Raw genomic sequence first — 57671 nt, forward strand, 5'->3', positions numbered from 1 at the left:
AAGATCCGGGAGACAGACCGCTTGTTGATATTAGAATGAAAATGGAAATTGTTGAAGCCAAATAATGTTGAGTTTTGGGCTTTGTTGCTTAAAACATCTACTTTTGCAGTCGGCAAAAAAATATTAAAAATATACAATAGATAATAATGAACATACCTTCAAATCTTAAATATACTAAAGACCACGAATGGATCTCTCTTGACGGAAATATTGCTACTATCGGCATTACAGATTTTGCTCAAAGTGAGTTGGGTGATATTGTTTTTGTAGACATTGCTACAGTTGGTAAAAAATTAACCGCAGAAGAAATTTTCGGGACGGTTGAAGCAGTAAAGACAGTAAGTGACCTTTTTTTACCTGTTGCCGGCACTATTACCGAGTTCAATGCTGCATTAGAAGCTAATCCTGAATTAGTGAACACCGATCCTTACGGTGAGGGATGGATGATAAAAATGACCGTCGATAATGCAGCAGACGTTGATGCTTTATTAAGCAGTGAGGCATACGCTTCTTTAGTAGGTTAATATTGTGTTGAATATATTTATCATAAGATGAACAATATTTCCTTTAAAAAATTTATACCAGGCATTGCCTGGTTTTTTCTTGTGTTGATATTAATATGTACTCCCGGACAAGACCTCCCCGAAGTAGATACCTGGCTTCAGCAACTGTTCATAGATAAAATAATACATCTTATGTTATTTGGCATACTGGCCTACCTATTTATGTATCCTTTTAAAAAATCTACACTCAATAAAAAAGAAAAATTACAATATTTTTTACGCATAGCCATTGCAGTTTCTATCTGGGGAATAACCACAGAGTTTATCCAGAAATTTTACATCCCCAACCGCAGTTTCGACCTTTATGACTGGATAGCCGATAGTGTTGGTGCATTAATACCCTCTATTATTTTTAGAAAAAAAGTTCAATAAATATTTTTATTCATTAACTTCATGCCAAGAGTGGTAAAATAAATTTTCTACTATTTTATCTTTCTTTTTATCAACCTTCTCTTTTAGAATTACCGCTATTTTTTGTACATCAACATTTTCTCCTAAAAGCGGAGAGCACACCTTATTCAAATGTGATACCGTTTAAATTAATTTTTTAATTAAAAACACATTTGACATGACTAAAAAACTTTTACAATACAGACATGTTTTGTTTGTAACGATCTTTCTTTGCATTACAACTATTGCAAGAACACAAACTGTATCAATTACAGGACCACAGCCTGTAAACATTGGTTGCGAAAATTATTATACCGCAACAGTTAGTGATGTTCCGTCTGATTGGACCATTGTTGATTACAAATGGCAGGCTACATATGTAGGCACTAATGGAGGATACATAAAATACGCCTCTGCTATTAACAATGGAGTACCAGTGTATACAACTGTTACCGCCGGCAATGGCCTTGAATTTACAGCAAAAACAAAAGAATTTTGGGTGAATTGGGATAATACTTTTGCACCGAGTTGTGCGGTACAGGTAATGTTCAAAATTAGATATACAACACCAACCACTCAGCCAGCGATTAATGAAACTAACCCTTTTTATCTCTCAGGTGGTCCAAGCAGCCCAATTTTTATTTGTTTAAAAGGAATTTCGAGCAATCTCGCTTTTACCGGCCCGACATCAGTGCAAAAGTGCTGCACTTCGAATGTTACTTATTCAGTTACTAATTATGGCGATGCTACAAGTTTTGATAATTGGACCTACCCGACGGGATGGACATTGATATCCCAATCCGGTAATTCAATCACCTTGAGACCCGACGCTTCAACCGGCGGTAATGTTACCTGCAGAGTTGGCATCAATACATCATGTCCGCCTATATATAAAGTAGCCACCATTACTGTAACAAGGAATGACGCGATTGTTACTACCGTTGCGGCACAATTCCCTTTAAACAGAATTTGTCCTAATTCAAACTACTCGTTTTCCATTAACCCGGTTTGCGGCGCCACGGATTATACCTGGCAATTCCCTGCTGGATTTTCTATTACCGGTTATACCAATAATAAAACTACTGCTAATGTTACAACGGGCCCAACCATTAGTTCAGGCAATATAAATATTGCCGCAGTTTTCAATGGGTGTAGTAATGCTACGCTAAGTGTTCCGATTGTTGCCATTACCGGTAGCCCTGCGCAGGTACCAACATTTAATACAGATGCACCTAATTATCATTGTGGAGCCTGGTATGTTTGCAGAAATGGGACTAATGTTCCGTTTGTGGGAAGTAGTATTGCCATTGATGTACAGACCCTTACTTATACAATATCTTCAGGCTGGTATTTTAAAAATGCCAATAACCAAAAAGTAAATATGCTTACATTAAATTATAACCAGCTACCACCTAATATTTATAGTGATGAATGTAAAACAACAGGTAATTATAGTGTAAAAGCCAATAATTGTCTGGGTAGTTCAGCTGCTACTGTGGTGTGGTTTAGCAGGGAATCTGATTGCTGGTGTTATGGCTGGCAAAATTATCCTTACACTTGGGGCAGCAATAAACCTTGCCGCACGCCTGCGACCGGATGCAGCACATTATGCTCAACACCTCCTCCGGTTTACCGTCCGATAGCAATAGAAAATATCAATACGCTTGAAAATAAAATATTTCCCAACCCTGTATCATCGGTTATTAATATAGAAACTAAAGAACAGGGTATAAAAACCATCAGAGTGGTGGCTTTAAACGGTAAAGTTTTATATACTAGCAGCACAAAGCAACAGCGTATAAAAATTGCTACTGCTAAATGGCAGAATGGAATTTATTTTGTCGAAGTTTTCAGCAACAAAAAATCCATTATCAAAGAAAAAATTGTATTAAAAAAATAATCTTTTGTATGATCATTTTAAAAAAAGCAGTCATTATAATTATTTGCTTAACCAATACCATGTTCGCTCTTTCGCAGCGAACGTGGTATGTTGGTTTGCATATTAACCCCGGAACATATCAATTATATAATAAAAATGACTGGAATGCAGATTCTACTTTAATTTATCCGGTAACAGGAAAACTGAATACAATAACTATAGGAGCTACTACCACTTACATTTGGAATAAGCACTTTGGCATTAATAGTGGATTACTATATAACTATTGTAAACAAGAATTCTTTGTTAAACGACATTGGGCTGACCCGGACCCATTGGTATACTACAATATTACAGACGAATTTAATTATTTGAAATTACCCATCAATTTTCAATACTCAACAAACAATAATGCTAAACATCAATTTATAGGGTCGGTTGGCCTACTAACCTCTTTTCTGATTGATTATCGTGAACATTTTTTACAAAAATCAACAGGATTCTACTCTGAATATGAATGGCATAATAAAACAGGTACAGCTATTTCTGTTAACAATAGCAAGGCCTATTATGATAAATTTATTTATAATCGTCTATTATTAGGAATAAATTCCACAGTGTCATATTGTTTAAAGTTTACTGATGGATGGAAATTAAAAATTGGAATTATTGGAGAATACGATTTTACAAATGCTGAAAACAGAAAAGCAAAGCGTATTGATAATAACGCATTGTTTTGGTCAACTACCGGCATTAAGAGATATGGATATACAATTGTAGGGGGGGAAAGACCCAAAACACACAATAGATCATTAGGAATCTTTATTAATGCTAGCATTCCTATTAGCATTAGAGAATAAACCCATTTTAAAGGAAAAACAACCGCAATATTGCCACTTACAGCCCTTTTTGTATATTTGCTTATATGATAGACACAGAGAATATGGAGTACAATACAACCAGAAATCATTTAACAATGAGAGAATATGGCAGACATATTCAAAAAATGGTAGAGTATTTATTGTCATTAGAAGACAAAGAGAAACGCCAAAAAAACGCATATGCCCTTATTGAATTAATGGGCTTTTTAAATCCACACTTAAAAAACGTAGAAGATTTTCGTCATAAATTATGGGATCATCTTTTTTTAATAAGCGATTTTAAATTGGATGTTGAAAGTCCTTACCCGATTCCAACCAGAGAAACGCTTAAGGCTAAACCTGAAAGGTTGGCTTACCCTAAAAAATATCCTAAGTTCAACCATTTAGGAAAAAATATTGAAGTAGTTATTGATAAAGCATTGAAAGAAGAGAATCCTGAAAAACGTCAGGGGTTTGCAAATTCTATTGCTTATTACATGAAGCTGACTTACAGCAACTGGCATAAAGAGTTGGTGCATGACGATAATATTCAATCAGAGCTACAAAGCATCACTGATGGCGAATTGGAATTCAATAACCGTCCGTTTGTAAAACACCGTACAGATAACAGACCTACTGATGATTACGGAAGTGGTGGCGGAAGAAGAGATAACAACCGTCGCAACTTTGGCCAACGCAATAACAATGGCGGTGGCGGTGGAAGAAGAGACGGTGGTGGCGGAAGAAGCAACAATAATAGCGGCGGACGTGGTAATGATAACAGAAATAACAATAACCGTAATTTTAAAAAACGATATTAATCAATAACACGAATTAAATTCACGAATTGCACGAATTAAAGCCTGATGAACATTATTCATCAGGCTTTAATTTTATTTATTTGCACATCTTCTTAAAATTCGTGTAATTCGTGTTTTAAATTCGTGTAATAAAAACATAACGATGAGCTCATTTGAAGTAAGAGGCGGTAAAAAACTTTCCGGAGAAATAACTCCACAAGGCGCAAAAAACGAAGCATTGCAAATTATTTCAGCAGTATTATTAACTCCTGAAAAAGTTACTATAAAAAATATTCCCGATATCATAGATGTAAATCTTTTGATAGAATTATTGGGAGAGATGAGGGTAAAGATCGATCGTGTAAGCAGAGACGTTTGTGTGTTTCAGGCAGATGATGTAGATGTAGATTTTTTACACAGTAAAGAATACCATAAAAAAAGTGGTCGACTACGTGGCTCTGTAATGCTTGCCGGACCTATGTTAGCTCGTTTTAAAGAAGCATACATACCTAAACCCGGCGGCGATAAAATTGGCAGAAGAAGATTAGACACACACATCATTGGTTTTGAAAAACTCGGTGTAACCTTTCATTACGAAAGCGAAGAAGGTTTTTTTCAACTAAATGCTAAAGAAATGAAAGGCTGCACTATGCAGTTGGATGAACCCAGTGTTACAGGTACTGCCAATATTTTGATGGCAGCTGTAATGGCAAAAGGCAAAACAATTATTTACAACGCAGCATGCGAACCATACCTGCAGCAATTGTGCAAGATGTTGAATCGCATGGGTGCAAAAATTTCCGGCGTCGGAAGTAATATGCTCACCATTGAAGGAGTAGATCGCTTGGGTGGCACAGAGCATAGCATGTTACCGGATATGATTGAAGTAGGTAGCTTCATCGGACTTGCAGCTATGACACAAAGTGAGATCACCATTAAAAATGCAGGTATCGAACATTTGGGAATCATTCCTGAAAGGTTTCAGCAACTCGGTATTAAAATGGAATTCAGAGGCGATGATATTTATATCCCATCGCAGGAATTATATGAGATAGATAAATACATGGATGGCGGTGTATTAACCATGTACGATCATCCATGGCCGGGCTTCACTCCCGATTTGTTAAGCATTGTTTTAGTAACGGCCATACAAGCTAAAGGCAGCGTATTAATTCATCAAAAAATGTTTGAGAGTCGTTTGTTCTTTGTAGATAAATTGATCGATATGGGGGCACAAGTTATCCTTTGCGATCCACACCGTGCTGTGGTTATCGGCCTTGAAAGAGAAAAACAATTAAGAGGCATTACGATGAGCAGTCCGGATATACGTGCCGGCGTAGCGTTGCTCATTGCAGCATTAAGTGCACAAGGCAAAAGTGTTATTCAAAATATTGAACAGATAGACAGAGGTTATCAAAATATTGATGCTCGTTTACAAGCCTTGGGTGCAGATATAAAACGTATTTAATACTTAGCTGAAATAAATTCGATGAAAATTACAGCATTGATGATTAGCGTAATGCTTACTCTTGGTTCATGTACATTATCTCCTGATTCTAAAATTGTAGGAGTATGGGAATCATCTCAGGATATAGCAGGTGATGCAGCTCGTTTCTATTTCAATAAGGACAAAAGAACAGGCCATTTTTGGATATTGAATAATAAAAAATTAGTAGAAGTAATAAATTTTAATTACAAATTTTCTAAAGATTATAAGAATATGGAGATGAATTTTGTAAGTTCAAATCCTCGTCCATTTTCAGCCATGACAGCGTCAGATTTTTTTCATAGATATGATGTATCAATTTACAAATTAACTAACGATAGTTTAAAAATTTCATTAAAAATCTCTGGCATATCCAACAACTATGACCTTAAGAAAATTAAATAATTTTTACCGCTCATCGGCTAACAGATATAATTCGTTTTCAAAACAAAAGCAATTGGAATCAAAAAAATATGATCGAAAATATCTTCACTCAACATATCATTCTTGAAAACGAAAGAGTACTCCTTCGTCCTTTAGAATTAAGCGATGCAGAACATTTCATTCCGTTTGTAATTGCAGAACCTACTCTCTGGAGATATTCCCGTGAAGCTCCATACGATGTTGCTTCTATGGAACAATATGTAGTAAATGCAATACAAAACAGGATCGATCAAAAAGAATACCCATTCATTGTTTTTGACAAGCAAACAAACCGTTATGCAGGCAGCACAAGATTTTATGATATACAACAACATCCGAACATCAGAACCACTCAATTAGGGTATACCTGGTATGGAAAAGATTTCCAACAAACCGGCTTGAACAGACATTGCAAATTCCTCATCTTTCAATTTGCATTTGAACAATGGGAACTTGAAAGAGTTGAATTAAGAGCAGACGTAAGAAATGAAAAATCCATCGCCGCCATGAAAGCCATTGGTTGTGTAACCGAAGGTATTATTCGTAAACATTTACAAAATAATGAAGGAGGCAGAAGAGATAGCGTTATATGCAGTGTCTTAAAAGAAGAATGGTTTGGCAGTGTAAAAGAAATGTTACGGCAAAAAGCATATTGATTTTTTTTCTTTTCTTTGCACATGGCATTAGCAAACAAGATCATCATAATAACAGCACCATCCGGTGCCGGCAAGACTTCCATCACCAGACATTTAATGAAAACCTTTCCGCAGCTGGCATTTTCTGTTTCAGCGGCTACAAGAGCAGCTAGAGGAGCTGAAAAAGATGGAGTGGATTACCATTTCATGAGTGAAGAAAAATTCAATGAAAAAATACAGAACAACGAATTTGTAGAATGGGAAATGGTATATCAGGGTAAATATTACGGTACACTTAGGAGTGAATTAGAAAAGATATGGGCAGAAAATAAAATACCGGTTTTAGACATTGATGTAAAAGGAGCCATTCATATTAAAAGACAATACCCAGATTCGGCATTAACTATTTTTATTGACCCACCTTCGGTAGAAGAATTAAGAAATCGATTGGAAAGCAGGGGCACAGAAAATGCCGTAGCAATAGATGCAAGGGTAAACAAGGCCACATATGAGATCTCTTTCAAAAATCATTTCGACAAAACAATCGTAAATGATCAACTGCAAAGAGCCTGTGCAGAAGCCGAAACAATAGTAAAAGAGTTCATTTCTCTATAATTTACTACATTCGTACTAACAGTTTTATGGCAGGGATCACCATTTTAGCAATTTTACTTTCATTGATATTTATCGGATTTTTTTCCGGTATAGAGATCGCTTTTGTATCGGCCAATAAACTTTCTATAGAATTAAGAAAAAAACAAGGCACTTTCAGCGGTAAAACATGGGGCGAATATGCAGAACATCCTGCCCGTTTCATCGGCACCACATTGGTTGGCTTTAATATCTTACTGGTAGTTTATGGATTGCTGTGGAGTAGCTTTATGGCTCCTTTTTGGGATCTCAAATTCTGGAAAGGCTTTAACACCAACAATCCTTATGTTCGACTTGTAGTTGAAACAATCATCTCTACATTCTGTTTACTATTTTTCGAATTTATTTTTAAAGCATTCTTTAGAGCTAAGAACGACAGTATTTTAAGCAATGGTTTTCTTACATACATCGTTAGTTTCTTCTTCGCCGCATTTTCGGGCATTGCTACTTTCTTTGTTGATATTGCAGAATGGATATTAAAATATTTGTTCAATGTGAAGATCAACGAAAAGAAAGACGCTTTTTCTAAAATAGATCTGGAACATTTTATTCATCAAAGTAAAAGCCATGATGAAGAAGACTCCGGAGAGATCAATAAAGAATTATTTGAAAATGCTTTATCATTAAGTGAGATCAAAATTCGTGAATGCCTGGTGCCACGTAAAGAAATCGAAGGCGTAGATATCAATACGGATATTGAAACTGTGAAGAACAAATTCATCAGTACAAGATTGAGCAAGTTGGTTGTATATGAAAAAAATATTGATTCCATTGCAGGCTATGTTCATCAACTAGATATATTCAAAAATCCAAACAGCATCAGAGACATTCTTTTAAAAATACCGACCATTCCGGAAAGTATGAATGTAACCGACCTCATGAATAAATTCAGCCGTGAAAGAAAAAGCATTGCCTGGGTGATAGATGAATTTGGCGGTACAGCAGGCATTGTAACGATGGAAGACTTGCTGGAAGAGATCTTCGGCGATATCAACGATGAATACGATACGGAAGAATTTGTAGAAAAACAATTGTCTGTAAATGAATTTATTTTCAGCGGAAGAATAGAACTCGACTTCATTACCGAAAAATACGACCTTGAATTTCCGGACAGTGAAGGAACAGAAACACTCAGCGGCTTCATCATTCAAAACAGAGATGAGATTCCTACTGCAAAAGAAACTTTCACTGTAGGCAATTATCAATTCGATATTTTAAGTGTCAGCGACACCAGAATTGAAACGGTTAAACTGAAAGTTTTAAAATAAACTTTTCTCTCAGATGAACATTGCCGTTAATACCAGAAGCTTTTCTAAAAAAAACAATTCGGGCAATGATATTGAACAAATCTTGATAGCGCTTGCAAAAGCTAACCCTCAGCATCAATTTGTTTTTTTTATAAATAAAGAACTTGAAATAACAAAAAATATAACACTGATATCTACCAAAGCATCAGTAAATGTTATATCGGAAAAACTGTGGCATAGTATACAACTACCTGCTTTATTAAAAAAACACAAAGCAGATATGGTAATACACATTAATACCATCAACACAACATCTACTTCAATACCACAGTTGCACTTTATAAATATGCAGCCGAAAGGAACTAAAAGAAATATTTCGGAAACACTTCATCAATCAAAAAAAATAATCACTTCTTCACAAAGCTTCAAAACTTTGCTTACGACGCAATATAAAATTGCCGATGAAAAAGTAGCCCTAGTATATGCTTCAGCTGACAGCAGATTTTCTCCGGTTGATTGGAAAGAAAAACAAAGCATTTTAAAAAAATATTCAGCCGAAAAAGAATATTTTTTATTTATTGAAGAAGATCAGACCGAAGAAGAATTGGTGCAACTTTTAAAAGCATTTTCTATTTTTAAAAAATGGCAAAAGAGTAATCTACAAATGATTATTGCTTACCAAAAAGCTCATTTGCCTGAACCTTTCCTAAAAAGTTTAAAGAATTATAAATACAAAGATGAGGTGCTGCTCATCAACTTTGATGAGGCAATGCTACCTGAAATAACAAAAGCCGCCTATTGTTGTATTCACTTTAACGACAATAGTAGTTATCTTTCTTTGTTACAAAATTTGCGATCCGGCGTACCGGTTATCACTACCGAAAACGACCTGACGAAAGAGATCTGCGGAAAGGCGGCTTTATATAGTCCTGTTGGTAATTTAAATGATATCGCTAAAAATATGATCCTCATTTATAAAGACGAAACCCTTAGAAATGAACTGATTGAGAACGGAACTGCACAACTGCAATTGCTTAATACCAATAAGCCCCTAACTACCCTGATGTTACAGCTTGAAGCAACATTGCAAGCATAAACCGATTATCTTTGCAACCCAATTATTAAATTATTTATGGATAAATCAACAATAACGATAGATGTTCATTTAGACGCCAATAAAGTACCCGAACAATTAACCTGGGATGCCACAGGCAGCACAGCAGAATCTGTCCAAAAAGCAAAAGCAATGTGTTTGGCTTTTTGGGATGGAGCCGATAAAACTGCACTTCGTATCGACCTTTGGACAAAAGATATGATGATGGATGAAATGGCGGATTTTTATTATCAGATGATGATGACAATGGCAGACACTTTTAAAAGAGCTACTAAGCAGGAAGAACTTTCTGCAGACATGAAAAAATTTGCGAAAGAATTTTTTGATAAATTCAGAGCGATACAAATGAAGGAACAACAATAGAAGCTTCATGCCACAAACTTCAAGTGACAAGTATAAACTTTGAAGCATCTTGCTTTTCCCTTGCAGCTTGTATCTTGAGGCTCAATTATTCAGTAACAATATATAAATCTACACACAATGAGTTTAGAACTTAAAATAATGGCTGAGATGAAGGAAGCCATGAAAAGTAAGAACGAAGGCGTATTACGTGGTTTACGTGCCATCAAAGCAGAGATCATTAAAGCAAAAACAGAACCGGGAGCCGGAGGAGAGATTGATGAAGCTACCGAACAAAAGTTTTTACAAAAGATGATGAAGCAACGTAAAGATTCTTTAGATATCTTCGAAAAACAAGGAAGAGCAGATCTTGCAGAAAAAGAAAAAGAAGAAATGGCTGTAATAGAAAAATTTCTTCCTAAACAATTAAGCGAAGCTGAAATTAAAGATGCAGTGGCTAAGATCATTACAGAAACCGGGGCCGCCTCTCCTGCCGATATGGGCAAAGTAATGGGTGTGGCAAGTAAACAACTGGCCGGACTGGCAGATGGAAAGACCATCAGTAATATTGTAAAAGAACTATTAAGCAAATAAACGCTGAGGTTTGATCGATATACTGTTTGCAATATTAATGGTGATGGCAATTATTAAAGGCTATCAAAAAGGGCTAATTGTTGCCCTTTTTTCTGTTGCTGCATTTATAATCGGTATTGCTGCAGCTGTAAAACTTTCCGCAGTTGTTGCCGGTTATTTACAAGATCATACTTCTGTATCGGGTAAATGGTTACCTGTTATTTCTTTTGCAGTTGTATTTCTCGGTATTATTCTTTTGGTGAGATTGGGAGCCAAGTTGGTTGAAAGAACTGTTCAAATGGCATTACTTGGTTGGGTGAACAGGATCGGTGGTATTCTTTTATACGCAGTACTGTATACGATCATTTTTAGTATTCTGCTGTTTTACGCAGAAAAAATTCATCTGATCGAAACAAATACCATACAATCTTCACAAACCTACCCATATGTAAAGCCATGGGCTCCAAAAATACTCGATGGATTCGGTAGAGTAATCCCGATATTTAAAGGTATGTTTGCCGAGTTGGAAAGTTTTTTTTCGGGTGTATCCAACAAAATTTCTTAATAAGTGCGAAGCGTTATCTTATTTAATGTAATTTTAGCCCGATTCATTATTTTAGCATATAGTTAAATACTGTATCTTATACATAGTTACTGCTAATGAGCTACGAAATAAAACAAGACGGGAAATATAAATTTATTGAAGAGGGTAATGGGGAGCCGCTCATGTTGCTGCATGGGCTTTTTGGCGCATTAAGTAATTTTAAGGACCTTATTGATCATTTCAGTAAAACACATAAGGTAGTGGTACCTATGTTACCACTCTTAGAACTTGATCTTTTACATACTTCGGTCGGCGGCTTACAAAAATTCGTCAGGAATTTTATTGAGCATCGTAACTACAACAATATAAACTTACTTGGTAATTCTTTAGGAGGGCATGTTGCTTTAGTGCATGTACTTAAAAATCCCGATTGTATTAAATCAGTCATACTAACCGGCAGTTCGGGTTTGTTTGAAAATGGTATGGGAGATTCGTATCCTAAACGTGGAGATAAAGAGTATATGCGTAAAAAAGCAGAGCTAACTTTTTACGATCCTAAAATGGTTACGGAAGAATTATTGGACGAAATTTTTGAAATTACCAACAACCGTTTGAAAGCAATTAAGATCATTGCACTGGCAAAAAGCGCTATCCGTAATAATCTTGGAGAAGAATTGAACCAGATAAAACAACCAACCTGTTTAATTTGGGGAGCCAATGATAATATCACTCCACCATTTGTTGGAAAAGAGTTTAATAAGTTGATTCCTAATAGCGAATTGCACTTTATAGATAAGTGCGGCCACGCCCCCATGATGGAAGTACCTCATGAGTTTAACAGAATATTAGGGGATTTTTTAGCAAAAATATAATAGTGCCAAACAACATTTTGGTTGATTTTTACGTCTAAGTAATAAATCGGTTGAAACAAACCTTAAAAGCAAGTACAGTAAATGCTTACAGCTGACCTCATAAATAATAATATTCCTCAACTTACACTACAGGATAGTGTTAGTAAAGCTATGCAGCTGATCAATGATTTCAGAGTTACACACTTACCTGTTGTTGCTGATGATAAATATCTCGGTTTAATTAGTGAAGACGATCTGCTGGATGCTGAAGACACAAAATTGACAATTGAAACCTTGCAGGAAAATTTCATCACCGCATCTATTACCGATAAAGAACATTTTTTAAACGCAGTTAATTACAGTATTAAAATAGATTCTACAGTTGTGCCAATTGTAAACAAAGAGGCAGAACTCATTGGTGTTATTACAACTGCCGATCTATTAAAAACATTGGGCAACTTTTCAGGAGCTAATGAAATTGGCGGTATCATTGTACTGGAAATGGAACGTACTCAATTTGCCATTTCCGAAATCAGCAGAATTGTTGAAAGCAATGATGCTACTATTTTGCACCTTAATACCACTGTTGATCCTGAAACAGGCAAACTGACGGTAACCTTGCATCTCAACAAAAAAGAGATCGCAGCCATCATCGCTTCTTTTGAAAGATATGAATATGATGTCGCTTTTACTTTCGGTAACGAAAGCTTCGGACAGGAAATAGAAAGCAACTATCAACATTTAATGACATATCTGGACATTTAACTTCAACTCGGCAATAAAACAGCTACTTTTACAATCGTTCAAAAAAGGAAGGATTGGCTTAATGAGTTTTATCAAAAAAATATTTCGGTTTTCTATTACCATCGTTTTTGTTTGTATTGCTTCAAAAGCAAGCAGTCAACTCATCTCCAATGCTATTACTCCCGATGCTACAGAACTTGATACACTAATAAAAAAGATCCAGGTCAGAAAAATATTTGTTACAGGGAATAAAAAAACAAAGAGCTACATCATCAGCAGAGAAATGCAGATAAAGGAAGGCGACTCCATTCCTGTTGTTTTACTTAAAAAAAGAATAGATGATGCCCGTAGATTTGTTTACAACACTACCTTATTTAATGAAGTAACGGTAAAGGTTGATACTTTATCGAACGACCAGATAGATATTACGACAGAAGTAAAGGAACGATGGTATATTTTTCCTCTTCCGCAATTTCAACTGGTAGATAGAAGTATTAGTGATTGGATCAATAACCATGATGCCGATCTGGAAAGAGTAAATTACGGGATAAAGTTTGTTCATTATAATTTAACCGGAAGAAGAGATCAGCTCAGACTTACAGCACTGAATGGCTTTTCCCGTTCACTAAGTTTTTCTTATACACAGCCTTATAGCAACAAAGCACTTACTGAAGGATTCTCGATCAGTTCAGGTTTTGTACAAACAAGAGAATTGGCTTTTAGAACTTCCTACAACAATAAACTGCTTGTATTCCGTCCCGGGGGATTCATCAACAAACTGTGGTTATTGAGTGCAGTTTATATAAAAAGACAAGGAGTAAAGAATAGATACTCACTTGGCATTACCTATTCTAATCTTGCTGTTCCCGATTCTATCCCAACAAAATATAATCCAAACTTTTTCAATAGTACGGCTGCAAGACAACACCTTTTCGATTTCTCTTTTGCTTATCAATATGTTGATGTTGACAATATTGCTTATCCGCTTATTGGTGATAATTATTTTGCTACCGTTGTTAAAAGAGGCTTCGGGTTTAATGGAGGAGTTAACCTACTGCAATTTGAGGCAGGTGCCAGCAAATACATACACCTACGTAGAGGCTGGTACCTCAGTCTTTTATCTGCTGCCAAAATAAAATTACCTTTTGAACAGGCATTTATCAATCAAAGAGCATTGGGTTATGGTGAAGTTTTTTTAAGAGGTATGGAAAACTATGTGGTGGACGGCGTTGTGTATGCATTGGCAAAAAATACATTGAAGAAGAAAATTGTATCATTCAAAATAAACCTGCCGATAAAATCGAAAACATTTAACAAAATACCGGTTACTATTTTTGCAAAAACGTATAGCGATATCGGTTATGTTTACAACAAATTACAGTACGACACCTACTTTAATAAGAGGTTCTTATACACCGGTGGGTTTGGAATCGATGTACTGACAGTATATGATTCGAGCCTGAAGCTTGAATATAGTTTTAACCAATTAGGCGAAAACGGGTTATTTTTACGTTTTCAAACGGGATTCTAAATTCAATTAACCACATAGACATCTAAGGCAGATAGTGCCCTGTGGTCATATTAAATCGTTTATAATGAGAATAGCCATTTATAGCAGAGGTATTGAAAATAATCAGCATCATGATATAGAAGCGTTTTTAGAAGAGCTGGATGCCAATAAAGTGGAAGCTGTTTTTTCGCAGGATTTTTTCAATAAATTTTATTCATCGGTAAAGATGAAAGGGAAGTATTCCACTTTTAGTTCATCAGATGATCTGGATGATTCAATAGATTGTATCATTAGTTTGGGTGGAGATGGAACTTTATTGGATACGGTAACATTGGTAAAAGATAAAGCCATTCCTGTACTTGGTATCAACTACGGTCGTTTAGGATTTTTGGCGAATATTGGTAAAGAAGAATTGCATTCCGCCATTGAAGCGTTGGTTGAAAGAACATATGTATTGGATAAAAGAACATTGATACATTTAGACGCCAACATCCCTGTGTTTGATGGAATGCCTTATGCATTGAATGAATTTACGTTGCAGAAAAAAGATTCTTCGTCAATGATAAAAATTCATACTTATCTGAATGGCGAATTTTTAAATACCTATTGGGCAGATGGTTTAATTGTTGCCACTCCTACCGGCTCTACGGGTTATTCATTAAGTTGTAACGGACCAATTGTTTTCCCGGACAGTGGTAGTTTTGTGATCACTCCTGTTGCACCGCATAATTTAAATATTCGTCCTATTGTTGTTCCCGATAATAATATCATTTCTTTTGAAGTAGAAGGCCGTACAGATTCTTTCATCTGTACACTCGACAGTAGAAGAATGGTGGTACCTAAAGAAGTACAACTTGCTGTTAAAAAAGAAACTTTCGAAATAAGCCTTATTCGTTTGAATGAAAATAATTTTTTACAAACGCTGAGGAATAAGCTGTCATGGGGGTTAGATGTGAGGAATTAAAAATGTCAATTAAATAGAAATACAAAATGAAAGATTAATTGCGTTTAGTTTTTAAATTTATATCCTACACTTAACCATATTTGAGCATCTAAATGACCTATATTATTTTTTTCTGAAGCAATCTTGTCAAATGTTGAATAATAAACTCCATACCCTAGCCCAAGTTTAGCATCAATAACAATCTTATTACCAAAGAAATAGGCTGCACCCAAACTTCCACCCACTCTTAATGAATGTCCTTCAAAATCTCTGGATGGATATCCCAAATATCCACCACTGCCAAATGTTGTACCTGTCGTTTGAATAATTCTTTTAAATGAACCCATATACCCTCCGCCATAAAAGTTCGTTTTGTTTGTTCGTGGAATATCGAAATAATGCCTTAAAGCTATAAGTGCTCCTTGATACTCGTAATAATCAGTAAAAATAAAATCCTTAGCTCTCCCTTTTACAATAGATAACTCAATGCTGTTATTCTCATTGAACATTTTCTCTACTGAGATTGCCGGATATCTCATTATCAGATTTAGAAGATTTGTTTTAACAACAAAACCTTCTTTAGTTATTTTTTCTCCCTGTTTCCCATGCAATCCAGATAACAGAAGATCAGAACTAAACAGTTTCACCTGCCCTTGTGCAGTTAAGCAAAAAATAGAGAATAAAATGATAGTAACAACTACTTTAGTAAAATGCATTTGTGAAGTTTAAAATGAGAGAAAATCGTTCCTTTTACAATAAGAAGAACCTATTCAGCAGGAGGCAGCGTGGTAATCGTAAATATAGTATTGCGTATGCTGTGGCTGACGCCGATATCAACCCGATTGCATTTTATGATGTAATGTTTACGCATACTAGTTTGCAAGTCGTACAAAATGAAGGCAAAGTTGCATCACGTGAAAATTATTTTTAACAATAAGTATATAGGGTGCTTTTTCTTCTATCCCATCATAAGTAATAAGCTGTCTAAAAATGGTTTTAAGAGACCGTATTAGTTCATATTTATATTTTTTTTAGCATAACAAAACCCCATTTGCACCGTTTTAAAGAAACAATGCTTTATTTTGCAAACATGAAAAAAGCGGTTTTTTCTATTCTTTTTACCGGCGCCCTCTTTCCATCCGTTTTTGCTCAGAATGAAAGTATTCAGCAAAAGGGAGATATTGGCTTCACTATTGGTGCCTCCCAATACTTCGGCGACCTTAATCCAAGGTCTTCGATAAAAAATATTAAACCTGCCTTCGGGATATTTTATCGTAAACAGTTTACCAATTACTTAGGGCTTCGTATCAGTGGACATTATACGGAACTTGGCTTTAGCGATGCCGACAGCAAAGCTCCATTTCAACAGGCAAGGAACCTTAGTTTTCAAACCAAAGTTTGGGAAGCAGCCATACATGGTGATTTTAACTTCTATAAATATGTACCCGGCGATCCGTCATACCCCTTCACTCCATACATTACATTTGGCCTAGGTGTATTTGGTTTTAATCCGTATACTGAATTGAATGGCGACAAAATATATTTACATGACCTTGGTACCGAAGGACAAAACATCGGCTATGCAGATGCATCCGGCAAAAAACGCAAACCTTATAAAAAAACAGCCGTTTGTATGCCTTTTGGTATTGGTGTGAAGTACAACGTAAGCAAAAATCTAAATTTATCTTTTCAGATAGGACAACGGTTAACACTAACTGATTATCTGGATGATGTAAGTACTACTTATGTTGGTGCCGACAAATTTGGCGGAGAACCTACCGCTACTCAATTACAAGATAGAAGCCTTGAGGTACAGCCCACAGCCATTGGTGTTGAGGGCAGACAAAGAGGCTGGAGTAAACAAAAAGATCAGTATATGATTGCTGAAATAGGCATTTCTTTTAATATCAAAAGCTATCGCTGTCCTAACAGCTATTAATTTTTTCAGAAGATTTTAACATAGACTTATCGAAAAAAAATTAGCTGTATTTTTGGTGGCACGAAGTTTGAAATATACTATTAAAATTTGTTCGATATAAAATGAAAAACACCTGGTTTGCAAAACCCATCTTATTCTTGATCTGTATCTCTTTACTTGCTTTTGTTCCTCCAAAGAAAAAAAAGAAACGTACCGTTAAGAAAGCTGTCACAACTAAGCTTGTGTCTAAACCCCAACCAAAACCTGCACCTGCGGTAGAAGATAGTGTTGAAAATCCTTACTACATTATTGTCGATAAAAGTGATTACGAATTGAAAGTATATGACGACGAAGGTTGGTATGCTACTTATCCGGTGGTTTTTGGTGGCAAAGACCTTGGTGATAAAATGAAAGAAGGTGATAAAAAAACACCTGAAGGAAACTACAAAGTGATATTAAAAAAGATCCACAATAAATGGGGACCGGAGTTATTACTCGATTATCCAAACCCTACCAATATTCAAAAATTCAATGAAAGAAAAGCAAAAGGAGTAATTCCAAAAAATGCCAGAATTGGTAGCGGTATTGCTATACATGCTACAAGACCGGAAGAAGAATGGACCGTTGATAATTATTACAATTGGACCGATGGTTGCGTTTCTGTAAAATACACAGAAATGAAAGATCTATATAGTTATATCCCTGTTGGCACTCCCGTTACTATTCAGCCGTAAAATTTACCATTCACATTGTTACATTGCAACCGACAGGTTATCATATAGCGGAATACAAACTTTAAAAGCTGTGCCTTTACTTAGTTCAGAAGCAACGCTGATATTACCACCAAATGATTCTACAATGTTTTTCACTTTAGCAAGACCAATACCGGTTCCTTTGTTGCCGTAGCGGTCGGTCTTATCAAGTGTTTGCTGATCGTTGAATATTTTATTCAGATCGTTTGAAGCTATTCCTGATCCGTTATCAGATATATGAAAGTAATGATAGCGATGATCGGAGTCAGCAATAATTTCAATAATTCCCTTGGGCTTATCATTGTACTTAATTGCATTGGTTATCAAATTTTGAAACACCTGTTGCAATGCTATCTCATCTATTGGCATAGTAGGAAAACTTCCTTTAATATTGATCTTTATATCTTCTGTGGGTGCAACCAGTGTTATCACTTTCTTTAAAATACTTAATGTGTCAACTTTTTTGTTTTCATCGATATCGTGTGATTTCTTTTTTGTTTTTGCAAACATGTCGTTGATAAAATCAATCAATCCGGATGCACTGTTCTCTATCAATTCAATGTATGCTTCAGAGTGTTCATTCAATACTTCTTTAAAATTTCTTCTGAAACCTTTTGAAAGCATCGTGATATTTGCCAACGGTGTTTTCATATCATGCGATACGATCTTTACATACTCATTCAATTTATGATTGACTTTTTTAAGTTTCTCTTTTGCTGTTTTAAGATCTTTATTCTTTTTTCTCAATTCCATTGTTGTAATGGTTTGCTGAGCCAATGCTTTTAATGCTTCTTTTTGTTCCTCTGTCAATTCTTTTCTTTCTGCTCCTAATACACAAATAGAACCTAGCACAAACCCTTGTGGTGTTACCAAAGGTGCTCCTGCATAAAAAACTGCATTCGGTTCTCCGGTAACCAATGGGTTTGTGTTGTAACGATCATCTAACCGTAAGTCGGGAACAACATTTACATTGTGCGGATCAAGAATGGTATAATTACAAAAAGATATCTCTCTTGGTGTTTCTCTTAATTCGAACCCAAAAAACGATTTCACAAACTGCCTGTTCTCATCGATCAAAGTGATCAGCGATGCAGGTGTGTTGCATATCTGCGATGCCATCTTGGTAATGAAGTCATATTCTTTTTCAGAAAATGTATCTAACAGTTCGTATTGATATAAGGCTTTTAAGCGACCGGCCTCATTTGCAGGAATAGGGTAAGACGCAATCTTCATCTGTAATAGTTTAGGATTAGTATAAACGAAAAAACAAATCCATTGGATTTACGTATTATAACGAATTAAATAGAAGAAAAATTGTTATATATAACTATATTAACAAAAAAGAGTTGAGGCTCAAATAAAAAGAAGACTGCCATCGCCATAACTTAAGAACCTGAAATCGTTGTCTAATGCATACTGGTATATCCTTTCCCAATCCTTACCCACTGCGGCAGCTACGAGTAAAAGTAAGGTAGAATTAGGCTGGTGAAAATTGGTTACTATAGCCTTGGCAATTTTGAATTGATAGCCGGGGGCTATCAGTATTTGAGTAGATGTAAAAAGATTGGATATATGCTTTTTGTTCATCCAAAGTAACAAGGCTTTTAAAGAATCTTCAACAGATACATTTTTATTCAATTCATCATATACTTCCCATTGTGTTAGTTGCAAAACAGATGCACCGGGCTCGAGTATTGCTTTCACCCCTAACCAATACAAGCTTTCTATCGTACGCAAAGATGTAGTACCCACTGCAATAATCGTGTTGTCGATATTGGCCAAAATGTTTTCGATGGTTTGAACAGACACATCTATCCACTCCGTATGCATTTCATGCTCCTGCATTATTGCCGCTTTTACCGGTTTAAAAGTACCGGCCCCAACATGAAGCGTAACATATACTTTTGAAATATTTTTTTCGTTAAATGATGAAAATATATTTTCAGTAAAATGCAATCCGGCTGTAGGTGCTGCTACCGATCCATCATATTTGGCATATACCGTTTGATATCTTTCCGCATCTTCTATATCCGTATCTCTTTTGATATATGGCGGTAAAGGAATTTTTCCTGCCTTTTCAATAAGCTCCGCAAATGTTGCTCCCCCATCCCAATTAAATTCTACCACGTAAGCATCATTCAATTTTTCCTTCAGTTCAATCTGCAATTTGCAATCTGCAATTTGTAATTCAAGATATTGTTCTTTCCATTTACTCACCCCACCAATAAAACATTTCCACCGAGTGGTTGCTGTTGCTGTTAATGCCGTTGTATAATCTGTTTGCCATGGTTCTAATAAAAATATTTCTACAATACCTCCGGTGGGCTTAGTAAACAATACTCTTGCATTGATCACTTTGGTATTATTAAAAACAAGCAAACTTTTTTCCGGAAGATGTTGTGCAATATTTTTATAAACATCTTCTTCTATCAATCCATTTTTATAGATCAATAGTTTGGATGCATCTCTTTCCGGTAACGGATGCGCCGCAATTCTATCCTGTGGCAACAGATAAGTATATGCTTCTATAGAAATTTGTTGAGGATGCATGTGTTAAATTACTGTTGCAAAAATTGACGTATTTCGGTTATCCACTTATTGTTTTCTTTCGCACAAAGACTTTCGTGACCACACTCTTCGTAAACAACTAATTTTTTATCGGTTGCAATATTAGCATAAATTTCGTCGATCTCTTTTTTGGTAACCCTGGGATCATTTTTGCCCCATTGCAATAAAACCGGTGCTGTAATTTTCTTTGCATACGCAGAGGGCTTCATATTGAAGGCCCAAAATCCATGTTCAATACCACCCCAAAATGTAAGCATTGTCGCCAATGGCTCCTGAGGCAAATGCATCATACTTAATTTTCCTTCAACAGCATCGAGCAGACTGCCAAAAGGCATTTCCAAAATAATTTTTGAAGGTCTTAATGCATGATCATTTACTGCTTTTGTTATAGCAGCAGCTCCCATTGAAACACCCCATAACACTGTGTTCTTTTCTCCTAAAGATTGAATATAATCGTATGCCAGTTTTACATCTTCAGCTTCGTAATACCCTATACTAGTTGTATTCCCTTCACTGCCGCCATGTGCTCTGAAATCGATCAATAATGTGTTATAACCAAGTTTGAGCAAATTACCCGATTCGGGTAAAACGCCGGTTTTATTGCTATGATGGCCATGAAAGAGTATCACAGTTCCTTTTGGGGTACTGTCTGTTTTAAAATACCAGCCTTCTAATTTGAGACTATCCTTTGTTGTGAGTAACACTTTTGTTACCGTAGAATCGGGGGTATATTTATTTACAAGCTTTGTGGCATTGAGCCCGAACAAAATATCTTTTGTTTTATCCCAACTTGTTTTTTCAGTTTCATGTTTCAGTTTCATTGTTGAAGCATCATATACATGAGTGAGTTTATAGGCATGCAAGGCCACCATGAAATTAGCCAGTACAAAAAGAATGACTACAGTTCTTAAAAAAAATTTGAGAGGTCTGTTCATTATTTTAAACCCTTCCGTTTTTGATCTCATCCACTACCCCGGGATCAAGCAATGTAGACGTATCGCCTAAGTTCTGCATTTCGCCTTCGGCTATTTTTCTTAAAACCCTACGCATGATCTTACCGCTACGGGTTTTGGGTAAGCCGCTTACAAATTGAATTTTATCAGGCTTTGCAATAGCACCAATTACTCTTGTTACTGTTTGCAAAATATCCTTTCTGGTTTGTTCTTCGCTTTCATGCTGACTGCAGATCACATAGGCATAAATTCCTTGTCCTTTGATATCATGCGGATAACCAACTACGGCACTTTCCACTACACCGGTATGCATGTTGATTGCATTTTCAACCTCTGCCGTACCAATACGATGACCACTTACATTCAACACATCATCTACCCTTCCGGTAATTCTGTAATTGCCATTGGCATCTTTCAATGCACCATCGCCTGTGAAATATAAATTTTCGTAGGTAGCAAAATAATTGGTTCTGCATCTTTCATGATCGCCATAAGTGGTACGTAATATACCCGGCCACGGAGCTTTGATACAAAGATTCCCTTTTATAATACCATGTTCATCTTTTTCTGTTACTTCTTTTCCTTGTTCATCAACCAATATTGGTTGCACGCCCGGCATGGGTAATGTAGCCCAACTTGGTATAGCCGGAGTAACGCCTGCTAAATTTGAAATAAGTGTACCACCCGTTTCTGTCTGCCACCAGGTATCTACAATCGGAGATCTTTTTCTTCCGATATTTTCATCATACCAATGCCATGCTTCTTCATTGATGGGTTCACCAACTGTGCCCAACACTTTTAATGAAGAAAGATTCTTCCCTTTCAATGGGTCGGCACCAAAACCCATTAAGCTACGTATAGCTGTTGGTGCAGTATACAAAATATCTACCTTATGCTTATCCGTTATGTCCCAGAATCTTCCTGCATCGGGATAAGTAGGAATACCTTCAAACATCAATGATGTAGCTCCTGCACTTAACGGACCATAAACGATATAACTATGCCCTGTGATCCAACCTATATCTGCCGTACAGAAATGTACTTGTCCGGGTTGGTATTGAAAAATATTTACAAATGTGTAATTGGTCCACACCATATAACCTCCAATAGTATGCACCACTCCTTTTGGTTTTCCTGTACTGCCCGATGTATATAAAATGAACAATGGATCTTCTGCATCCATTTCTACTGCAGGAAAAGAAACCACACCATCTTTTTCAATTTGCGTTTCAGCATGTTCCATTTCATCTTCCCACCACACGTCTCTTCCTTTGAGCATTGCAACTGGTGTTCTTGTTCTTGTATAAACGATCACACGTTTTACAGTTTTATTTCCAACCAATGCATCGTCGATCACACTTTTCAATGGAATGTCTTTTGCTCCACGATAAGCTCCATCGCAGGTTACAATGAATGCTGCTTTTGCATCTTCTAATCTGTCAGCAATACTTTGTGCGCTGAAGCCACCAAAGATCACACTGTGAATAGCGCCGATCCTTGCACAACCTAAAACCGCATACGCCAACTCAGGTATCATACCCATGTATATACAAACTCTATCTCCTTTTTTTACACCGTTATTAATCAACACTTGTGCAAACTGACAAACTCTTTTATGCAGACGATTATAGGTTACCGTTCTTACTCTCTCTTCAGGATTGTTGGGCTCCCAGATAATAGCAGGCTTATCTCCCATTGTTGCCAAATGACGATCGATACAATTCTCTGTGATGTTTAATTTACCGCCGGCGAACCACTCAATTTTTGGTTCTTTAAAATTCCAGTTCAATACTTTATCCCATTTCTTTCTCCACAGAAAATTTTCTGCAATTGCTCCCCAAAAAGCTTCAGGATCATCTACACTTTTTTTATATGCTTCTTTGTATGCTTCTAAAGATTTGATTTGATATGGATATGACATACTCGTTGATTTATCTTTTTAAATGTATAAATATCGGTTTATTTATTTAACTAAAATACAGCATAGTTAGTTATCTTACAATATAATTGCTTACATATGGGAAATGAAAATACCACCAAAGGTATTGGTAAAGTTATTTTTTCTTCTTCGTTAGGTACACTCATAGAGTGGTATGATTTTTACATCTTTGGCATGCTGGCCAAAACCATCTCGGTTCAATTTTTTCCTGAAGGAAATGAGACTGCTGCATTGTTAAGCACTTTAGCAATATTCGCTGCAGGCTTTTTGGTCCGCCCCTTCGGTGCACTGGTATTTGGAAGATTGGGTGATATGATCGGCAGAAAATCTACTTTTTTATTAACGCTGGTTTTAATGGGTGGTTCTACGTTTTTAATAGGCTTGGTGCCATCTTATAAAGCCATTGGTATGGCAGCTCCATTATTGGTTTTATTATTAAGATTAGTACAAGGCCTTGCACTGGGCGGAGAGTATGGCGGTGCCGCTACTTATGTTGCAGAGCATGCTCCGGCTAACCGAAGAGGTTATTTTACTGCATGGATACAAACTACTGCCACATTGGGATTGTTTGTTGCATTGGGTGTGATCATGACAGTGAAAAACAATATGAGTGATGCTGCATTTACTGCTGAATGGGGAGGATGGCGTTATCCATTTTGGATATCAATTTTATTGGTAGGCGTTTCTATTTACATAAGATTGAAGATGAACGAATCTCCCATTTTTGCAAAACTGAAAGAAGAAAAGAAAACATCTGCAAATCCGTTAAAAGAAAGTTTTGGTAAGAAGGGCAATTTTAAAATGGTATTACTTGCGTTATTTGGTGCAGTAATGGGACAAGGCGTTATCTGGTACACAGGTCAATTTTATGCTCAATCTTTTTTAGAAAATACAGTGAAGATAGAGTTCATGCAAAACCGTGAGATTCTTTTATGGGCAATTGGTTTGGCAACGCCTTTCTTTTTAGTGTTTGGATGGTTGAGTGATAAGATCGGCAGAAAATGGATCATGTTAACGGGGATGTTATTGGGTGTTATTTTCTACAGGCCGATATTTAATGAAATGTTGAAGAGTGCGAATGCAAAGGAATGGATGAAAGACAAAAGCAATATTGGTGATGGGGCATACAATGAAAATTTCAAGTCCGACACAGTTTTATTGAGTATTATTAACCATAAAGAAAATGTATGGACATACAAAAACTCAAGATTCAGTGAGAAAAGAAGCGATACAATTAAATTTACTGGTATTCTTTATCCTCCTCTAAGTGGGTTAGGTCCAACAAAACTTAGTGAATTAGAATCCATTGAAATTCCTGACATAAATCCAACTTATACAAATATTGTTCTTTCAGATGAACTCAAATACAAATTCATTTTCCTTGTTTGGATAATGATCATTTTTGTAACAATGGTGTACGGACCGATTGCTGCATTTTTGGTAGAATTATTTCCAACAAAGATCAGATATACTTCAATGAGTTTGCCGTATCATATCGGCAATGGTGTGTTTGGCGGATTGGTGCCGTTCATTGCAACATTACTTTCAACAACATTTACCTCTGATCCATTGGTTGGATTGTGGTACCCGATCGGTGTGGCAGGATTGTGTTTTGTAATTGGGGCTTTGTATTTGAATAATAAAATTGATAAAAATATTAACGATTAAAAATATTTTATGAATCAGTTGAAAAGAATAATGGGATTGTTGTGGATGTTGATCGCTCCTGTGATCATTTATTTTTTAGTGATGGGAGCTGTGCATAATATTGGCGCAGGCAAAAAAGATATTAATAATCCGGTTCCGTGGGTGATCATCATTACAATCTTTACACCCATTGCAATTGGGTTGATGATATTCGGATTTTATTCTTTGAAGGGAGAATATGATAAATTGCCTGAGCGTTCGGAAGAAATTTAATTTTATTGAATATTCATCGCTTTATAAATCGTCTCCATAATTTTCGGCCGTACATTATCATTTAACAGTTTCTTATTTTCTGCAGAAGGATTAATACGATTACTTAAAAATATATACACCAAATTATTTTTTGGATCGGCCCAAGCGCAAGTACCCGTAAACCCTGTATGACCAAAGGTTAGCGGCGATGCAGAAATACATGGGTAAGGTTCATCTCTTTTATCATTATCTTTTTCAGGTTTGTCAAAACCATACCCTCTTCTGCTATCGCTGTGGTAAGCTGTAAAAAGATCAATCGTTGATTTGCTTAAATATCTTTTACCACCAATGGTTCCTCCATTCAATAACATTTGCATGATCATAGCCATATCATATGCATTGCTGAACAAACCTGCATGTCCGGCAACCCCTCCAAACATAGCAGCACCCGGGTCATGCACATACCCATGTATTAACTGCAAGCGAAACTCTTTTTCATTTTCTGTGGGTACTATTTTATTCAAAGGAACTGTATTGATGGGGTTAAAGCCTGTGCTTGTCAACTTCATTGGAGCATAAAAATTTTCTTTTACAAATACATCCAATGGCTTGCCGCTTATAGTTTCCACAATCTTTCCAAGAAAGATAAAATCATTATCACTGTAAACATATTTACCCGGGCTTGTTAAAGGGCTTTGCAATATTCTCTTACACATTGTATCGCACCACTCTTTTCGCATGAATAAATTTTTGGCAACGACTATAGAAAAGGAATCATTTCTTACAGCAGAAAAATATTTTTTATCAGGCACTCCATTTGTATTGATCACTTCTTTATAAAAAGGAATAAATGGCGTAAGTCCGGCCTGGTGCAATAAAATATTTTCGATCGAAAGATTTTCTTTATTCGTGCCCTTCACCCATGGCAAATAATCGCCTAGCTTTTTTTTTAGATCAAGCTTCCCGGCATCATACAATTTCATGATAGCTAAAGTAGTGGCGTTCATTTTTGTTACCGATGCTACATCATATACCGCATCGACAGTAACAGGCTGTGTTCTACTATTGTCATAAAACCCAAATGCTTTTTCATAGGCTATCTTTCCATTCCTTGCAACCAATACAACGCAACCAGGAGTAGCGCCACTACTAACAGCTGCTTTTGCAACAGAATCAATTTCATTCAACACTACAATATCTAACCCGACTTCATCAGGATTGACAAGAGGCAATACAGTAGTAGATTCAACAATGCCACTGCCATACAAGTATTGATCACAAACCGTTACAGGCAGTTTCCCCTTTGCTGCAATTTTTCCCTGCAAAATATCTATTGCTGCACTTTGAGTGTACGAATCATCTTCATAACAAGCAATAAGACTTTTGGCATTGCAAAAATTTTTGATAGCATATGGATTACCAAAAACAATGGTTACAGCATTGGTTTGTTCCTGCAATTTGTTTACTAGATCAACAGCAGAGGCACTGATACCGAAATTATTAGCCGGTGTACGACTATAATTATGGATACCAATGATCACTTTTTTGTATTTCTTTTTAATGATCTCTACTGTTGACAAGACCCTACCTTCATCCTGTTTATAATTAAAATAAAAAACAGCTGCATTGTGATCATTACGCATCCTTTTTGCAAAAGCATTGTCGCTGCTAATACCAATGCCCACATACGCTACATCTGTAGCTTTACTATCTACTGGCAAAGGAATAAAGTTCTCTTTTGATCTACTCAACAATGTAATCGCATTTTCAGCTACCAGTTTTTTCATTTCAGGAATACCGGTGTTCAAATCTGCAGTAATATTATCTAAGTTAATAGGTGCCGTATTTTTTAGGCTATATTTATATTTTGCCGCAAGCACTTTCTTGCAATGCAGCTCAATATCCTGCCAGCTTAATTTTTTCTTTTTGATGGCTTCCTTTATCTTTTTAAGATTCATCTCTACATCACCGGGTAAACAAAGCATATCATTGCCTGCAATCAGCGATTGCACCGAGGCTTCTCCGTTAGGAAAGAATTTTTTAACTCCCTGCATTTCCAATGCATCGGTAAAAGTCAACCCCTGATAACCCAGACTATCTCTCATCAGATCTGTAATATTTTTTTTGCTGATAGAGGTTGCTCTGTTCGGACTGTTATCTATAGCGGGGATATACAAATGTGCGATCATTACACTACCTACACCTGCATTAAATATTTGTTTGAAAGGATAGAGCTCTAGAGAATCTAATTGCTCCATCGATTTATTGATCACAGGCAGATCTAAATGTGAATCTACAGCAACATCTCCATGTCCCGGAAAATGTTTAGCACAAGCCATTACCCCTACATCCTGCATTCCTTTCATGTATTGAATACCATACAAAGCCACTTTGTATTTATCCTCTCCAAAACTTCTATCATTAATTACTGGGTTATTGGGGTTATTGTTAATATCAACAACAGGAGCATAATTAACGTTAATGCCTAAACGCTTGCATTGCTCCCCTACCAACACTCCGTATTGATAGATGATATTGGGATCGGTAACAGCACCCAACATCATTTGATGTGGTAACGATTGTACACTATCTAAAATACGCATCCCAACCCCCCACTCTGCATCAATACAGGTCATAATGGGTGTTTTAGCAAGACTTTGCAAACTATTAAGCACAGTTGCCTGTTTAACAGGATTTCCCTGAAAAAGACAAACAGCCCCTATATTGTATTTTTTTACAGCTTCGGTAACCTCTTTATCAAAAAACGTAGCTGTTCTAGTTTTAAAATCATACGTAGATAGCCGTAAGACCATCAATTGAGCAATACGTTCGTCGTCATTAAGGGTATTATATACGCTATCGGCCCAAGTTTGGGCTTTATTCATCTGACCATAAGAATTTGCAGAAAGAAAAACTATAAAAAACAGGATACATCTCCTCATTTCCGATTAAAAATTATATAGTAAAAAGTATGTGTTATTTTTGAACTTCTAAATTAAAGGATTTTGCCCGACATCATTCAATTATTACCGGATAACATTGCTAATCAGATAGCTGCAGGAGAAGTGATTCAGCGGCCTGCTAGTGCTGTAAAAGAACTACTGGAAAACGCTGTGGATGCCGGTGCTACAGAAATAAAACTCATTGTGAATGATGCAGGCAAGGCATTGATACAAGTGATCGACAATGGTAAAGGCATGAGTGAAACGGATGCCCGGATGAGTTTTGAGCGTCATGCTACATCTAAAATAAAAAATATTGATGATCTGTTCCATATCAAAACCATGGGTTTTAGAGGCGAAGCCTTGGCAAGTATTGCAGCAGTATCGCAGGTTGAGTTAAAAACAAAAAAAGCAGATGAGTCTGTTGGTTCCTATATTGAAATAGATAATAGTGTAGTAAAAAAGCAGGAGCCCGTGGCAATGGAGAAAGGTACAAGCATTGCAATGAAGAATTTATTTTTCAATGTACCTGCCCGTAGGAATTTTTTAAAAAGCAATGCTTCGGAATTAAGGCATATTATGGATGAATTCATTCGGGTGGCTATGGCATTCCCGGATATCTTCTTTTCACTCAACTCTAACGGACAAGAGGTTTTTCATTTGGAAAGCGGTTCATTAAAGCAACGTATTGTTCAAATTCTCGGCAATAATTATAATGCTAAAATGGTGAGTGTTCAGGAGAAGACCGATTACATGAACATTTACGGTTTTGTTGGCAAACCTGAAACTGCAAAAAAGACCAGAGGCGATCAATATTTTTTTGTAAATAATCGCTTTATTAAAAGTGCTTATCTCAATCATGCAGTAATGGGAGCTTTCCAGGAGATGATCGCTAAAGATAGTTTTCCGATGTATGCATTGTTCATCGATCTTGATCCGTCACAGGTCGATATCAATGTTCATCCAACCAAACAGGAAATAAAATTTGAAGATGAAAAAATTGTTTACGCATTTGTACAAAGTGCGGTAAAACATTCACTGGCACAATTCAGCATTACACCTACTTTAGATTTTGAGCTGGATGCAAATATTCAAAGCCTCGATGCCATTAATAAGCCGTTTACCGAAGAAAAAAAATCATCCGTAGCATCATCTTCTTTATACAACACTTTCAGCAAAAAAAATCAGGCGCATTTTATAGATACTAAAAGTGATCTGAAACACTGGAAAGAGTTTTATGAGCCTGCAAAAGAGGTTACAATCAACAATCAACAAACTATTGACCATGGACCATTGACCATAGACGACAGACAAACGGACATAGGTGCACTTATACAATTACATAATACTTATATTGCTGCTCAGACAACTGAAGGATATATTCTGATTCATCAACAAAATGCACATGAAAGAATTTTGTACGAAAGATTTGCCGATGCCATTGCTGGGCAACCTATCTCAACTCAAAAAAGTCTTTTTCCTGTAACCTTGGAGTTGGCAGCAGCCGATGTTGCATTGATGCATGAATTATTGATCGACCTGAATGATCTTGGTTATCATTTAGAAGCATTTGGCAATAATACTTTCGTTATACAGGGCACTCCGGCAGATGTACCACAAGGAAATGAAAAACAATCGATAGAAAAAATGCTGGAACAGTACAAGCACTTCAGCAACGATTTAAAATACTCTAAAAGAGAAAAGCTTTTGCGTTCAATTGCATGGCAGCAGTCTATTAAAGCAGGCACTGTTCTTTCTCAAAAAGAAATGAAAGTGTTGGTAGAAGAATTATTTGCTTGTGCTACACCAAACACTACCCCCAACGGTAAACCAACTTATACAGAGTTCAAAAAAACAGATCTGGACAAAATGTTTGGACGATAAAAAAGCCTCTGTAATAGACATCACAGAGGCTCAACCTTACATTAAGAAACCTAAAAACCGAGTTTAAATCTTTTGAAACTTGGCAAAGCAAACCCTGTTACCATAAATAAGTTTTACTGTATAAAAGCCCGCCGGCAAAGTACTAACATTAATTATTAGGGTATTCGACCCTGCAATACCCGACTGATGTTTTTCGGTCACCATATTATTCACTGCGTCGTACACATATGCATGTATCGTTTCAGCAGTTGGCTGTTGAACATACAGGGATATCTGACTGATAGCAGGATTTGGATAAGTTTCCAACTGACAGAAATTGGTGATCGTTTCTATGTGTATCACACTACAGTATTCTTTTATACAACCACCATTGGTTGTAACTTTCAAACAAACATAATAGTATCCCGTATCTGCAAAATCATATATCGGATTATTCTGAGTAATGGTTATCGGCGTTGTTGCACCTCTCTTCAAAATTGTCCATACCTGTTGCTGAATAGTTGTATTGCTATAAGCATAGAAGTGTATCTTATTGGACATGTATTGATCCTTATAATACTGATACGCAACTTTAACGCTATCGCAATTTGCCGGAGGAGACACCCTTACTTCCTTACAGGTTGTAGATGCACAATTTGTATTTTTAAACACTGTCAAACAAACTTGATAAGCACCATAGGGATTGAAAGGATGTGTACTGATCATGTCATGACTTCCTTTACCATCACCAAAGGTCCAGGTGTATTGCACATCATTGCTTTGATGTACAGGTGTAAACGCATATATACCGGCTACAGATGTAGGCGTATAAGTAAACGATGACAACTGTTTACAATCTGTTGTCGGTGGAACAATGACAGTTATTGAATCGCATTTATATTTAACACAATTTGTACTTGTTCCGTATTGTACTTTTAGGCAAACATAATATTTACCGGGCTGTGCGTACTCATGTATGGCATTCCAGGAACTTGCGTCTGTGCCATCTCCAAATGTCCATTTAACAATTGCATTAGGCGTTGGCGTTAGGGTGGTATTTGTAAAATATATTTTCTTGGTATTTGTCTGATCCGCTACCCATGTGTAGTTGGCAACAAAATCGCAAGGCACAGGATTATCTAAAACAGTAATAGAATCACATTTATATTTTACACAATTTGGTCCTGTTTGAATTCGCACACAAACATAATATTTACCCGACTGTGCATATTCATGTGCTATTGTCCAACCGGTAGCTGTTGTATTATCTCCAAACGACCAGATAACCTCTGCGGCGGTTCCGCTTGGCAAGTTGCTGTTAGCTGTAAAAGTGATCTTCTTTTTATTATCGCTTGAAGCGGTTGCTGTATAACCTACTGCAAAATCGCAAGGTGCAGGATTATCCAACACTGTTATTGAATCACATTTGTACTTAACACAAGTATTACTGTATTGCACACGCAAACAAACATAATACTTACCCGGTTGTGCATACTCGTGAGTAGCATTCCAACTTGTAACATTTGCAGTACCATCTCCAAAACTCCATGTTGCAATTGCATATGCATTAGCCGTTATAAGCGTTGTTGTATTTGTAAAATTGATCTTCTTTTTATTGTCGGTACTTGCTGCCCATGTATAACTTGAGACATATTCACATGGAGTTGTATTTTCCTGTACGATAACGGAATCACATTTGTACTTGATACAGTTGGGCCCGCTTTGAACTCTTAAACATACTTCATATTTACCGGGCAATAAATACTCATGAGCGGTTGTCCAACCTGTTGCAACTGCTGAACCATCTCCGAAAGTCCAACCAACTTCTCCTGTTGTTCCTATTGGCAGCGAACTTGTAGCAATAAAATTGACCTTCCTTTTATTATCAGTACTTGCAGTTGCGGTAAAGTTGATCACAAAATCGCAAGGCTTAATAATTGTAATTGTTTTACAGATATATTTTGCACAACCTATAGGTTGAAGATTGGGATTACGCTTAATAATAATCATACAAACATTATAAGTGCCAGTTGCAGTATAAGTATGATCCGGATTTTTTTCATTGTGATAAGATTGTGTTCCATCTCCAAATGTCCATTTAACCGAATCGTATGCAGTAATTTCTGGAGTTGTATTTTCAAAGTAATATTTGTAAGGATTCCCAATCGCCGAATCGTTTCTGAATGTAAAATCTGGCGTAAACGTACAATTTGTTGTGCCTATCTCAATTTCTTTGCAATAAGTTGCAGAGCATACCGCAGTTCCCGGCACATTGTCATTTCTTTTCACCCATAAGCAAACATTGTATTTGCCGGGACTTGTATAGATATGATCCGGATTAGGCGAAGTTGAAGTGGTGCCATCACCAAAGTCCCATTTAGTACTATCAGCACTGCTGAAATTAAGGGTTTGATTTACAAAGTAAACCTTGCCTGTATTTATAGGATCTTTTTGCCAACTAAAATACACTTGCATATCACATGGACGTGTTACAACCACATCAAAACATTTTTCTCTCACACAAGGTGCATTCGTATTTCTTTTTTTGATCAACAAACAAACATGATAAATTCCTGCATTGTTATAAGTATGAGTAGGGTTTGCATCATTGGATGTACTTCCATCTCCAAACATCCATGCAATAGAATCGGTTGAAAGTATTCCTGTTGTAGTATTGGTAAACTTTACTGTTCGAAAATTGGTGTAATCAAGCAAATAGGTAAAATTAGGAGCAACACAATCGGCAGGAATATAAATTTCTTTAGATACCGAATCCTTGCACACCTGAACATTATTAGGATTGTATACAATAAGAATGTGTGTTACCAAAAAAGTTCCACCTGCTGCAGGAAATGTATGATAGGGAGAAACTGTTGTGACGCCACCTGAAGCGTCTCCGAAAGTCCAGTAATGATGAATACCATTGGCATCTGAATTGATCTCGGGTAAAAACTTAGCGGTTAAGCCGGATGTATTCCAAGAAAAATTGGCATTACAAACAGTAGTTTGTGCATTGGTTCCAATAATAAAAACAAGGCATGTTAGTAGTAAAAATATTCTTTTCATAACAATCGTTTAGTGGTTGGATAAAGGATTAAATCTGTTTTTGTTTTCAGTTATGGTCGCAAAAAAAAGATACTCTCCATACTAATTCCGTTGCTTGAGTCGAAAAAAATTAATGCTTATTTCTGATCGTCACCAAAAACTGTTCAACACTTTTACGAACCGAGGCCGTTTTCCCTTGAAAATTATTCACTAAAACAGAGAATATCAATAACTTATTCTTTTTAGTGAACAAAAAACCGCTGATCGTTGACTGGTTAGACATGGAGCCGGTCTTAGCGTAAATATATGGACTGTCTGAAAGATAGTAATTTTTTAAAGTGCCTTCTCCACCGGCAGGCAAGATGTCTTTTAATCTTTCCAGCCCGAATTCATTTTTCATCTTATTCAAAATATAAACGAATGATCGTGGTGTAAATAAATTGTACCTGCTCAATCCGCTGCCATCTACCCAACGTGGTTTTTGCGGAATATCTTTAAGATCATTATTCAATAAAGTATCGATAATATCTTCATCACTCATGTAGCCCAGTTTTTCATTGCTTACCATGAGCAGTGTTTGTTCAGCAAAAAAATTATCGCTGTTGTGCATCATGGGTTTGAAGAGGGAGTCTGAGGTTTGGGAATGAATTTTCGTATATCCATCCAATGAAACCAACGTAATTTTTCCATAATCAACGAGTCGATGTAAGGTGTCCGTCAAAAGGCTATCTTCCATCGATACAATATTTTCCTGACAACCTGTTTTAAAGGGAATATCTGCTGTTGTATTGTTTAACGAATCTTCGTTAATAAAAAAGAAATTGCTGTATTGCATTCTTTCAACAAAAAAAGAATTAAGCGTTTTTGAATATTGAAACATTTTTTTAGAAAAAAAGCCTGGCGTAACCGTTACCTTATTATTGTTTAAAGAAAATGTAGCCAGATTTCCGTAGATAGGAAAAAAGTTCCGCTCTGTCATGTAACTACTATTATAATCATCCCATGCCCAACCTATGCCCAATGGTTGAAACCGGCTCTTAGATCTATATATAGGCATTCGTTCAAAAAGTGTAATCTTCTTCCCCGAGTAATTTTTTAAGAAATTATATGCAGGATGATTTTTAAATTCAGGGTGTAAAAAAGTAGGATCGGCATTACCAATAAATTTTAGCCCTTTCTCATCTTCTTTGTAATATCCACTTATTAAACTATCTCCCAAATACTTCATCCCTGCATACAACGAAAATAGTTTTGTATTAGAAGCAGGTATAAAATTTTTTGTAGCATTATACTCATACCAGTATTCATCAGTCGCCGGTTCGTAAATACTGATACCAATATTACCGGTGCTGATAATAGAGTCTTGTAATAAATTTTTAGCTATTTTTTTAACAGATTGCGCCGATGCAGGATATGAAAAAATGAAAAGAGAAAATTGAAAAAAGAAAAATACTTTAGAAAACAAGGCTCTCATAATTTTTATTTTTTCATTATTCGTTTTTAATTCCTACCCCCTCTCCTGTGCCCTCAACCAGCGTTCAGGCATTTCATTATGACTCGCCGTAAGATAATCATTATAGCTGCAGGCAATGAATTTTTGATCGGGCATTTGCATCCACCATCTACCCGATTTTCTGCTTTGCAGGAAAACAGTATCTACTTCTGCAAACACAGTATTGTATTCGTTGAATTGCGTTCTATCTTCTAATTCTGCTTCCTGCTTGCAACGATTTTTACCATCAATGAAATACCATAAAATTTGGGATATCTGCTTTGCGGTAAGATCACTTATATCTGACCGAGGATTGTACCCATAAATACCAAAGCTGCTCAATGCACTGCTCATCCCTGCATAACGGGATAGCATACATGCTTCCTCGCCTGTAAATCCATTCGGGCTACATTCATTTGCAGGAGCATCGCTGTACTTCACAGCACTAATATCAAAGCTTAATAAATTGGTATTGCGTAGTACCGGCTCAATGCCATCCATATCTTCTTTGGCCATACCAACACGATGACAATCAAACCTTAGTTTGTCCATTGTTTCCAGCATACGTGGGTGAACCAGGTAGCTTTGAAAACCAATATGATTATAATGCTTCACCCAATTAGGTTCACCAGTGAGCATTTCCAGTAAAAAATTTTCACTGCGTAAAGAGCTTTCACCTTTAAGGTCGATGGTAGCATCAATACAAGTTGCTTCCACCGTCTTTTGTAACTGTTGATAAGCAAAATATTGACCCAAAGTAATGTCGTGCGACCCACCAAGAATAACTACTGTTTTACCAAGTTTCAATAACTCTCCAACTACTGTTTTTACTGCTGCGTAACTATCACTTAATGAAGCACCCGGTTTTACATTTCCCAGATCGGCAATCTTTACTTCGGTGTGCCAGTAATGTAATTGATATAATTGTTTTCTAATGGCATCCGGCGCAGCTGTTCCGGCATGAAATTCTCCACTGCCCCTTGCCTCCCCAACACCTACCAGCACTATATCCATTTCCGACACATCAGGCATCGCATCTTCGTAAATAGATATGTGTTTGGCTAATTGTCCGTCGTTATATCCATTATCATCATTGATTCCGCTAATGTGTATGGGCAATAAAAAATCGTGTAGGTCGTACATCCGTGGGTTAATTTGCAGCAAACTTAGCAAATTGTATTGATTGATGTTAATCGACAACAATAAACATTTCCGTATTTTTGCCGCATGGAACAATTGTTACAACAGATAGAAAAATATAAGTCGGAGATCAAAGACTTTGTGGCACAGAAATCAGAAGAAGTAGAGACCTTCAGAATAAAATATTTAGGCACAAAAGGATTGGTAAAAGAGGTAATGGGAGAAATGAAAAATGTGGCCGCAGAAAAGAAAAGAGAATTTGGTCAATTACTCAATGAATTCAAATTATTTGCAGAAGCAAAGTACGAGGAGTTAAAGCAGACGACAGAAAATGGACAACAAACAACAGACAACTCAATAGACCTTTCATTACCTGCAGACCCACTTCCACTTGGTAGCAGGCATCCCATAAGTTTGGTAAGAAATCAAATGGTTTCTATTTTTCAACGACTTGGGTTTTCTGTAGCCGAAGGCCCGGAAATTGAAGATGACTGGCATAATTTCACCGCATTGAACTTACCGGAAAATCATCCTGCCCGTGATATGCAGGATACATTCTATATTTCTCAAAACCCCGACTGGTTGCTGCGTACACACACCAGCAGTGTACAGGTACGTGAAATGGAGAAAGGCAAATTACCCATCAGGATCATTTGCCCCGGACGTGTTTATAGAAATGAAACGATCAGTGCAAGAGCACATTGTTTTTTTCACCAGGTAGAGGGATTATATATAGCAGAAAATGTTTCATTCGCCGATTTGAAACAGACCCTGTATTTTTTCGTACAAGAAATGTTTGGTAAAGATGTGAAAGTGCGTTTTCGCCCCAGTTATTTTCCTTTTACAGAACCCAGTGCTGAAATGGACATCAGTTGTTTAATATGCGGCGGTAGCGGATGCAGTGTTTGTAAAAAAACAGGTTGGGTAGAAATTTTAGGTTGTGGTATGGTACATCCTAATCTATTAGAAAACTGTGGTATTGACAGCACAAAATATACCGGCTTCGCATTTGGCATGGGGGTAGAAAGAATTACCATGCTTAAATACCAGATCAAAGATCTTCGACTTTTTAGCGAAAACGATGTAAGATTTTTGAAACAATTTACCGCTGCAACCTGACGCTGTTTTAAGGTATAAACAGCTCCCTTAAATAAAGAATTATTGTGCCGCAAAAGTTCGATTTTGCGGCATTTTTTTGTCCAAAAAAGTACGCAAAGTAACTCATATAAACATATTTATTAAATTGATTTTAAATTTAATACGAATTAAACTAAAAAAAATATCAAAAAATGTGTATTTTATACATATTAAATTCAATTTTCCCATTATTTTTGTCTCCCACTACCCATTAAAACGATTGCTTTTATCCTCAAGAAATTACCGATCGGTATACTCAAAGAATCAAGTACCACATTTGTTTTCGTAAAAAATTGATAACTAACGGAAATGAATAGCTGATATTGTTTTTATGCCGAGTTGAATTTGTAAAACGATAAACTATACATATATATGAAAAGAGTACTACATACTGTAGATAATACCGATGGGAAAACTATCGGTACTATAACTGACAAAATGCAAATTTCCTTTTTGCATTCATTCAAACTAATACTTTCAGTTTGCCTTCTATTCTTTACACAATCTGTGTTAAGCCAGGTCACATACGACTTGGGCGGAAATTTAAGTTATTATACAATTCGCACTTTCGGTAGTGCTGGAGCATTTCAAAATGCCGGCAATACAGAACTGGGAATGTACGCCAATGGGGGCAGTGCTCCTAAACAGGTAGTTGCATTTCGTACATTAAAAACAGCTGGAGACAATACCGGTTCTACCCGAGCTTTACAGGTTGGAGATGTTTTCACCGTTACTGTAAGTGCAACTGCAGCTATTGGAGAAATAGGGTTTTCATTAAACTCAAGCGGTTGGGGCAGTACAACTTGGGCTGATCGATATAGTAACAGTCGTCTTTATATTCAGGAAGATGGAACTACAGGTTCATGGTATGTTAATAGTAGTAGCGGCAATAACTCTTTGGGCTATAATGTAAGTACAACAAGAAGAGATTATATGTTTAAAGTTTATATTACTTCTGAAACAACCTGTGATGTAGAGTATTATGTAAACGGAGCTTTTTTTAGCAGATTATTTAATCTAACAATGAATGGCACGGCAGGAACTAATATTGATGGATTTGCTTTATACTTTCGAGATGATTATAATGGATCCAGCAATCAAAATATTTATTGGAAACAAACCACAACGGTGGCAGCCGGTGGTTCTGTAAATCTGGGTTATTACTTAACTTCACCCAATACTTATACTCCCGGTATCGTTAAAAACGGGTTAGCTGCAAACAGCACTTCAACTTCATCAACCAATAATGTAAACGTTGGTGGTGACGCCGGTTCAACAGTGTACTTAAGTAACACTAACACTTACACAGGAACCACAACAGTTAATACCAATGCACGAGCAGAACTAAGGAACACTAGCGGTTTTGGCAGCACTTCAGGAGTAACTGTACAAAGCGGTGCCGCTCTTAATCTTTATTTTCCAAGCGGAAACAATACTTTCAGTACCTATTCTACTACAATCAACGGGTCAGGCTCCAGTGGCGTCAATGGTGCATTGAGAAGCACTGGAGGAAATAACACATGGCCAGGGGCTGTTACTCTAGGATCTTCATCAAGAATTAATGCAGATGCAACAGGTGCTGCAGGTTCGTTAACCTTATCCGGAACTGTCACATTAGGCGCTAATGCACTTACTGTTGGTGGTGCAACTTCTGCGGTAAATATTTCAGGAAAAATAACAGGCTCAGGTGGAAGTCTTATCAAAGATGGAGATAATACCTTAACGCTATCTAATACAGCAAACGATTATACCGGTAACACTTTCTTAAATGCCGGTACACTTTCTATTGCTAACAATCTTTCTTTAGGAACTGGTAGTTTAACTATCGGAAACAGTACCACATCCGGCACTTTTGCTGTCACCGGTACTACAAGCAGAAGCCAGGGCATTATAGTAAATAACGCTTCTTCTGCTGCAGTGATTGATGTAGCATCGGGACAAAACTTCACACTGACAGGTGTGCTTTCTCAAAATGGTGGTAGTGACCCGGCGACAAAGATCGGAAAAGCAGGAGCAGGAACATTAACACTTTCAGGAACTGCTACCTATCAAGGAAGAATGAAGTTAGGTAATGGAACGGTTATCATAGATAATAATACTGCACTTACTACTAACAATTCTACAAGTAACAGAGGATTAGATCTGGGTTTAAGTGTAGATAATGTTGTTCAGGCAAACAATGTTGCATTATTAGCAAACAATGGATTCAATTTTGCTCCATCAATATATGTAGCTGCAAATACAAGTGGAGCTACTCGTACTATTGGTTTAAATGGAACAGGAGCAGCAACATTCAGCAATGAAATCTATCCGGATGGAGATATAATCGCTACCGGGGGTTCGGGCACAGTTACTTTCAGTGGTAATATTGTAAACCCGGCAGGAGGTAAAGGAATAATTGTAAGTGGAGGGACTGTAATTCTTTCCGGAACCAATACTTATACAGGCGCTACAACTGTAAATACAGGCACACTAAGGTTGACCGGCTCATTAGCATCCGGATCGGCTGTTAGTGTTGCAAGCGGAGCAACCCTAACAGGTACCGGTACTGCCGCAGGTACAGTTGCTGTAAGCGGTACTATTAGTCCTAACACTTCAGGCACTTATGGTACATTAAGCACAGGTGCAATGACCTGGAATAATGGCGGACAATATATTGTTGACATTTCAAAAATTCCATCTTCCGGAACCGCAGGAACTGATTGGGATAAATTAACAATAAGCGGAACATTAACTACACCAGGATCGGGCAACTTTACTGTTACATTAAATGGAACCATCGCAAGTTTTTCAAATGCTACTCCTTATACATGGAGTATAGGAACATATACCGGTAGTGCTCCATCTACAGCATTTGTTTCTGTTAACACAACCGGATTAACCAATGGATTAAACGGCGGTTCTTTTTCTATTAATTTTACTGGTAACAATATCAATCTTGTATTTACTCCCTTAAATTACACCTTAACTTATAATGCCGGAGCTAACGGTTCTATTTCAGGAACAACACCACAAACTGTAAACAATGGAGCAAATGGCTCTACTGTTACTGCTGTTCCTAACACGGGCTATCATTTCACTTCATGGAGTGATGGCGTACTTACAGCAGCAAGAACGGATAACAATATCACTGCCAACCTAACGGTTACGGCTAGCTTTGCAATCAATACGTACACATTAACTTATACTGCAGGCGCTAATGGTTCTATCACAGGCACATCCCCACAAACTGTCAATCATGGTGCTAATGGTTCTGCGGTTACTGCTGTTCCGGATGCTAATTATCACTTTGTTGATTGGAGCGATGCATCAACAGCTAACCCAAGAACAGACAATAACGTTACAGCAAATATCAGTGTTACAGCAAATTTTGCATTGAACTGCGGCATTTGGACCGGCGCTGCTAACGACGGTGATTATAACAACGCAGCCAACTGGTCTTGCGGTGTTCCTGCCACTTCTGCATCAGTAACACTAGGTAATGGAACGGGTAATGTTATTTTAAATTCAGATTGGGATGTTACCGGATCATTGGATTTTACAAATACAACCGATACATTTTTTATTGCTCCGGGAGTAGAATTAAAAGCAACCGGTGGTTCAATAAATTTCCATGACAAACCGGTAGTAATTCAGTCTTCTGAAAATGGTACAGGATCTATTGGTGAGATCAGTGGTGGCGGCAGCCTATTGGGAGCAACCAATGTAACTGTTGAAAGATACACTGCACAAAATGCTTACAGAGGATGGAGAATGTTGGCTGTACCTACACAAACTTCTCAATCAGTATTTGCATCATGGCAGGAAAGTGGAGTGAATAATAATGGCTACGGTACTTTGGTAACTAGCCCAAGTGGTGCAGCTGGCTACGATGCAACTACACCGAGCTGGTCATTATTAAGCTATGTACCGGGATCAACACCGGCTTGGTCAGGAGCTACTGCAGCTACTACCGGTTTGCCAATTTTAAATAACGACAGAGCTTGGATGATCTATATCAGAGGGGATAGAACCGTAGGCGTTTCTGCAACTGATATTGTTACCAACTCTCCGGCTAAATTAAGAACCACCGGTCCATTGTTCCAGGGAGATCAGTTCATCGATCTTGTAGATGGATTTAACTTAGTAGGTAATCCGTTTGCATCTGAAATTGATTTCGATAATATCGAAGTAGTATCAGGTAGCATAGATAATACACTTCAATTGTGGGATCCAACCATTGAAGGTTTGTATAAATTGGGTTCATTTGTTTACTTCAACGGCGGTATCCGCAACGGTGCTCCAATTGGTAGTTACGGTGCATTCAATACCAAGATACAATCAGGTATGGCGTTCATCGTAAAATCAAATGGTGCTTCACAAATTCGTATTGGTGAAGACGCTAAGTCGAATGGTGCTAATGTTAACGGTACAGGATTCAGACCACAAGGAGGAACAAGTGTATTTGTAACAAGTCTTTCTCCAATTGTAAACAACAATCCTGTTTATGCTGATGGTGTAACTGCAGCATACAGCAGTAATTTCAATAGCGATATCGATGCAAACGATGCTGTTAAAACAAGCAACTTCGGCGAAAGCATTGGTATGTTGAGAAACACTAAATTGTTAGCAATAGAAAGAAGACAAGCTATTACAGATAAAGATTCTATCTTCTATAAATTGTCCGGTTTAAAAACAGCTAAATATCGTTTAGCGTTTGCTCCAACATCAATGGATGCTTTAGGTCTTACAGCATTCTTGGAAGATAAATATTTATCAACCAGCAAAGCAATTGATCTGAGCACAACCACTTATGTTGATTTTGATGCGGTATCTAACAACACTGCAACTTTTGCAGACAGGTTCAGAATTGTGTTCAAAGCAGCAGGTACAACTCCTGTAACGATCACCAATTTGAATGCAACGCAAAAAAATACAGCAATGCAGGTAGATTGGAAAGTTCCGGTTGAAAACGGAGTTAAACAATACGAAGTAGAGCGTTCTTCAAATGGTATCAACTTCACTAAAGTGGGTATAGTGCCTGCAACAACCAACAATGGAGGTTCGGCAGTGTACAGCTTTATGGATGTTGCACCGGTTGCAGGAACGAATTACTATCGCATTAAAACGATAGATATTTCAGGTGCTGTAAGATTCACTTACATTGTTAAAGTAAATTACGGTCAGTCAGCTCCAAGCATTACGTTGAATTCAACTTTTATCAATGATGGTAGATTCAGCTTGAGTTTAACCAATCAGGAACGAGGCAGATATAATATAAGGGTGTTAAATACTGTAGGACAGGAAGTGCTGAAAACCAGCTTTGAACATCCAGGTGGAAATAGTACACAAACCATCAATTTGCCGGGTTCCGTTAAAGGTATTTATCATTTAGAGGTCATAAAACCAAACAGAATTTCGGAAATTAAAAAAATTGTCGTAAATTAGCACCTAATTATATTAGGGTAAACTATAATCTAATAAAATTTTTACAATGAAATTGCAATTAAAGTCAGCGGTATTGGTAGCAAAAAAGCGGGTAATTCCTGTATTCGTAGCCTTATGTTTGTTTGTACTTCCTAGTATAGTTTTTGGCCAAAATCCAGGTGATAACCCTGATGCTGAACCACAAGCCGTACCCTTAGATCCAAAAATGACAGTCATTTTAATTGGAATGGGAGTTATGTTGGCCATGAGGATCATCAAAAAAAGAGTTGCCTCATTAAAGCCGCAAGCTGTAACAGTTAAGTAATAAGTATTTACAATAATATCAAGCACTTCCCTAAAAGGAAGTGCTTTTTTGCTTATTGAACTCAGCCAATAAGAGCAGATTAAATGCCGTTTATCAAAGAGATATTAGATTGATAATGACTGATAGTTTATTTTTGTTACATGTTAATCAGACGTTTATTTCTTTTTATTACAATAGGGTTATTCTGTAACAGCACCATTGCGCAACAAAAATGGGATCTTCGGAAATGCATTGACTATGCTTTAGCGAATAATATTTCTATTAAGCAGACAGATATACAAAGTAAAATATCGGAGCTTCAATACAAGCAAAGCAAATTGAGTCAATATCCTAATTTGAATTATAATTTAAATTCCAGCTTTAATAGTGGCCGAAATCAGGATCCGGTTACATATAGTTTGATTACGCAAAGCTACCTTGCTACTAATATGCAGTTGCAAAGCAGTGTAGAAATCTTTAACTGGTACAGTAAACAAAATACGATTGCGGCTAATAAATGGGAAGCCGAAGCTGCAAAAGCTACAACTGATAAATTAAAAGATGATATTTCCCTTGCAGTAGCAAATTTTTATTTACAAATATTACTGGCCGAGGAGCAGGAAAAGATCGCAGGAGTGCAACTACAACAGTCGCAATCGCAATTACGAAATACAAGAAAGATGGTAGACGCAGGCTCTCTGCCCGAATTGAATGCAGCTGAATTAGAAGCGCAGGTAGCCAGAGATAGTGCTACTGTCGTAAGTGCAAAAGGAAATGTTGAACAAGCTGTTTTAAATCTTAAAGCTTATATGGCGATGGATGCAGCAACTGCATTTGATGTAGAAACCCCACCGGTAGAATTTATCCCGATAGACGACATAGCAACTCTTCAACCTGAAAGCGTTTATACATTAGCGGTAGCTAACCTTCCTCAGCAAAGAATAAACGACCTTAAATTGAAAGCCGCGGTAAAGAACACAGAAGCTGCCAAAGGCAGAATGTATCCTTCCATTTCAGCCTATGGAAGCCTTGGTTCGGGTTATGCCAACTATTTTAATATTCCGAATTATGCTCTAGTGCCTAATGGCAAAGCGCTTACTGAATTAAAAGCTGATGCTGGTGGCGGAATCGAATATGATATCTACGCTCCCTCCTACTCAAAAGTAAAAAACGGTACGGTAAAATCTAATCCTTTGTTCACTCAGTTTTCCGATAACTTTAGACAGTCAGTTGGCATTAGTATCAGCCTACCTATTTTCAGTGGTGGAAATTTGAGAACAGGATGGGAAAGAAATAAACTCACTTCCAAAAATCTTGAATTACAGAAGGAAGCGGACAATCAAAAATTAAAACAAGATATTTATCAGGCATACAACTCAGCTATAGTAGCATTGCAAAAATTTAATGCTGCAAAAAAAACAGTTGAAACATCGCAACGCAGTTATGATTTCGCAAAGAAAAGATACGATGCCGGGATGCTTACAACACTGGAACTGATCACAAATCAGAATAACTTATTGAGAGCAAAATTTGAACTGATCCAAAATCAGTTTGATTATGTTTTTAAAATGAAAGTACTGGAGTTTTACAAAGGTCAGGGGCTAAAATTGTAATACCCCCCCCCTACAGAGAGGACTTTGAAAAGCAAAAGCTTTTGAATAATTTGTTCAATAAAGATATGCGGTACAAGTGATATCGTTTTTTGACTTTTAATAAAAGCCAAAAAACTACAGAACATAGTTCACAACGATGTTGAGCAATGTCATTATGCTTGTTCCAAAAAAATAAAACATAATAAACTCATAATATGAGCAAGAAAGTGAAATGGATAATGATCAGTGCTGTGGCATTGATTATTTTAATGATAGCTGCTAAAGCTTCCGGAATATTCGGGAAGAGTGAGGGAATGAAAGTAACTGCTGAAAAAGTACAGTACAGAGACATTACTGAAATTGTAAATGCCAGCGGTAAAATTTATCCTGAAATTGAAGTAAAGGTGAGCCCGGATATCAGCGGGGAAATTACTGAACTGAATGTAGAAGAAGGTGATTCTGTAAAGAAAGGACAGGTATTGGCCCGTATTTATGCAGATGTATATGACATACAAAAAAATCAGGCAGCAAGTGGTGTAGTACAATCTGAAGCCCAGGCGGCAAACTCACGTGCAGCAATAGATGCATTGAAAGCGCAGCTTGATCTGGCTGAAAAAACCTATAATAGACAAAAACAGCTATACGATGAAAAAGTAATCAGCAAGAATGAATTTGAAGGAGCAGAATCGTCTTTCAAAACAGCGCAGGCAAATTACAATGCTGCATTATACAATATTCAAAGCGGCAGTGCATCCATAAAAAGTGCACAGGCTAATCTGGCTAAAGCCAATAAAGATCTAAGCAGAACAGTTATTGTTTCGCCAATGGATGGTGTAATAAGTTTGATGAATGTAAAAAAAGGAGAGAAAGTTGCCGGCAACAGTTTTAATGTGGGTACAGAAATGATGCGTATTGCCGATATGCAAAAAATTGAGATTCGTGTAGATGTTGGTGAAAGTGATATTACAAAAGTGCATTTAGGTGATAGTGCTGTTATTGATGTAGATGCTTATACCGACAGAAAATTCAAAGGCATTGTTACACAAATTGCAAGCAGCAATAATGGTGCTACTTCCGTTTCAGCTTCTGCAAATACCAGTTCCGATGTAACAAATTATAAAGTATACATTCGGTTGTTGCCCGATAGTTATATGGATCTGATGAATAAAGGCTCTTTTCCTTTTAAACCGGGCATGAGTGCAAGTGCAGATATTCAAACTAAAACACATCAACATGTATTGAGTATTCCAATAAATGCAGTAACAACCAGAGAAAAATCTGATAGTACGAAAAATGAAAAAAACTCATCGACCCCCTCTTCAACAGATGACCTGGATGTGGTAGTATTTATTTTGGACAAAGAGCATATGACCAAAAAAGTAAAAGTAAAAACATCCATTCAGGATATCAACTACATAGAGATCACCGAAGGGCTGAAAGAGGGAGAAGAAGTAGTTACTGGCCCGTATGATATTGTTAGCAAGCTTCTTAAAGAAAAAGAAAAAGTGAAAGTGGTTGATAAGAAAGACCTCTTTGAAAAAAAGTAAGTTTTGTATATTTACTAAAAGCAGCTAAGTGTATGTATTCTTCCTCTATCTGTTATACAGCATAGCTGATCAGTAAATATTGCCGGATGAAACAACTTGTCTTAAAATACTTCCTTTTTGTCGGGCTATTTGCTTTTAGTTTTGATAACAATGTCTTTGGCCAAAACTCTGTACTGGTAAATATTGGCAGTCTTGATTGTGCAAGGCCCGATAATCCAATTCTTTCTCTTATAAAAAATCCTTTAGGCCCAAACCCGGAAGCATTTTCAACTTGCGACATGGGCCCTCAGCTTCCATCTTACTATTTTGTTTTTGTTGCTTACAATCCGAAAGACAATAAAATATATGTAAATGATACCCGCAATTTCGTGTATTCAAAAGTATGGCAATTAGATATTGGTTTACCTAATGACATTATTTGTCCCGGATTTATTCCGACCGACCCAACCTATGTTTTAAATTACACTATCAATAATTTCGAATTTGATAACAGCGGAAATTTGTGGGCCATCAGAAATTATAACAGCAGCACAGGGCAATGTACCATAGAACAATTTGAACTTTCAACAGGTAATGTAGTATCGGGTAAAACTTTAGAATTTCCTACCGGGCATTTCCCAACAGATATTGGCTCTGGCGATCTTGCCATTTTACCTAACGGCAGATTTTTTGCTACGCTCGGGCAAAATCCATCACAGCTTTACGAAATCAACAACTACAATGGCGGAACAGGAAATGCTACTGCTACTTTTTTACAAACTATGCCATCTAATACATTTGGTATTGCTTATTTGAATGGGCAGTTGGAAATTACAGGAACCAACTCTTTAGACAGTTGTTACTACTTCGACTATAATATCAGTGATAACGCATTAGGTTCAAAAAAAGCATTTCAAAATGAACAAGCCCCAATTGACAATACCAGCATATCTCCTGCTGTTGGTGTTACAAAAAGACTTATCAACGTAACAAAAATTAATAGTAATACAGCAAATCTAACTTATGAGATCTTTGTAAAGAACATGGGCAATGTAATTATAAAAAATATAAATGTTGCCGATGATCTGGCTATGGTATTTGGTGGAGCAAACATCTCAAATGTTAGTACTAGCTTTTATCCGGGTTACAATGTGACCGGATTATCACTTAACAGCGGATACAATGGAGTAAGTGATATAAATTTATTAAGCACCGGACAAAATTTATTGAATCAAACTTCTGCATCGCCAAATTATTTATTCAAAATAAAAGTTGATTGTCAGGTAACAAATTTGAGAACAGATATTATTTATTACAACACTGCCTTTGCATCAGGCTCCATCGGATCAACATTGTCGCAAACGCTTATTAATGTAACAGACTCTTCAAACAACGGACCAGCGGCTGTCATAGATCCTAACAACAATGGAAATGCAAATGAATTGGACGAAAATATTCCTACACCTCTCGACTGGAATAATATTTTATTACCTGTAAATTTCATTCATGTAAAAGCAAATCTGAAAAATAATACAACAACGGTTATTGAATGGCAGATAGCTACTCCTGTTACCAATGCAAAGAAATTTGAAATAGAATATTGCACCAATGGTATTGATTGGAAATTGCTCACTGAAATGAACATTACTGATAACAATCAGGAAAATTATCGTGTAGAACATCCTAATGTATCAGCCGACAATTTATATTACAGAATAAAAGAGATCGACAACAATGGTTATTTTGTGTATAGCAAAATAGTGATGGTAAAAAACACTTCGACAAATAATTTTACGATATATCCCAACCCTGCAAGCAATTACATCAGTATTGACAAAGCATATTCATCAGCAAGAAATATAACAGCTGAACTAATAAACGTAGTTGGGCAAAAAATACTAAGTAAACAGATCACTCCTTCATACTACAGGTTGGAAACAACAAACATACCGGATGGAATGTACTTACTGAAATTAATAAACGATAACGAAGTAAATACTTATAAGATACAGATCAAACATTAAGGGAATAGCTTTTCTGCAACAGCAACACTTTCCGGCTTACCCACATCTACCCATTTATCACCGGTGTGATTATACCCTAAAATGGTATTATCTTTTGCAAGATCAAGATAGGTTTCAGTTAATGAAAATTTACCTGTTTGTTTAATAAGAGAAAATACTGATGAATTAAAAACCGTTACACAACTGTAGGCCTTTTCTACAAGATTTTTTTTAGCAACAGATATTTTTTCTTCTTTAGTAAGATTATTTCTCCAACCGCACAAACGACTATTTTCATCAAATAAAAAATTTCTTGAGGTTAACCTGTCTGTGATCCCGAAAGAGATCAAAGGATTGTTTTCAATATGAAAAGCAATTAGCTTATTCAGATCCAGATCTGTCAGCACATCTACATTTAGCGTAATAAAAAATTCATCATCCTCTAACAAATGTCTGGCTTTTAATAAACCACCTCCCGTTTCCAACACTTCGTTACTTTCATCGCTGATCGCTATATCACTACCCCAGCCTCCATTTGCGTTAATGGCATCAATGATCTGATCCGGAAAATGATGCACATTCACTACCACATTGGTTATATTATATTGCTGAAGGTATTCTATGTTTCTTTGTAATAGTGATTTCTCATTAACAACGGCGAGTGCTTTTGGATGTGAGTTCGTCCAAGGCTTAAAACGTGTGCCAAGACCAGCAGAAAAGATAATGGCTTTCATAGAAGAGTCCTCCAGTTTTCTTTATTCATATGACTCAGTTGCACTTTCACATTGAATTTATTTTTCAAATGCCTTGCTACCTGCTCAGCGGCATATACACTACGATGCTGACCACCGGTGCACCCAAAATTGATCATTAAGCTTTCGAAGCCGCGATTGATATAATCTTCCACAGCAATATCTACAATATTATAAATGCTGTTCAAGAATTCCGGCATTTTTGTTTGTTGCTCTAAGAAATCCTGCACACCCTTATCTAAACCACTTTGAGTTTTATATTCATCGATTCTACCCGGATTTAAAATACCTCTCATATCAAAAACAAAACCGCCTCCGTTTGCTGTTTCATCTTTCGGATAGCCGCTCTTTAAAAAAGAGAAACTGTTGATCTTCACTATTAGCGGTGTTTTGTCCGTTGCTTTTGTAGGCTGAAATCTTTTTACAACTTCATCTTCAATAATGATGGATAACAATCTTTCAAACTCAGGCAAAACAATACCTACATGTTTGTTTGCTAAAAAATGTTTCAGATTATTTAAGGCCAAAGGAATGCTTATCAGAAAATGTGCTTTACGCTCAAACAAGCCTCTGAAACCATATGCTCCCAGTACTTGAAGTAAACGTATCAATACATAACCATTGTATTGTGCTTCAAAACGATTTTTGTCGATAGGTTTATTTAAAATTTCTTCTACACAAGAAATGTAGTATTGCAACAAATTATTTTTCCATTGATCGCTTAACTCTGCTTTAGCTTGCCATAACAGACTAGCCACATCGTACTGCAAAGCCCCTTTCATTCCTCCCTGATAATCGATAAAGTAAATTTCATTTTCCTTTACCATGATATTTCTGCTTTGAAAATCACGGAACATAAAATACTTGTGATCTACATGACTGAGGTAAGTGCTCAATGCATCGAAATCATCGATCAGTTTTTCTTTATCGTAAGGAATCTTTAATGTGTCGAGAAAATAATATTTGAAATAAAGCAGATCAGCAATTATGGCTTGTTTACCAAACTCTTTACTGGTAATACAAAGATTATAATCCAATCCTTTATCTCCATTGATCTGAAGATTGGCAAGTGCTTTCAAGCTTTTTTGATAGAGAGCATAAACATCATCCTTATAACCTATGGTTTCTAATTGATGCAGTAAAGAGGCATTTCCAAAATCCTGTTGAATGTAAATAGTTTTATCACTATTTACTGCATAAATTTCCGGTACAGGGCTTCCAGCTTTTTTAAAATGCCCACTAAATGCGATAAAGGTATTATTCTCTTTTAAGTTGTTATTAAAAGTAGCTATATAGCTTGTCTTATCAGTAGTTATTCTGAAATAAACTCTGTCGCCGCCGCTTTGTGGCAGTTTATCAACTGCATTAATTTCATCTTTACTAAATTGTTCGAATAATTCTTTTATCTCGTTGATTACCGTCTGCATAGCTTATAGTTGACGGCAAAATTAATTTAATTTATCCTTTATAAGTCAAATAAATATTAAGTTCCGGTATTTTAATCAAGCTCTTTTTTGATCTTGAAGCTATCGATCTCTACAGTACCATATTGATTCGATAGAGAAATTATATCTGTATCGATCGATTGAGTTGGTTTGCCAAAATCAGTGATCTTAATAATACGAGCATAATATGGATATCCGGACCCGAAGTAATTATAATGCATATCATCTCTGAACGTAATAGCATACTTTCCTTTTTTAGCATGTTTCATTTGAAATTCGGATATCATGTAATCTTGTCCGGCAGTTTGCATTCTGGCTCCGGCAGCATTACTCAATTTTTGATTGTTAAGATCTTTAGCCCCGGGTACATTGTACTCAAGATTATATAAAGCGAATGCACTTGCTTCAACAATAATTCTTATATCAGCAGTAATTGGTTTAATGATCTCTTTTGGAATGTAGCTGATATCAATACTTTCTTTGGTCAGCGATATCATCATATTTAGATCAGCCAACATCATCTCTTTCATTTTAAGATTTTGTACATCCCAGTTATACCCATATTTCGTTATGCCATTATACAATATTCTTATAGCCGAATCAATATTATTTTTTTGATAGTATGCCCAGGCCATGTCTCTGGTAAAACGAATATTTGCAGGTTGATCGTTGATAAGGTTCTGATAAATTTGAATCGCATTATCAAACTGCTTCATGTGTTCATATATAAATGCTATTGCAGATTGCGAAGTATAATCGCCATTACTCATCTCTGCAGCTTTTTGGATCATTTCTTCCGTATAAGACACTAAACCGGCTTCATAAAAATACAGTGCCATATCCAGATAAAAAGTTGCATTATCACCATACACTTCTTCAAGACTTTTATACGCTTTATACTTTTTATTTTTTTCTGTTTTCTTCAACACCTGAATATATTCTACATCTTCCTGATTCTTAAGTTTAGAAGGACCATAGTAATTAGTGTATGAACCGGATTTAGTCGTAATCAATATCACACCATTTGCTGCTCTTGAACCGTAAATGGCTGATGCACCTGCATCTTTCAACACATCAATTCTTTCTATATCGTTTACAGATATACTATTCAATCCATTTTCTATTGCAACGCCATCTATAACATACAATGGTTCATTGCTTTGAGAGAGAGAAGTGCCACCACGTATTCTAATTTTTACTTCCGCATCCGGACTACCATCAGACGTTGTAACCTGCATCCCTGCAATTCTCCCCGTTAAAGCTTCGCCTACAGAATTAATCGAAATATCTTTTAATTGTTTACTTGATATGGATGTAACTGAACCGGTCATCTCGCTTTTCAATTTGGTGCCGTAACCAACTACCACTACTTCATCCATGGATCTAGCTTCTTCCTTAGTTTGAATAGCGATCGATGAAGCATTTAGCATCGCCGGTTTTTTCTTTTCAGCATTTTCTGTTGCTTTATCTTGTTCTATCTTCAAATAACTTTGTCCAACTTCATTAATGTTGATCTTATCCTGCTGTGTACCCCACATATCAAATCGCTTGTTGTATTCAGTTACAACCTGCTTCAACATTTCAACATTGTCTGTTTTTTGCATATACTCATATCTTTTCCTGTAATCTGTTTTTACATAACCCTTGTCAATACATTGTTGCATAATATCTGCCGGAGGCGTAATATTATACTTCACATAATCCTCAATTTTTTCGAGTACAATAAAAGAGGTTTGCCATGTTACCATTTTATTCTCAATACCAAAAGCAAGGCTACGGTACCAGTAATTATTCGACATAACCTGTTCGAAACTTGCCAGTGATTTTGCCTTTTCAAAATCATTGCCAAAACAGTTGGTCTGCAGATCGTATTGCTGTGTGTACAACACTTTGTTACCATAACCGTATTTTAAAATAACTTGCTTTGATGTTGACTTCAGTTTACCTGTTATCATCATCGATAGTGAAATAGCCTGAGGTAATTTTATATCAGCTTTGTTCCCCGATTCGTCTTCTACCGCAATAAGTGAAATATTTATTTTTGAAAGAGAATTGATTGATATAGTGTCGTACGTCTGATTGTATAAATGAAATCCTTTGAAATTAATTGCAGGCCTCCAATAAGCATAATAATCTTCATAGCCATCAATAGTGTAATAATTATAATCGTTGTTGTAATAGTAGTTGTAAGTAGAAATAAAATATGCAGGCGTTTTTTCAAGAACCGGTTTCTTATTTCCCCAAGTATGTAAACCGTCAGTGAATACAAGTATCAAATCATCATTCGTATCAAAATTTAGTATCCCAAATTGTGTTGCACCCTCTTTTTTAATTTGTTTGATCGTACTTTCCCAATTACCTTGCTGAATCTCATTTTTAGCAAATACTTTTTCGCCATACAGTTGTTGATTGAATGGTACAATGGTCAATTCATCGGGATTATATTTAGTAAGTACTTTTTTCAGATAAGCTATATAAGATTTGTTATCACCGTCTTTCATTGAAGCAGAACAATCCCAGTACACTCTTAATTTTTTAATATCGATGGTATAATCTCTCATTTGTTTGTTTTCTGCTTTTACAAAGAACGATCCCGTTGCAGACTCCATACATGCACTTAAGGCATTGCATTTTTGGGGAAGAAAGAAAGAAATTACATCCGGTTTATTAATAGGAACATATTTTTTTGAGAAAGTATATCTATTTCCCGATGAAGTGAACTTCTCATTTTTAAGCAACCCAAATTCGAAAATAGGTTGATAAGGATGATCTGTAACATCAATAGACAAAGACATTTTTTCAAAATTATCCTTGCTTAAAAAATCAAGACTGTATTTGAATCCATCGTTAGCACATTTCAAAAGCTCTTCAATTTTTATCTTTATTTTACGACTGCTTTTTGCAGCTACAGGATAAATATTTAAAGAGTATTGATTCGTGCCAACCATTCGCAACAAAGCCGGGTCCATTCTTTTTCCTACAATGGAAGAGTACGCCTGTCTTGCTTTCCAGCTTTCTTCAATAGTACCTTCTCTGTATTGCTGACCCAGCATCAATTGCAATCCTGTTACTGCCTGACCGCTATTCAATTGAAAAGTATATAAAGCCTCTGCCTCTTCATTCCGATTGTTGTAAAACTCCATCTCTATCCATGTAGTAGCCAGCATACCCTTGGTGGTAACCGATACATTACATTCTTTAATGATCATGGTCTGATCAAACAAGCGCCCGTTCTGTGCAGTTGCAGCAATACATACAAAAGCAGTGGCTATGGCAAACAGTAATCTTTTCATACAAGTGTGATTTGGGTACTTGATGAGAAGATTTGAAGAATTACATAAATGATAGGGAAATATTTTTTTGATACCGGCTGAAGTTTTTCATGGCATCATCGTTGTGTCACTCACTTGTACGGCATACCTTTATTGAACTTTTATCTAAGCGTAGATTAATAGTCAACTTCTTCTAACTCTTCTATTGTCGGCATTTCATCATAAGTTCGTCCATTCAATACTCTTCCTGCTTTCTTTTTATTTGTTCCACCCCATTGTTTAAAGAAGAATGCAACTTTACTTTTTGCACATTGATCTTGAATATCTAAAACCCAATCTGGGTCCATTGGTCTAGGTGTTCTACCACTTTCCCCTCCAACAATTACCCAATCAATTTTTTTAAGATTCATTTTCTTTAGCGGACCAATCAATGGTTCACATGAAAGAAATTTTACCTTAGCATTTGTTTTTCGTAAATCATCAATTCTATATTTTACTTTTTCATCTTCGACAGAAACTCCCATCCAAATATTATGTGTCCAGTTTAATTCCTTATGGTACTTCAATAAAATATCTGAGCGTTTTGTAAGAACCTGAAAAGTATGTTGTGGGCATTCATTCATAGTCTTGAAGACTTTTTTTATAAATGATAATGGAACATCTTTATGAAACATATCACTCATAGAATTTACAAATACAATTTTTGGAGATTTCCAACCATAAGGAGTTAAAAGAGCATCTTCATGTGTACGAATCTTAAAACCTTCGCTATATTTTTCAATACCCATTGCTTTTAATCTTCTTGTCATTACCTCTGCATAACAATACTTACAACCTGCTGATATTTTATTGCAGCCTGTAGTTGGGTTCCAGGTCATTTCAGTCCATTCAATTGATGATTGTGCCATGATTATTTATTTAAATAATTTTTATTGCAATGTGTTTATGATGCTTGTCTTCCAAATAATATCCAGAAGCATTTGAACCATCAACATTTAATACTTTAATTTTACCTTCTCTTTTTAATTCATCCAAAACTTTTTTACTATGCTTCGGAAGATGATTATTATCGAGGCCAAAATCAAAAATTTCTTGATTACTCATTGATTTTTTTTCTTTTAATCTTTCATAAAGCAGAAAACTGTAATCTTCATGATCAACGTTTGCAAACAAATCTTGAGTAAATTGATTTTTATTTACTGAAAAAGATCTTCCATCTTTTTCATCTATAGACCATTTAGCCTCCAACATCTTTTGAAACCCTCTTTTACTATTTGAAAAAAAATAAAGAGCAAAATATTGATTTCTTTCTTTTTCAATAAATAAAACATCTACATATTCAACTTGAAGATATTTTTTAAATTGTTTTTGTATCCCTTTAATAAATGAAACCTGTGTTTGTATTTCCGGGAATTCATTTTCATATAGCTCTGTAATAAATTGTTCAATATGTTGACCTGCAGCATAATCCTCATCTTTAAGTGCCTTTGCAGCAAATCTATGTATAAAACACATTGGCATAAAGAGAAGTAACTCTGTCTTTCCATTTGCCATAAGATCTTTTAGAACTTGTGGCTTAGAATACTTATACCCCCATGGATCAAAAAAACATAATGCTTTTTCTAATGAATCTAATTTATTAAGACGATTAATTACTTTACCAATAATATTTTCGAAATTTTCATTCGAATAAGTTGTTTCGTAATGACTTGGCAAAGCTAATTCTTTTGCAAATCTCTCAACTCTGTCAATTTTTTTTAAGTCCTTTTCTATTACAGAATTACCATAATCATTAAAAAATAATTTTACTTTTTTACAAACTACATTTGCGGTATCATAATGATTTTTTAAAGCTTCTACAGCAGCGATTGAACTACATGCATTTCCATCTATATCTCTTCCTTCTCCAGCAAATAAATCCAAGAGATAAATAATCTTAAATGGAGTATTTGCCAAAACACTCAGATAAATTGATAGATATCTTTTATACAATGATATCTTAGCTAACGAATGGGCAGGAAGTCGGTATACCTTTTTATTTGACGCTTTACTCATAAACTAAATTAAAGTTATCAATATTCTATTAATTAATAATAATATACCTAATACGGCAACATTAAAAAACTTTTATGTTGCTCTTTATCACTGTTAAAAGAAGATACATCTGTATGCATCCACTCCTTACTCCCTCGCCATTCCATACATTTTTTTATAAATTCATTCTCCCATGTCTGGCTGATGATGACGGCCTGCATCGGTAAATTGCCGATGATAAAGTCTTTGAGCTTTGTATCAAAGTATGGTATTGAAATAATGAAGTCCAGTATTTCTTCATCAGTTGCAACAGTAGCTTCAGGCATTTCGTATTTATTTAAGTTAGTACGTCGTTGGCTGATGGTTGTGCTGATACAACGGTCGATGATGTTTATTAAATAGTCGCTTGTTATTGATGTCATGTTGATTCTTTTTAAATTAAAATAATTTTCCCTGTGCTCCCGGCACAAAAAACTTCGTTGTATCCAAATGCCATTCTTCTGCATTCATGTTATAAAGCTTGCCGTATTTTTTATACTGTTGTGCTACCATTTGTGCAATGTTACCCTCGCCTCTCATGCGTACACCCCAGCGACTGTCGTTCACTTTACCATCATGGCTTTGTTCTACGAGGTGCCAAACTTTATCTGCATGATTTGGAAAGTTCTTATATAGCCAATCGTGAAATAAAAATTTAATAGCACCATTCAAACGAATGAAAGTATAAGCTGTAAAAGTGGCACCATTGTCTGCTGCGGCTTTCATGATTCGTTGCATTTCATGTTCATTCAATCCGGGTATCATCGGCCCCATCATAATGCCCATGCGTACGCCGGCACTGCTGAGCTCATTGATTACTTTCAGTTTTTGTTTTGCAGTGGTGGTACGTGGCTCCATGATCCTTCTAAGATCTTCATTGAATGATGTAATGGAAACCATCGCAGATACAATATTTTTCTTTGCCATCTCCTGCAACACATCTTTATCTTTTAGTATCCAAGAATTTTTTGTGAGTATTCCTACAGGTTGATTGAATTCATTGCACACTTCGAGCAAACCTCTTGTCAATCGATATTTTTGTTCGGCGGGTTGATAACAATCTGTATTACCGCTGAGCATGATGGGTGCACATTGCCATTTTGGATTGGATAAAAATTTACGCAACAACTGCGCTGCATTTTTCTTTACAATTATTTTTCTTTCAAAATCGAGTCCGGCGCTGTAACCCCAGTATTCATGCACATTACGGGCATAACAATAGATACAGCCATGCTCACAACCTGCATACGGATTCATGCTATAACTTAATCCTACATCGGGGCTTTCTACTTTATTTACTATCGATTTTGATTGTTGCTCTAAGTATTGCGTTGGTATGTTTGTTTCTTCCCAATCGTCGATGGCTTCTATATGTTCTTTGGTTGATTCGTTTTTAAGGAACCGATTTTTTGTGTTGATCTGTGCACCGCGGCCTGCTATATATTGAGTAACTTCTTCTTGTTGTTTTGGGTTTACAGGGACAGCGTCTTGTTGTAGTTTATTATTTTCCATGGTTTGTTAGTTTATATTTACTTTTTTGCCTTGACCAAAATAGGTAAGCGAGAGAGGAGCTTACGTAAAAAAAAGTCAAGGCAGGGGCAATGACGGCCTGCCCCTGCCGTACAGCTATGTGCATCTTTTGTGCTACTGTGGCTTCAGCATTTGTTCTCTACTCTTAGATTCGAAACCGTTCGACTGTATTTTAAAATTGTTTTGAATTGAAGAAGTTGAATAAAGATTTGCAGTACAAGAGTGCGACGCCAATGAAGCTGAGTAACGAAAATATGCTTGTGTCAAAATGAAATTTATACTCTATTAACGTTATTACATTTGCTGTTTCTAATACTGAAATATCCTAAGTTCCCCTTTAGGGGACAGGGGCAAACAATTCTCCTTGTACCGTTCCCACCGGTAAATTTTGAAATTCAAAACGTTGTACAATTTCATATCTCATTTCACCAACGGGGCGTCTTAATAACAACATGGCATCGGCAATAAATTTTCCGGTGAAATGTTTGTGACTGTATTCCAACCAACCTTTTTCATATTGCCATGGTAGTAATTTTCGGGCAATGGTGAAATGTGGCTCCATGATAAA

At 36.3% G+C, this 57671-nt stretch carries 48 protein-coding genes (2 of these 48 cut by a window edge); 31 read left to right on the forward strand and 17 right to left on the reverse strand.

Annotation, left to right across the window (positions count from 1 at the left end; all coding sequences use genetic code 11):
- The 19 genes from ACQ33O_RS02005 to ACQ33O_RS02095 form a co-directional block, all read left to right on the forward strand.
- A protein-coding gene (locus tag ACQ33O_RS02005; RefSeq protein WP_430993876.1) for a peptidylprolyl isomerase crosses the window boundary here: on the forward strand, window positions 1–65 show its final stretch. The gene continues 682 nt to the left of window position 1, outside the view; only the last 65 of its 747 coding nucleotides appear in the window; its start codon lies off the left edge, out of view; the stop codon is at window positions 63–65.
- A gap of 81 nt (window positions 66–146) precedes the next feature.
- Window positions 147–524, forward strand: a complete 378-nt coding sequence (gene gcvH, locus ACQ33O_RS02010; protein WP_430993877.1) for a glycine cleavage system protein GcvH — start codon at window positions 147–149, stop codon at window positions 522–524.
- 27 nt (window positions 525–551) lie between these two features.
- A complete protein-coding gene (locus ACQ33O_RS02015; RefSeq protein ID WP_430993878.1) occupies window positions 552–935 on the forward strand; it encodes a VanZ family protein in 384 nt (127 codons plus the stop codon).
- A gap of 196 nt (window positions 936–1131) precedes the next feature.
- Window positions 1132–2853 (forward strand): T9SS type A sorting domain-containing protein, encoded by a 1722-nt coding sequence (locus tag ACQ33O_RS02020; RefSeq protein WP_430993879.1) that lies wholly within the window; start codon window positions 1132–1134, stop codon window positions 2851–2853.
- A gap of 8 nt (window positions 2854–2861) precedes the next feature.
- A complete protein-coding gene (locus ACQ33O_RS02025; protein WP_430993880.1) occupies window positions 2862–3692 on the forward strand; it encodes an outer membrane beta-barrel protein in 831 nt (276 codons plus the stop codon).
- 65 nt (window positions 3693–3757) lie between these two features.
- Window positions 3758–4513, forward strand: a complete 756-nt coding sequence (locus ACQ33O_RS02030) for a DUF4290 domain-containing protein (RefSeq protein ID WP_430993881.1) — start codon at window positions 3758–3760, stop codon at window positions 4511–4513.
- 142 nt (window positions 4514–4655) lie between these two features.
- The gene (gene murA, locus ACQ33O_RS02035) at window positions 4656–5960 is read left to right on the forward strand and encodes a UDP-N-acetylglucosamine 1-carboxyvinyltransferase (RefSeq protein ID WP_430993882.1); all 1305 of its coding nucleotides are present in this window, start codon (window positions 4656–4658) and stop codon (window positions 5958–5960) included.
- A gap of 36 nt (window positions 5961–5996) precedes the next feature.
- On the forward strand, window positions 5997–6383 hold the full coding sequence (locus tag ACQ33O_RS02040) for a hypothetical protein (protein ID WP_430993883.1): 387 nt from the start codon (window positions 5997–5999) through the stop codon (window positions 6381–6383).
- Between the two features lie 68 nt (window positions 6384–6451).
- Window positions 6452–7057, forward strand: a complete 606-nt coding sequence (locus tag ACQ33O_RS02045; protein ID WP_430993884.1) for a GNAT family N-acetyltransferase — start codon at window positions 6452–6454, stop codon at window positions 7055–7057.
- A 21-nt stretch (window positions 7058–7078) separates the two neighbouring features.
- Window positions 7079–7651, forward strand: coding sequence for a guanylate kinase (gmk, locus tag ACQ33O_RS02050; protein ID WP_430993885.1), 573 nt, complete (start codon window positions 7079–7081; stop codon window positions 7649–7651).
- Between the two features lie 26 nt (window positions 7652–7677).
- The gene (locus ACQ33O_RS02055) at window positions 7678–8955 is read left to right on the forward strand and encodes a hemolysin family protein (RefSeq protein ID WP_430993886.1); all 1278 of its coding nucleotides are present in this window, start codon (window positions 7678–7680) and stop codon (window positions 8953–8955) included.
- 13 nt (window positions 8956–8968) lie between these two features.
- Window positions 8969–10030: a glycosyltransferase gene (locus tag ACQ33O_RS02060; protein ID WP_430993887.1), complete on the forward strand. Its 1062-nt coding sequence runs from the start codon at window positions 8969–8971 to the stop codon at window positions 10028–10030.
- A 36-nt stretch (window positions 10031–10066) separates the two neighbouring features.
- Window positions 10067–10411 (forward strand): gliding motility protein GldC, encoded by a 345-nt coding sequence (gldC, locus tag ACQ33O_RS02065; protein ID WP_430993888.1) that lies wholly within the window; start codon window positions 10067–10069, stop codon window positions 10409–10411.
- A 117-nt stretch (window positions 10412–10528) separates the two neighbouring features.
- The gene (locus tag ACQ33O_RS02070) at window positions 10529–10981 is read left to right on the forward strand and encodes a GatB/YqeY domain-containing protein (protein ID WP_430993889.1); all 453 of its coding nucleotides are present in this window, start codon (window positions 10529–10531) and stop codon (window positions 10979–10981) included.
- A 10-nt stretch (window positions 10982–10991) separates the two neighbouring features.
- Window positions 10992–11525 carry a CvpA family protein gene (locus tag ACQ33O_RS02075; protein WP_430993890.1) on the forward strand — a complete coding sequence of 178 codons (534 nt, stop codon included), beginning with the start codon at window positions 10992–10994 and terminating at the stop codon, window positions 11523–11525.
- Window positions 11526–11620: 95 nt separating this feature from the next.
- The gene (locus ACQ33O_RS02080) at window positions 11621–12376 is read left to right on the forward strand and encodes an alpha/beta fold hydrolase (protein ID WP_430993891.1); all 756 of its coding nucleotides are present in this window, start codon (window positions 11621–11623) and stop codon (window positions 12374–12376) included.
- Between the two features lie 81 nt (window positions 12377–12457).
- Window positions 12458–13120 (forward strand): CBS domain-containing protein, encoded by a 663-nt coding sequence (locus tag ACQ33O_RS02085; protein ID WP_430993892.1) that lies wholly within the window; start codon window positions 12458–12460, stop codon window positions 13118–13120.
- 61 nt (window positions 13121–13181) lie between these two features.
- Entirely contained in the window at window positions 13182–14630 is a 1449-nt protein-coding gene (locus tag ACQ33O_RS02090; protein ID WP_430993893.1) for a POTRA domain-containing protein, read from the forward strand.
- 64 nt (window positions 14631–14694) lie between these two features.
- On the forward strand, window positions 14695–15573 hold the full coding sequence (locus ACQ33O_RS02095) for an NAD kinase (protein WP_430993894.1): 879 nt from the start codon (window positions 14695–14697) through the stop codon (window positions 15571–15573).
- Between the two features lie 44 nt (window positions 15574–15617).
- On the opposite strand, the gene ACQ33O_RS02100 is transcribed toward ACQ33O_RS02095, so the two are convergent.
- Window positions 15618–16268, reverse strand: a complete 651-nt coding sequence (locus ACQ33O_RS02100; RefSeq protein ID WP_430993895.1) for a DUF3575 domain-containing protein — start codon at window positions 16266–16268, stop codon at window positions 15618–15620.
- Between the two features lie 2 nt (window positions 16269–16270).
- On the opposite strand from ACQ33O_RS02100, the gene ACQ33O_RS02105 reads away from it, so the two are divergent.
- The 3 genes from ACQ33O_RS02105 (at window position 16271) to ACQ33O_RS02115 (ending at window position 18204) form a co-directional block, all read left to right on the forward strand.
- The gene (locus ACQ33O_RS02105) at window positions 16271–16483 is read left to right on the forward strand and encodes a hypothetical protein (RefSeq protein WP_430993896.1); all 213 of its coding nucleotides are present in this window, start codon (window positions 16271–16273) and stop codon (window positions 16481–16483) included.
- Between the two features lie 159 nt (window positions 16484–16642).
- A complete protein-coding gene (locus ACQ33O_RS02110; protein ID WP_430993897.1) occupies window positions 16643–17491 on the forward strand; it encodes a DUF6089 family protein in 849 nt (282 codons plus the stop codon).
- A 101-nt stretch (window positions 17492–17592) separates the two neighbouring features.
- The gene (locus tag ACQ33O_RS02115; RefSeq protein ID WP_430993898.1) at window positions 17593–18204 is read left to right on the forward strand and encodes a L,D-transpeptidase family protein; all 612 of its coding nucleotides are present in this window, start codon (window positions 17593–17595) and stop codon (window positions 18202–18204) included.
- Between the two features lie 18 nt (window positions 18205–18222).
- Here the strand turns inward: ACQ33O_RS02115 and ACQ33O_RS02120 are convergent, their stop codons facing one another.
- The 4 genes from ACQ33O_RS02120 to acs all read right to left on the reverse strand — a co-directional run bounded on the left by ACQ33O_RS02120 (window position 18223) and on the right by acs (window position 23664).
- On the reverse strand, window positions 18223–19455 hold the full coding sequence (locus ACQ33O_RS02120; RefSeq protein ID WP_430993899.1) for a sensor histidine kinase: 1233 nt from the start codon (window positions 19453–19455) through the stop codon (window positions 18223–18225).
- A gap of 120 nt (window positions 19456–19575) precedes the next feature.
- Window positions 19576–20772, reverse strand: a complete 1197-nt coding sequence (locus ACQ33O_RS02125) for an S-adenosylmethionine:tRNA ribosyltransferase-isomerase (RefSeq protein WP_430993900.1) — start codon at window positions 20770–20772, stop codon at window positions 19576–19578.
- An 8-nt stretch (window positions 20773–20780) separates the two neighbouring features.
- The gene (locus ACQ33O_RS02130; protein ID WP_430993901.1) at window positions 20781–21725 is read right to left on the reverse strand and encodes an alpha/beta hydrolase; all 945 of its coding nucleotides are present in this window, start codon (window positions 21723–21725) and stop codon (window positions 20781–20783) included.
- Between the two features lie 4 nt (window positions 21726–21729).
- A complete protein-coding gene (acs, locus tag ACQ33O_RS02135) occupies window positions 21730–23664 on the reverse strand; it encodes an acetate--CoA ligase (protein WP_430993902.1) in 1935 nt (644 codons plus the stop codon).
- A 96-nt stretch (window positions 23665–23760) separates the two neighbouring features.
- Between acs and ACQ33O_RS02140 the strand changes: the two genes are divergently transcribed.
- Both ACQ33O_RS02140 and ACQ33O_RS02145 read left to right on the forward strand, forming a co-directional pair.
- A complete protein-coding gene (locus ACQ33O_RS02140) occupies window positions 23761–25350 on the forward strand; it encodes an MFS transporter (RefSeq protein ID WP_430993903.1) in 1590 nt (529 codons plus the stop codon).
- A 9-nt stretch (window positions 25351–25359) separates the two neighbouring features.
- On the forward strand, window positions 25360–25602 hold the full coding sequence (locus ACQ33O_RS02145) for a DUF6814 family protein (RefSeq protein WP_430993904.1): 243 nt from the start codon (window positions 25360–25362) through the stop codon (window positions 25600–25602).
- A gap of 2 nt (window positions 25603–25604) precedes the next feature.
- Here the strand turns inward: ACQ33O_RS02145 and ACQ33O_RS02150 are convergent, their stop codons facing one another.
- The gene (locus ACQ33O_RS02150) at window positions 25605–28466 is read right to left on the reverse strand and encodes a glycoside hydrolase family 3 N-terminal domain-containing protein (protein ID WP_430993905.1); all 2862 of its coding nucleotides are present in this window, start codon (window positions 28464–28466) and stop codon (window positions 25605–25607) included.
- A gap of 120 nt (window positions 28467–28586) precedes the next feature.
- On the opposite strand from ACQ33O_RS02150, the gene mutL reads away from it, so the two are divergent.
- Window positions 28587–30407 carry a DNA mismatch repair endonuclease MutL gene (gene mutL, locus ACQ33O_RS02155; protein ID WP_430993906.1) on the forward strand — a complete coding sequence of 607 codons (1821 nt, stop codon included), beginning with the start codon at window positions 28587–28589 and terminating at the stop codon, window positions 30405–30407.
- 63 nt (window positions 30408–30470) lie between these two features.
- On the opposite strand, the gene ACQ33O_RS02160 is transcribed toward mutL, so the two are convergent.
- The 3 genes from ACQ33O_RS02160 to ACQ33O_RS02170 form a co-directional block, all read right to left on the reverse strand.
- Window positions 30471–33452: a PKD domain-containing protein gene (locus tag ACQ33O_RS02160; RefSeq protein WP_430993907.1), complete on the reverse strand. Its 2982-nt coding sequence runs from the start codon at window positions 33450–33452 to the stop codon at window positions 30471–30473.
- 109 nt (window positions 33453–33561) lie between these two features.
- The gene (locus ACQ33O_RS02165; protein WP_430993908.1) at window positions 33562–34905 is read right to left on the reverse strand and encodes a D-alanyl-D-alanine carboxypeptidase; all 1344 of its coding nucleotides are present in this window, start codon (window positions 34903–34905) and stop codon (window positions 33562–33564) included.
- A 33-nt stretch (window positions 34906–34938) separates the two neighbouring features.
- On the reverse strand, window positions 34939–36066 hold the full coding sequence (locus tag ACQ33O_RS02170) for a formimidoylglutamase (RefSeq protein WP_430993909.1): 1128 nt from the start codon (window positions 36064–36066) through the stop codon (window positions 34939–34941).
- Between the two features lie 84 nt (window positions 36067–36150).
- On the opposite strand from ACQ33O_RS02170, the gene pheS reads away from it, so the two are divergent.
- The 6 genes from pheS (at window position 36151) to ACQ33O_RS02200 (ending at window position 48052) form a co-directional block, all read left to right on the forward strand.
- Window positions 36151–37182, forward strand: a complete 1032-nt coding sequence (pheS, locus tag ACQ33O_RS02175) for a phenylalanine--tRNA ligase subunit alpha (RefSeq protein ID WP_430993910.1) — start codon at window positions 36151–36153, stop codon at window positions 37180–37182.
- A 390-nt stretch (window positions 37183–37572) separates the two neighbouring features.
- On the forward strand, window positions 37573–42627 hold the full coding sequence (locus ACQ33O_RS02180; RefSeq protein WP_430993911.1) for a beta strand repeat-containing protein: 5055 nt from the start codon (window positions 37573–37575) through the stop codon (window positions 42625–42627).
- 46 nt (window positions 42628–42673) lie between these two features.
- A complete protein-coding gene (locus ACQ33O_RS02185; protein WP_430993912.1) occupies window positions 42674–42931 on the forward strand; it encodes a hypothetical protein in 258 nt (85 codons plus the stop codon).
- A gap of 140 nt (window positions 42932–43071) precedes the next feature.
- On the forward strand, window positions 43072–44523 hold the full coding sequence (locus tag ACQ33O_RS02190; RefSeq protein WP_430993913.1) for a TolC family protein: 1452 nt from the start codon (window positions 43072–43074) through the stop codon (window positions 44521–44523).
- Between the two features lie 194 nt (window positions 44524–44717).
- Entirely contained in the window at window positions 44718–46049 is a 1332-nt protein-coding gene (locus ACQ33O_RS02195) for an efflux RND transporter periplasmic adaptor subunit (protein WP_430993914.1), read from the forward strand.
- A gap of 86 nt (window positions 46050–46135) precedes the next feature.
- Window positions 46136–48052 carry a T9SS type A sorting domain-containing protein gene (locus tag ACQ33O_RS02200; protein WP_430993915.1) on the forward strand — a complete coding sequence of 639 codons (1917 nt, stop codon included), beginning with the start codon at window positions 46136–46138 and terminating at the stop codon, window positions 48050–48052.
- Here ACQ33O_RS02200 and ACQ33O_RS02205 read toward each other — a convergent pair.
- The 8 genes from ACQ33O_RS02205 to ACQ33O_RS02240 all read right to left on the reverse strand — a co-directional run.
- Window positions 48049–48765 (reverse strand): nucleotidyltransferase family protein, encoded by a 717-nt coding sequence (locus ACQ33O_RS02205; protein WP_430993916.1) that lies wholly within the window; start codon window positions 48763–48765, stop codon window positions 48049–48051. The two genes, ACQ33O_RS02200 and ACQ33O_RS02205, sit on opposite strands and share 4 nt — an antisense overlap.
- Window positions 48762–50210, reverse strand: coding sequence for a RapZ C-terminal domain-containing protein (locus tag ACQ33O_RS02210; RefSeq protein ID WP_430993917.1), 1449 nt, complete (start codon window positions 50208–50210; stop codon window positions 48762–48764). Before ACQ33O_RS02210 ends, ACQ33O_RS02205 begins: the two co-directional genes overlap by 4 nt.
- 71 nt (window positions 50211–50281) lie before the next feature.
- Window positions 50282–53521, reverse strand: a complete 3240-nt coding sequence (locus ACQ33O_RS02215) for a TonB-dependent receptor plug domain-containing protein (protein ID WP_430993918.1) — start codon at window positions 53519–53521, stop codon at window positions 50282–50284.
- Between the two features lie 155 nt (window positions 53522–53676).
- A complete protein-coding gene (locus ACQ33O_RS02220; protein ID WP_430993919.1) occupies window positions 53677–54408 on the reverse strand; it encodes a DUF5131 family protein in 732 nt (243 codons plus the stop codon).
- 10 nt (window positions 54409–54418) lie between these two features.
- Window positions 54419–55555 (reverse strand): three-Cys-motif partner protein TcmP, encoded by a 1137-nt coding sequence (tcmP, locus tag ACQ33O_RS02225; protein ID WP_430993920.1) that lies wholly within the window; start codon window positions 55553–55555, stop codon window positions 54419–54421.
- A gap of 47 nt (window positions 55556–55602) precedes the next feature.
- Window positions 55603–55956, reverse strand: coding sequence for a hypothetical protein (locus ACQ33O_RS02230; RefSeq protein WP_430993921.1), 354 nt, complete (start codon window positions 55954–55956; stop codon window positions 55603–55605).
- A gap of 16 nt (window positions 55957–55972) precedes the next feature.
- Window positions 55973–57085 carry a PA0069 family radical SAM protein gene (locus tag ACQ33O_RS02235; RefSeq protein WP_430993922.1) on the reverse strand — a complete coding sequence of 371 codons (1113 nt, stop codon included), beginning with the start codon at window positions 57083–57085 and terminating at the stop codon, window positions 55973–55975.
- A gap of 355 nt (window positions 57086–57440) precedes the next feature.
- Window positions 57441–57671 carry the final stretch of a 2'-5' RNA ligase family protein gene (locus tag ACQ33O_RS02240; RefSeq protein WP_430993923.1) on the reverse strand. 393 nt of this gene lie beyond the right edge of the window, so 231 of the gene's 624 nt are visible here — the last part of the coding sequence; its start codon lies off the right edge, out of view; its stop codon occupies window positions 57441–57443.

Origin of the sequence: Ferruginibacter sp. SUN002 (genome assembly GCF_050611725.1) — a bacterium.
In the GTDB taxonomy this organism is placed as follows: domain Bacteria; phylum Bacteroidota; class Bacteroidia; order Chitinophagales; family Chitinophagaceae; genus Ferruginibacter.

What these genes read in the sequence shown, in the direction of transcription:
- gcvH (WP_430993877.1), top strand. Translation starts at nt 147, where the DNA reads ATGAACATACCTTCAAATCTTAAATATACTAAAGACCACGAATGGATC.
- ACQ33O_RS02015 (WP_430993878.1), top strand. Translation starts at nt 552, where the DNA reads ATGAACAATATTTCCTTTAAAAAATTTATACCAGGCATTGCCTGGTTT.
- ACQ33O_RS02020 (WP_430993879.1), top strand. Translation starts at nt 1,132, where the DNA reads ATGACTAAAAAACTTTTACAATACAGACATGTTTTGTTTGTAACGATC.
- ACQ33O_RS02025 (WP_430993880.1), top strand. Translation starts at nt 2,862, where the DNA reads ATGATCATTTTAAAAAAAGCAGTCATTATAATTATTTGCTTAACCAAT.
- ACQ33O_RS02030 (WP_430993881.1), top strand. Translation starts at nt 3,758, where the DNA reads ATGATAGACACAGAGAATATGGAGTACAATACAACCAGAAATCATTTA.
- murA (WP_430993882.1), top strand. Translation starts at nt 4,656, where the DNA reads ATGAGCTCATTTGAAGTAAGAGGCGGTAAAAAACTTTCCGGAGAAATA.
- ACQ33O_RS02045 (WP_430993884.1), top strand. Translation starts at nt 6,452, where the DNA reads ATGATCGAAAATATCTTCACTCAACATATCATTCTTGAAAACGAAAGA.
- gmk (WP_430993885.1), top strand. Translation starts at nt 7,079, where the DNA reads ATGGCATTAGCAAACAAGATCATCATAATAACAGCACCATCCGGTGCC.
- ACQ33O_RS02055 (WP_430993886.1), top strand. Translation starts at nt 7,678, where the DNA reads ATGGCAGGGATCACCATTTTAGCAATTTTACTTTCATTGATATTTATC.
- ACQ33O_RS02060 (WP_430993887.1), top strand. Translation starts at nt 8,969, where the DNA reads ATGAACATTGCCGTTAATACCAGAAGCTTTTCTAAAAAAAACAATTCG.
- gldC (WP_430993888.1), top strand. Translation starts at nt 10,067, where the DNA reads ATGGATAAATCAACAATAACGATAGATGTTCATTTAGACGCCAATAAA.
- ACQ33O_RS02070 (WP_430993889.1), top strand. Translation starts at nt 10,529, where the DNA reads ATGAGTTTAGAACTTAAAATAATGGCTGAGATGAAGGAAGCCATGAAA.
- ACQ33O_RS02080 (WP_430993891.1), top strand. Translation starts at nt 11,621, where the DNA reads ATGAGCTACGAAATAAAACAAGACGGGAAATATAAATTTATTGAAGAG.
- ACQ33O_RS02085 (WP_430993892.1), top strand. Translation starts at nt 12,458, where the DNA reads ATGCTTACAGCTGACCTCATAAATAATAATATTCCTCAACTTACACTA.
- ACQ33O_RS02090 (WP_430993893.1), top strand. Translation starts at nt 13,182, where the DNA reads ATGAGTTTTATCAAAAAAATATTTCGGTTTTCTATTACCATCGTTTTT.
- ACQ33O_RS02095 (WP_430993894.1), top strand. Translation starts at nt 14,695, where the DNA reads ATGAGAATAGCCATTTATAGCAGAGGTATTGAAAATAATCAGCATCAT.
- ACQ33O_RS02100 (WP_430993895.1), bottom strand. Translation starts at nt 16,268, where the DNA reads ATGCATTTTACTAAAGTAGTTGTTACTATCATTTTATTCTCTATTTTT.
- ACQ33O_RS02110 (WP_430993897.1), top strand. Translation starts at nt 16,643, where the DNA reads ATGAAAAAAGCGGTTTTTTCTATTCTTTTTACCGGCGCCCTCTTTCCA.
- ACQ33O_RS02115 (WP_430993898.1), top strand. Translation starts at nt 17,593, where the DNA reads ATGAAAAACACCTGGTTTGCAAAACCCATCTTATTCTTGATCTGTATC.
- ACQ33O_RS02120 (WP_430993899.1), bottom strand. Translation starts at nt 19,455, where the DNA reads ATGAAGATTGCGTCTTACCCTATTCCTGCAAATGAGGCCGGTCGCTTA.
- ACQ33O_RS02125 (WP_430993900.1), bottom strand. Translation starts at nt 20,772, where the DNA reads ATGCATCCTCAACAAATTTCTATAGAAGCATATACTTATCTGTTGCCA.
- ACQ33O_RS02130 (WP_430993901.1), bottom strand. Translation starts at nt 21,725, where the DNA reads ATGAACAGACCTCTCAAATTTTTTTTAAGAACTGTAGTCATTCTTTTT.
- acs (WP_430993902.1), bottom strand. Translation starts at nt 23,664, where the DNA reads ATGTCATATCCATATCAAATCAAATCTTTAGAAGCATACAAAGAAGCA.
- ACQ33O_RS02140 (WP_430993903.1), top strand. Translation starts at nt 23,761, where the DNA reads ATGGGAAATGAAAATACCACCAAAGGTATTGGTAAAGTTATTTTTTCT.
- ACQ33O_RS02145 (WP_430993904.1), top strand. Translation starts at nt 25,360, where the DNA reads ATGAATCAGTTGAAAAGAATAATGGGATTGTTGTGGATGTTGATCGCT.
- ACQ33O_RS02150 (WP_430993905.1), bottom strand. Translation starts at nt 28,466, where the DNA reads ATGAATAAAGCCCAAACTTGGGCCGATAGCGTATATAATACCCTTAAT.
- ACQ33O_RS02160 (WP_430993907.1), bottom strand. Translation starts at nt 33,452, where the DNA reads ATGAAAAGAATATTTTTACTACTAACATGCCTTGTTTTTATTATTGGA.
- ACQ33O_RS02165 (WP_430993908.1), bottom strand. Translation starts at nt 34,905, where the DNA reads ATGAGAGCCTTGTTTTCTAAAGTATTTTTCTTTTTTCAATTTTCTCTT.
- ACQ33O_RS02170 (WP_430993909.1), bottom strand. Translation starts at nt 36,066, where the DNA reads ATGTACGACCTACACGATTTTTTATTGCCCATACACATTAGCGGAATC.
- pheS (WP_430993910.1), top strand. Translation starts at nt 36,151, where the DNA reads ATGGAACAATTGTTACAACAGATAGAAAAATATAAGTCGGAGATCAAA.
- ACQ33O_RS02180 (WP_430993911.1), top strand. Translation starts at nt 37,573, where the DNA reads ATGAAAAGAGTACTACATACTGTAGATAATACCGATGGGAAAACTATC.
- ACQ33O_RS02185 (WP_430993912.1), top strand. Translation starts at nt 42,674, where the DNA reads ATGAAATTGCAATTAAAGTCAGCGGTATTGGTAGCAAAAAAGCGGGTA.
- ACQ33O_RS02190 (WP_430993913.1), top strand. Translation starts at nt 43,072, where the DNA reads ATGTTAATCAGACGTTTATTTCTTTTTATTACAATAGGGTTATTCTGT.
- ACQ33O_RS02195 (WP_430993914.1), top strand. Translation starts at nt 44,718, where the DNA reads ATGAGCAAGAAAGTGAAATGGATAATGATCAGTGCTGTGGCATTGATT.
- ACQ33O_RS02200 (WP_430993915.1), top strand. Translation starts at nt 46,136, where the DNA reads ATGAAACAACTTGTCTTAAAATACTTCCTTTTTGTCGGGCTATTTGCT.
- ACQ33O_RS02205 (WP_430993916.1), bottom strand. Translation starts at nt 48,765, where the DNA reads ATGAAAGCCATTATCTTTTCTGCTGGTCTTGGCACACGTTTTAAGCCT.
- ACQ33O_RS02210 (WP_430993917.1), bottom strand. Translation starts at nt 50,210, where the DNA reads ATGCAGACGGTAATCAACGAGATAAAAGAATTATTCGAACAATTTAGT.
- ACQ33O_RS02215 (WP_430993918.1), bottom strand. Translation starts at nt 53,521, where the DNA reads ATGAAAAGATTACTGTTTGCCATAGCCACTGCTTTTGTATGTATTGCT.
- ACQ33O_RS02220 (WP_430993919.1), bottom strand. Translation starts at nt 54,408, where the DNA reads ATGGCACAATCATCAATTGAATGGACTGAAATGACCTGGAACCCAACT.
- tcmP (WP_430993920.1), bottom strand. Translation starts at nt 55,555, where the DNA reads ATGAGTAAAGCGTCAAATAAAAAGGTATACCGACTTCCTGCCCATTCG.
- ACQ33O_RS02230 (WP_430993921.1), bottom strand. Translation starts at nt 55,956, where the DNA reads ATGACATCAATAACAAGCGACTATTTAATAAACATCATCGACCGTTGT.
- ACQ33O_RS02235 (WP_430993922.1), bottom strand. Translation starts at nt 57,085, where the DNA reads ATGGAAAATAATAAACTACAACAAGACGCTGTCCCTGTAAACCCAAAA.